Annotated in this window: 49 protein-coding genes and 7 pseudogenes (1 of these 56 running past the window's edge); 41 read left to right on the top strand and 15 right to left on the bottom strand. The window is 37.3% G+C overall.

The genetic code is table 11. From position 1 onward, the window contains the following. The 3 genes from kamA to AAHB15_RS20995 form a co-directional block, all read left to right on the top strand. On the top strand, positions 1-1,093 hold the 3' portion of the coding sequence (kamA, locus tag AAHB15_RS21005; RefSeq protein WP_335574470.1) for a lysine 2,3-aminomutase. Its footprint begins 317 nt before the window's first position; 1,093 of the gene's 1,410 nt are visible here — the last part of the coding sequence; its start codon lies beyond the left edge, outside the window; the stop codon is at positions 1,091-1,093. A gap of 2 nt (positions 1,094-1,095) precedes the next feature. Beyond that, positions 1,096-1,374 carry a YokU family protein gene (locus AAHB15_RS21000; protein WP_144566499.1) on the top strand — a complete coding sequence of 93 codons (279 nt, stop codon included), beginning with the start codon at positions 1,096-1,098 and terminating at the stop codon, positions 1,372-1,374. A gap of 180 nt (positions 1,375-1,554) precedes the next feature. Continuing rightward, positions 1,555-3,033: an amino acid permease gene (locus AAHB15_RS20995; protein WP_446715890.1), complete on the top strand. Its 1,479-nt coding sequence runs from the start codon at positions 1,555-1,557 to the stop codon at positions 3,031-3,033. Between the two features lie 425 nt (positions 3,034-3,458). Here the strand turns inward: AAHB15_RS20995 and AAHB15_RS20990 are convergent, their stop codons facing one another. Further along, complete coding sequence (locus AAHB15_RS20990) at positions 3,459-4,406, bottom strand: DNA-directed RNA polymerase subunit alpha (protein ID WP_342043245.1); 948 nt, start codon at positions 4,404-4,406, stop codon at positions 3,459-3,461. Positions 4,407-4,908: 502 nt separating this feature from the next. On the opposite strand from AAHB15_RS20990, the pseudogene AAHB15_RS20985 reads away from it, so the two are divergent. The 8 genes and pseudogenes from AAHB15_RS20985 to AAHB15_RS20955 form a co-directional block, all read left to right on the top strand. Beyond that, positions 4,909-5,737, top strand: a pseudogene (locus AAHB15_RS20985) (Tn3 family transposase); the annotation flags it as partial. A gap of 1 nt (position 5,738) precedes the next feature. Then, the gene (locus tag AAHB15_RS30270; protein WP_446715889.1) at positions 5,739-5,933 is read left to right on the top strand and encodes a hypothetical protein; all 195 of its coding nucleotides are present in this window, start codon (positions 5,739-5,741) and stop codon (positions 5,931-5,933) included. A 214-nt stretch (positions 5,934-6,147) separates the two neighbouring features. Then, a pseudogene (locus AAHB15_RS20980) lies at positions 6,148-6,552 on the top strand (GNAT family N-acetyltransferase). Between the two features lie 205 nt (positions 6,553-6,757). Continuing rightward, complete coding sequence (gene vanR / locus AAHB15_RS20975; protein WP_342043244.1) at positions 6,758-7,453, top strand: vancomycin resistance response regulator transcription factor, VanR-F/VanR-M family; 696 nt, start codon at positions 6,758-6,760, stop codon at positions 7,451-7,453. Next, the gene (locus AAHB15_RS20970) at positions 7,446-8,558 is read left to right on the top strand and encodes a HAMP domain-containing sensor histidine kinase (protein WP_342043243.1); all 1,113 of its coding nucleotides are present in this window, start codon (positions 7,446-7,448) and stop codon (positions 8,556-8,558) included. The genes vanR and AAHB15_RS20970 overlap by 8 nt, the downstream gene beginning before the upstream one ends. A 102-nt stretch (positions 8,559-8,660) precedes the next feature. Next, the gene (vanY, locus tag AAHB15_RS20965) at positions 8,661-9,572 is read left to right on the top strand and encodes a VanY-A/VanY-F/VanY-M family D-Ala-D-Ala carboxypeptidase (RefSeq protein ID WP_342043242.1); all 912 of its coding nucleotides are present in this window, start codon (positions 8,661-8,663) and stop codon (positions 9,570-9,572) included. Between the two features lie 136 nt (positions 9,573-9,708). Then, positions 9,709-10,209 carry a glycopeptide resistance protein VanZ-A gene (gene vanZ-A, locus AAHB15_RS20960; protein ID WP_342043241.1) on the top strand — a complete coding sequence of 167 codons (501 nt, stop codon included), beginning with the start codon at positions 9,709-9,711 and terminating at the stop codon, positions 10,207-10,209. Between the two features lie 26 nt (positions 10,210-10,235). Beyond that, a pseudogene (locus tag AAHB15_RS20955) lies at positions 10,236-10,409 on the top strand (YerC/YecD family TrpR-related protein); the annotation flags it as partial. A gap of 474 nt (positions 10,410-10,883) precedes the next feature. On the opposite strand, the gene AAHB15_RS20950 reads toward AAHB15_RS20955, so the two are convergent. From AAHB15_RS20950 to AAHB15_RS20940, 3 genes are all read right to left on the bottom strand, one after another. Beyond that, positions 10,884-11,237 carry a rhodanese-like domain-containing protein gene (locus tag AAHB15_RS20950; RefSeq protein WP_335574478.1) on the bottom strand — a complete coding sequence of 118 codons (354 nt, stop codon included), beginning with the start codon at positions 11,235-11,237 and terminating at the stop codon, positions 10,884-10,886. 356 nt (positions 11,238-11,593) lie between these two features. Then, positions 11,594-12,055, bottom strand: coding sequence for a DUF2231 domain-containing protein (locus AAHB15_RS20945; RefSeq protein WP_335574479.1), 462 nt, complete (start codon positions 12,053-12,055; stop codon positions 11,594-11,596). 32 nt (positions 12,056-12,087) lie between these two features. Continuing rightward, complete coding sequence (locus AAHB15_RS20940) at positions 12,088-12,426, bottom strand: hypothetical protein (RefSeq protein ID WP_335574480.1); 339 nt, start codon at positions 12,424-12,426, stop codon at positions 12,088-12,090. Between the two features lie 192 nt (positions 12,427-12,618). Between AAHB15_RS20940 and AAHB15_RS20935 the strand changes: the two genes are divergently transcribed. Beyond that, positions 12,619-13,329, top strand: a complete 711-nt coding sequence (locus tag AAHB15_RS20935; RefSeq protein ID WP_335574481.1) for a helix-turn-helix transcriptional regulator — start codon at positions 12,619-12,621, stop codon at positions 13,327-13,329. Positions 13,330-13,484: 155 nt separating this feature from the next. Here the strand turns inward: AAHB15_RS20935 and cyoE are convergent, their stop codons facing one another. Together cyoE and AAHB15_RS20925 are read right to left on the bottom strand one after the other, a co-directional pair. Further along, a complete protein-coding gene (gene cyoE, locus AAHB15_RS20930; protein ID WP_342043240.1) occupies positions 13,485-14,411 on the bottom strand; it encodes a heme o synthase in 927 nt (308 codons plus the stop codon). A 231-nt stretch (positions 14,412-14,642) separates the two neighbouring features. Then, positions 14,643-14,804, bottom strand: a pseudogene (locus AAHB15_RS20925) (MFS transporter); the annotation flags it as partial. A 349-nt stretch (positions 14,805-15,153) separates the two neighbouring features. On the opposite strand from AAHB15_RS20925, the gene AAHB15_RS20920 reads away from it, so the two are divergent. The 3 genes from AAHB15_RS20920 (at position 15,154) to AAHB15_RS20910 (ending at position 16,294) form a co-directional block, all read left to right on the top strand. Further along, entirely contained in the window at positions 15,154-15,390 is a 237-nt protein-coding gene (locus AAHB15_RS20920; protein ID WP_342043239.1) for an alpha-L-rhamnosidase-related protein, read from the top strand. After that, positions 15,368-15,964: an alpha-L-rhamnosidase-related protein gene (locus AAHB15_RS20915; RefSeq protein ID WP_342043238.1), complete on the top strand. Its 597-nt coding sequence runs from the start codon at positions 15,368-15,370 to the stop codon at positions 15,962-15,964. The genes AAHB15_RS20920 and AAHB15_RS20915 overlap by 23 nt, the downstream gene beginning before the upstream one ends. A 102-nt stretch (positions 15,965-16,066) precedes the next feature. After that, entirely contained in the window at positions 16,067-16,294 is a 228-nt protein-coding gene (locus AAHB15_RS20910; RefSeq protein WP_342043237.1) for a hypothetical protein, read from the top strand. 51 nt (positions 16,295-16,345) lie between these two features. On the opposite strand, the pseudogene AAHB15_RS20905 reads toward AAHB15_RS20910, so the two are convergent. After that, a pseudogene (locus AAHB15_RS20905) lies at positions 16,346-16,939 on the bottom strand (IS3 family transposase); the annotation flags it as partial. Positions 16,940-17,076: 137 nt separating this feature from the next. Between AAHB15_RS20905 and AAHB15_RS20900 the strand changes: the two are divergent. From AAHB15_RS20900 to AAHB15_RS20880, 5 genes are all read left to right on the top strand, one after another. After that, on the top strand, positions 17,077-17,589 hold the full coding sequence (locus AAHB15_RS20900; protein WP_335575582.1) for a hypothetical protein: 513 nt from the start codon (positions 17,077-17,079) through the stop codon (positions 17,587-17,589). A gap of 1,081 nt (positions 17,590-18,670) precedes the next feature. Beyond that, entirely contained in the window at positions 18,671-20,194 is a 1,524-nt protein-coding gene (locus tag AAHB15_RS20895; protein ID WP_342043236.1) for an NADH dehydrogenase subunit 5, read from the top strand. Further along, positions 20,191-22,803, top strand: a complete 2,613-nt coding sequence (locus tag AAHB15_RS20890) for a DUF2309 domain-containing protein (RefSeq protein WP_342043235.1) — start codon at positions 20,191-20,193, stop codon at positions 22,801-22,803. The genes AAHB15_RS20895 and AAHB15_RS20890 overlap by 4 nt, the downstream gene beginning before the upstream one ends. Positions 22,804-22,985: 182 nt before the next feature. Then, positions 22,986-23,351 (top strand): DUF2294 domain-containing protein, encoded by a 366-nt coding sequence (locus AAHB15_RS20885; RefSeq protein WP_335574786.1) that lies wholly within the window; start codon positions 22,986-22,988, stop codon positions 23,349-23,351. Positions 23,352-23,449: 98 nt separating this feature from the next. Then, positions 23,450-23,944 (top strand): carbonic anhydrase, encoded by a 495-nt coding sequence (locus tag AAHB15_RS20880; protein WP_342043234.1) that lies wholly within the window; start codon positions 23,450-23,452, stop codon positions 23,942-23,944. 316 nt (positions 23,945-24,260) lie between these two features. On the opposite strand, the pseudogene AAHB15_RS20875 reads toward AAHB15_RS20880, so the two are convergent. After that, positions 24,261-24,377, bottom strand: a pseudogene (locus AAHB15_RS20875) (transposase); the annotation flags it as partial. On the opposite strand from AAHB15_RS20875, the gene AAHB15_RS20870 reads away from it, so the two are divergent. The 4 genes from AAHB15_RS20870 to AAHB15_RS20855 all read left to right on the top strand — a co-directional run bounded on the left by AAHB15_RS20870 (position 24,343) and on the right by AAHB15_RS20855 (position 29,798). Continuing rightward, on the top strand, positions 24,343-24,654 hold the full coding sequence (locus AAHB15_RS20870) for a C40 family peptidase (RefSeq protein WP_342043276.1): 312 nt from the start codon (positions 24,343-24,345) through the stop codon (positions 24,652-24,654). The pseudogene AAHB15_RS20875 and the gene AAHB15_RS20870 sit on opposite strands and share 35 nt — an antisense overlap. 625 nt (positions 24,655-25,279) lie before the next feature. After that, on the top strand, positions 25,280-26,386 hold the full coding sequence (locus AAHB15_RS20865) for a carbamoyl phosphate synthase small subunit (RefSeq protein WP_342043233.1): 1,107 nt from the start codon (positions 25,280-25,282) through the stop codon (positions 26,384-26,386). After that, entirely contained in the window at positions 26,364-29,552 is a 3,189-nt protein-coding gene (carB, locus tag AAHB15_RS20860) for a carbamoyl-phosphate synthase large subunit (protein ID WP_342043232.1), read from the top strand. Before AAHB15_RS20865 ends, carB begins: the two co-directional genes overlap by 23 nt. 93 nt (positions 29,553-29,645) lie before the next feature. Beyond that, positions 29,646-29,798, top strand: a complete 153-nt coding sequence (locus AAHB15_RS20855; RefSeq protein ID WP_186446527.1) for a hypothetical protein — start codon at positions 29,646-29,648, stop codon at positions 29,796-29,798. Positions 29,799-30,058: 260 nt separating this feature from the next. Here the strand turns inward: AAHB15_RS20855 and AAHB15_RS20850 are convergent, their stop codons facing one another. Beyond that, entirely contained in the window at positions 30,059-31,612 is a 1,554-nt protein-coding gene (locus tag AAHB15_RS20850; protein WP_335574782.1) for an ABC-F family ATP-binding cassette domain-containing protein, read from the bottom strand. Positions 31,613-32,618: 1,006 nt separating this feature from the next. Here AAHB15_RS20850 and AAHB15_RS20845 point away from each other — a divergent pair. After that, positions 32,619-34,010: a purine-cytosine permease family protein gene (locus AAHB15_RS20845; RefSeq protein WP_342043231.1), complete on the top strand. Its 1,392-nt coding sequence runs from the start codon at positions 32,619-32,621 to the stop codon at positions 34,008-34,010. A gap of 175 nt (positions 34,011-34,185) precedes the next feature. Beyond that, positions 34,186-34,365: an IS1096 element passenger TnpR family protein gene (locus tag AAHB15_RS30265; RefSeq protein WP_420491213.1), complete on the top strand. Its 180-nt coding sequence runs from the start codon at positions 34,186-34,188 to the stop codon at positions 34,363-34,365. Between the two features lie 19 nt (positions 34,366-34,384). On the opposite strand, the gene AAHB15_RS20840 is transcribed toward AAHB15_RS30265, so the two are convergent. Together AAHB15_RS20840 and AAHB15_RS20835 are read right to left on the bottom strand one after the other, a co-directional pair. Continuing rightward, positions 34,385-34,594, bottom strand: coding sequence for a hypothetical protein (locus AAHB15_RS20840; protein ID WP_335574784.1), 210 nt, complete (start codon positions 34,592-34,594; stop codon positions 34,385-34,387). A gap of 139 nt (positions 34,595-34,733) precedes the next feature. Next, positions 34,734-35,915, bottom strand: a complete 1,182-nt coding sequence (locus AAHB15_RS20835; protein WP_342043230.1) for a cytochrome P450 — start codon at positions 35,913-35,915, stop codon at positions 34,734-34,736. A 1,230-nt stretch (positions 35,916-37,145) separates the two neighbouring features. On the opposite strand from AAHB15_RS20835, the gene AAHB15_RS20830 reads away from it, so the two are divergent. The 5 genes and pseudogenes from AAHB15_RS20830 (at position 37,146) to AAHB15_RS20805 (ending at position 41,381) form a co-directional block, all read left to right on the top strand. Further along, positions 37,146-37,319 carry a hypothetical protein gene (locus AAHB15_RS20830; RefSeq protein WP_186446529.1) on the top strand — a complete coding sequence of 58 codons (174 nt, stop codon included), beginning with the start codon at positions 37,146-37,148 and terminating at the stop codon, positions 37,317-37,319. Positions 37,320-37,945: 626 nt separating this feature from the next. Next, the gene (locus tag AAHB15_RS20825) at positions 37,946-39,721 is read left to right on the top strand and encodes a DNA/RNA non-specific endonuclease (protein ID WP_342043229.1); all 1,776 of its coding nucleotides are present in this window, start codon (positions 37,946-37,948) and stop codon (positions 39,719-39,721) included. Between the two features lie 306 nt (positions 39,722-40,027). Continuing rightward, positions 40,028-40,189 (top strand): annotated as a pseudogene (locus AAHB15_RS20815) (NAD-dependent malic enzyme); the annotation flags it as partial. A gap of 248 nt (positions 40,190-40,437) precedes the next feature. Beyond that, positions 40,438-41,052: a hypothetical protein gene (locus AAHB15_RS20810; RefSeq protein ID WP_342043228.1), complete on the top strand. Its 615-nt coding sequence runs from the start codon at positions 40,438-40,440 to the stop codon at positions 41,050-41,052. After that, positions 41,040-41,381: a glycosylhydrolase-like jelly roll fold domain-containing protein gene (locus AAHB15_RS20805; RefSeq protein ID WP_342043227.1), complete on the top strand. Its 342-nt coding sequence runs from the start codon at positions 41,040-41,042 to the stop codon at positions 41,379-41,381. Before AAHB15_RS20810 ends, AAHB15_RS20805 begins: the two co-directional genes overlap by 13 nt. A gap of 315 nt (positions 41,382-41,696) precedes the next feature. Here AAHB15_RS20805 and AAHB15_RS20800 read toward each other — a convergent pair whose 3' ends face one another. Next, entirely contained in the window at positions 41,697-42,278 is a 582-nt protein-coding gene (locus AAHB15_RS20800) for a cell wall hydrolase (RefSeq protein ID WP_342043226.1), read from the bottom strand. A gap of 1,089 nt (positions 42,279-43,367) precedes the next feature. Between AAHB15_RS20800 and AAHB15_RS20795 the strand changes: the two genes are divergently transcribed. Beyond that, on the top strand, positions 43,368-43,508 hold the full coding sequence (locus AAHB15_RS20795; RefSeq protein ID WP_335572672.1) for a hypothetical protein: 141 nt from the start codon (positions 43,368-43,370) through the stop codon (positions 43,506-43,508). A 747-nt stretch (positions 43,509-44,255) separates the two neighbouring features. On the opposite strand, the gene AAHB15_RS20790 is transcribed toward AAHB15_RS20795, so the two are convergent. After that, a complete protein-coding gene (locus AAHB15_RS20790; protein WP_342043275.1) occupies positions 44,256-44,807 on the bottom strand; it encodes a recombinase family protein in 552 nt (183 codons plus the stop codon). 361 nt (positions 44,808-45,168) lie between these two features. Here AAHB15_RS20790 and pdxR point away from each other — a divergent pair, with 361 nt between their 5' ends. Further along, complete coding sequence (gene pdxR / locus AAHB15_RS20785; RefSeq protein ID WP_342043225.1) at positions 45,169-46,179, top strand: MocR-like pyridoxine biosynthesis transcription factor PdxR; 1,011 nt, start codon at positions 45,169-45,171, stop codon at positions 46,177-46,179. Positions 46,180-46,521: 342 nt separating this feature from the next. Here pdxR and AAHB15_RS20780 read toward each other — a convergent pair whose 3' ends face one another. Next, positions 46,522-48,231, bottom strand: a complete 1,710-nt coding sequence (locus tag AAHB15_RS20780) for a sigma-54 interaction domain-containing protein (RefSeq protein ID WP_335572669.1) — start codon at positions 48,229-48,231, stop codon at positions 46,522-46,524. Between the two features lie 446 nt (positions 48,232-48,677). Between AAHB15_RS20780 and AAHB15_RS20775 the strand changes: the two genes are divergently transcribed. The 8 genes from AAHB15_RS20775 to AAHB15_RS20740 all read left to right on the top strand — a co-directional run bounded on the left by AAHB15_RS20775 (position 48,678) and on the right by AAHB15_RS20740 (position 56,595). Continuing rightward, positions 48,678-50,069 carry an amino acid permease gene (locus tag AAHB15_RS20775; RefSeq protein ID WP_335572668.1) on the top strand — a complete coding sequence of 464 codons (1,392 nt, stop codon included), beginning with the start codon at positions 48,678-48,680 and terminating at the stop codon, positions 50,067-50,069. Between the two features lie 394 nt (positions 50,070-50,463). Further along, positions 50,464-52,017, top strand: coding sequence for an L-glutamate gamma-semialdehyde dehydrogenase (gene pruA / locus AAHB15_RS20770; protein ID WP_335572679.1), 1,554 nt, complete (start codon positions 50,464-50,466; stop codon positions 52,015-52,017). A 62-nt stretch (positions 52,018-52,079) separates the two neighbouring features. Next, a complete protein-coding gene (locus AAHB15_RS20765; protein ID WP_335572667.1) occupies positions 52,080-52,994 on the top strand; it encodes a proline dehydrogenase in 915 nt (304 codons plus the stop codon). 194 nt (positions 52,995-53,188) lie between these two features. Further along, positions 53,189-54,484, top strand: a complete 1,296-nt coding sequence (locus tag AAHB15_RS20760) for a Glu/Leu/Phe/Val family dehydrogenase (RefSeq protein ID WP_335572666.1) — start codon at positions 53,189-53,191, stop codon at positions 54,482-54,484. A gap of 244 nt (positions 54,485-54,728) precedes the next feature. Next, positions 54,729-54,890 (top strand): hypothetical protein, encoded by a 162-nt coding sequence (locus AAHB15_RS20755; RefSeq protein ID WP_335572665.1) that lies wholly within the window; start codon positions 54,729-54,731, stop codon positions 54,888-54,890. 150 nt (positions 54,891-55,040) lie between these two features. Further along, positions 55,041-55,241, top strand: a complete 201-nt coding sequence (locus AAHB15_RS20750) for a hypothetical protein (RefSeq protein ID WP_335572664.1) — start codon at positions 55,041-55,043, stop codon at positions 55,239-55,241. A gap of 191 nt (positions 55,242-55,432) precedes the next feature. After that, positions 55,433-55,558: a hypothetical protein gene (locus tag AAHB15_RS20745; RefSeq protein WP_335572663.1), complete on the top strand. Its 126-nt coding sequence runs from the start codon at positions 55,433-55,435 to the stop codon at positions 55,556-55,558. 128 nt (positions 55,559-55,686) lie between these two features. Continuing rightward, entirely contained in the window at positions 55,687-56,595 is a 909-nt protein-coding gene (locus tag AAHB15_RS20740) for a DMT family transporter (RefSeq protein WP_335572662.1), read from the top strand. 841 nt (positions 56,596-57,436) lie between these two features. On the opposite strand, the gene AAHB15_RS20735 is transcribed toward AAHB15_RS20740, so the two are convergent. Next, positions 57,437-57,671, bottom strand: a 235-nt coding sequence (locus AAHB15_RS20735; protein ID WP_342043224.1) for a hypothetical protein, incomplete at its 5' end; no start/stop codon positions are given.

Genomic DNA, 57,671 nt, shown 5'->3' with positions numbered 1-57,671 from the left:
CCTTCACGAAGATGAAGATTCACCAGTACCAGGGTTAACCCATCGTTATCCTGATCGTGTGCTGTTCTTGGTAACAAATCAATGCTCCATGTACTGCCGTTACTGTACCAGAAGACGTTTTTCCGGACAAATTGGAATGGGCGTGCCAAAGAAACAGTTAGACACAGCGATAAATTATATTGCATCAAATCCGCAAATCAGAGATGTGTTAATTTCTGGAGGAGACGGTCTCCTTATCAATGACAATATTTTAGAATATATTTTAAAAAATTTACGTGAGGTTCCGCATGTTGAAATTATTCGCATCGGTACACGGGCACCTGTCGTGTTCCCGCAGCGAATTACCGAAAATCTTTGTAATATCTTGAAAAAGTATCATCCAGTTTGGCTAAATACACATTTCAATACATCCATAGAAATTACAGAAGAATCGAAGCGCGCTTGTGAAATGCTGGCAAACGCTGGTGTTCCGGTTGGTAATCAGGCGGTTATTTTAGCAGGGATCAATGACAGTGTTCCAATCATGAAACAGCTTATGCATGATCTTGTTAAAATTCGTGTTCGTCCATATTACATTTACCAATGCGATTTATCAGAGGGGATTGGCCATTTCCGTGCCCCAATCAGTAAAGGATTGGAAATCATGGAAGGACTTCGCGGCCATACATCGGGATATGCCGTTCCGACATTTATCGTTGATGCCCCTGGCGGAGGCGGTAAAATTCCATTGCAGCCAAACTACATTATTTCTCAAAGCTCCAATAAAGTCGTATTACGTAACTTTGAAGGTGTCATTACCTCTTATCCTGAACCGCTAAACTATGTGGCAGGCAGTGCAGAAGATTATTATAAAAAGGTTTATCCTGAAGTATTTGAAAAGTTTGAAAGCAATGGTGTTCTGTCGCTTATTGATGATACGAAATTTAACTTGACCCCAGAAGGTTTGAAACGTTTAGACCGCCGCAAAACGTACCGGGAAAATCCTGAGCATAGCTCTTTAAAGGATAAACGCGATAAACGTGACGAGCTAAAAGAGAAAAAGTTCCAGGCGCAAATGAGCAAGTACGAGATTGTGGGAGCAAAGGAGGAATAAAGTTGATTTGTCAATGGTGCGAATCCGAAACAGTACGTGAAACGAGCAACACAGTGTATTGGGAACTTCCCGATGGAACAAAAGTAATTGAAATTCAGGGCACACCATCCATTCTATGCCTGGAATGTGGAATGAACTATCAAACAGATACAACGGTAAAAGAAATTGAGGATCAGCTATATTTGATTGATTCTTCCATGCTTGAAAAAAGTATGAAGTATGAAACGCTAATGGCTGCTCCGCGCTTATTGAAGCGAAACTACTTTGATTTTTCCAAATAAAAATAGCGAGCCGTCTCCCGTTTTTCGATAACACCAGCAATGAACTTTTATTCTCATGGACAATTTATCCCTGCTATCTTCAAGAAGGGATAAATTGTCCAAACAATCTGCAATAATAGATTCTTATAGTTAGATAGATTCTAAGTGTTCAAAATGGAAGGGAGACAAGACATGGAAGCAATCAAAAGCTATACAAATAAAAATCAGAAAAATCAAAATAATATAGAGGGCGAACAGCAAATTAAACGCAATTTAAAGGCACGTCACCTGACGATGATTGCTATTGGAGGGTCAATTGGGACAGGGTTATTTTTAGCAACAGGGGCGTCCATTCAAACGGCTGGACCAGGTGGCGCGCTAATTGCGTATGGAGCTATTGGCATTATGGTCTACTTTTTGATGACTAGTCTCGGAGAAATGGCTACGTTAATACCGGTTTCGGGATCTTTTTCAACATATGCCAGCCGTTTTGTTGATCCGGCATTTGGTTTTGCGCTTGGTTGGAACTATTGGTTTAACTGGGCCGTTACACTTGCGGTTGAAATAGTTGCATCCGCTATTATAATGAAGTTTTGGTTTCCGGATGTACCGAGCATCCTATGGAGTGCACTTTTTTTAGGATTAATATTTTTATTGAATGCGTTGTCGGTTAAAAGTTACGGAGAATCCGAGTATTGGTTCTCGTTGATAAAAGTAGTGACAATCATTGTTTTCATTGGAGTCGGTTTGCTCACCATTTTCGGTATTCTGGGCGGAAAGTTTATCGGGTTTAAAAACTTTACTTTAGGCGATGCTCCGGTTCATGGCGGTCTTTTATCCATTTTAAGTATTTTTTTCATCGCAGGTTTTTCTTTCCAAGGAACGGAACTTGTGGGGATTGCTGCAGGAGAAAGTGAAGAGCCGGAGAAAAACGTACCAAAGGCGATTCGACAAGTATTCTGGCGTATTCTTCTGTTCTATATTATCGCCATTGCTGTCATTGGCCTTATTATTCCTTATACAAGTCCTAATCTGTTGGGCAGGGATGTCGATAATATCGCTGTCAGCCCTTTTACCCTTGTATTTGAGAAAGTGGGCATTGCATTTGCGGCATCGGTGATGAATACGGTCATTTTGACATCGGTCTTATCGGCAGGGACTTCTGGTTTATATGCGTCGACTCGAATGCTTTGGTCGATGGCAAAGGACGGACAGGCACCAAAATTTTTGCAAAGTGTAAATAATCGCGGGATTCCAATGAACGCCCTTGTCACAACGACCATTATCGGAGGCTTGGCCTTTTTAAGTTCGATATTTGGAGATCAAGTGTATACATGGTTATTAAATGCGTCTGGTTTAACTGGATTTATTGCATGGATTGGAATTGCTGTCAGCCACTACCGCTTTAGAAAAGCATATATGGCCCAGGGCAAGGACATAAAAGATTTGAAATTTAGAGCCAAATGGTTCCCATTGGGTCCGATTCTCGCTTTTGCTATTTGTGTCTTTGTCATTTTTGGTCAAAATTATCAAGCTTTTATAACTAGTAAGATTGATTGGTATGGAGTAGCCGTTTCTTATATTGGTTTACCAATCTTCTTGGCAGTATGGCTTGGGTATAAAGTAATTCATAAAACGAAGATCGTTCCACTAAAGGAATGTTCTTTTGAAGAGAAGTAGTCATATTAGAGATGCGTTATTCGTTTCACTCCGCAACTAATTATAGGCCTAGATTTATTTTAAGCGGTATTAGAATAGAAACCTCTATTCAGGAAGGGGAGAGTAGAGGTTGAGGGAAAACGGTCTAAAAAAAATCAAGAGACTGCCGATATCCTTTGATGTTACTCAAAATTATGAAGCTGATTTGACCACTGGTGTCCTCGACAGTCTTCAAAATTGCTTGAGATCTACGTGCTAGGTTTGGTGGGCTCGATTCCCGCGCAGTCCCGCCAAAAGTATTTTGATGCTCAATGTTTTTATGAGTTTGGTATAAATCGGTTGAAAGAACAGTTTTTACCGATAGACTGTGTAAGTGATTATCACACATGACTGTTGAGCCTCTTTTGCTATGTTGGGAACCCCCCGATGAAGTAAAGGAGGCTTTTTTAATTATCTTTGCGAACGATTATATCCAAACTTTCTAATTTATCTATAATCTCTTTTAAAGATTTTTGTCCTAAGTTGCGTAATTTTCTTATATCTTCTTCGGACTTATTAGCTAAGTCATGAATCGTATTAATCCCATTGCGTTTTAGACTATTAAAAGAACGAACAGAAAGGTCTAAATCCTCAATAGTCAGGTTAAGCATTTCTTTTTCTTTTGAAACTTCTTCTCTTTCCAACATGATTTGGCTATCTTGTAATTCAGGATTAAGTCCTACTAAAATAGAAAGATGTTCCTTGAACACTTTTGCACTTTCAGAAATGGCTTCGCTGGGCCCTAAACTCCCATCTGTCCAAACTTCAAAATATAACCTTTCAAAACTAACCAATTGACCTACACGAGTGTTCTCAACTAAATAACTGGCGCGTGTAACCGGTGTATAGATTGAATCTATTGGTATGACTCCTACTTGAAGGCCATCACGTTTGATTTGCTCTGCAGGAACATAACCACGTCCACGTTTTGCAGTTAGGCGCATTCTAAAATGAACATTTTCTTTAAGGGTAGCAAGATGCAAATCGGGGATTAAGATCTCTACATCACTATCATGAGAAAGATCAGCAGCTGTTATTGTACCGGTTCTATGTACATCGATCATCAATTCTTTCTCATCGTCAGAGAGAATATTCATAGATAATTTTTTTAAGTTCAAAATGATAGTTGTTACATCTTCTTCTATCCCATCAATAGTTGAAAATTCATTCTGTACCCCATCTATTTGTATGGAAGTGACAGCTGCACCGGGGAGTGAAGATAAAAGGATGCGACGTAATGAGTTGCCAAGTGTCGTTCCAAACCCTCGCATGAGTGGTTCAACGACAAACTTTCCGTACTTGACATCCTCGCTTATCATAACCTTTTCAATTCTTGGCACTTCAATTTTTAACATCCGAATTATACACCCCTTTTACTCTTAAATACCAAAAAAAACCATTATATTTAGTTAATATACTCCAAGTACTATGAGGTATGCTAGTTTAACGGATAAAAAAGTATTCAACATAGTTTTCGTGGTCTGCAGTAGGAAAGTGGAATTTGTATATTTACGAATTCAAGAGAATCCTTAAAGTATTTTGTAAATTCACCAACTTAAAATTAATTATTAATCCCATCTATGTTTTATAATATTAGTTAAAATATATTTGAAGATATATGTCATCATTATATATTAACATATAACTTGTTTTTAATAATGTTGAACATATCAGCTAAGAAAGCTTTTTATTGCCTCTACCACCCGTCCCGTTTGCGCTCCAGATGTGTTAGACCCAAATAACTTTGACACACTTCATTTTCAAGAGCTTCACTTCTTATCCTTCTGGCTGTATTGGCATTTTACGGCCTTTTTGTTTTCAGTTGCCAATATTTTATGCAGACGTCATGTTAGCCGTTGGGCACTCCCGTATTCTCGTGACAATGAGTCTCCAACCATCCCTTTTTAGATGCATTGAAGCCAATGGATATGTATTATGTAAATCAGCAATGCCAGTTCCTTGAAGTATTTAAGCATGTCCTAGATCGATATGCGAAACAGACTAAAGACAATCAAGTGTTAATTGCTTGCCTGATTGCTTGGGGAACTAACATGGGACTAGGAAGGATGGGGGAAATTTCCGACATGCGCTATTCTACTCTGACTGCCACATCGGATAACTTTATTCGTTTAGAAACTCTAAAAGAAGCAAATGATCGTGTTAGTAATGCTATAGCCAAATTACCAATCTTTCGGCATTATGATATTGATAAGGTCATCCATTCCAGGGTGATGGGCAAAAGTTTGAAACAGGGATTCATACGATTTTTGGACTGAAAAAAGGGATTGTTTCTTATACCGTGGTGGCTAACCATATTCCTGTTAACGCTCGAATCATTGGAATTAATGATCATGAAAGTCACTACGTGTTCGATATTCTGTATAATAACTCTACTGATATTCAGCCTGATTTGCATTCTACGGATACACACGGGAACAACGAAGTGAATTTTGCCATTCTCCACTTTTTAGGTTATCAATTTGCACCACGTTACAAGGATATCTAGGATACAGTCCGTGCATCGTTGTATGGGTTTAATCATCCAAGCCAATATGGAGATATATTGATCAAGCCCGTGCGAAAGATCAACATCAATCTGATGATGGAAGAGTGGGAAAACATTCAGCGAATTCTATTGTTACTTTGCCTGAAAACTACAACACAAAGTATTATCGTTGGAAAGCTCCGTGTCTAATACTCTAACTTACGGAGAAATGGAACAAGGTTCAGATATGTTGAAACGGATTGCTCCAGTTGAATGGCAACATATCAATCTTTATGGTCGCTACGAATTTAATAAAAAACAAGAATCGATCGACATGACCGAAATTATTCAGAAATTGATCCAATCAAAGGCTATACCAGGTGTGGTTTTAAAATAAAGTTGTATTGTTTTGAAAAAGTGAAACTTTTGTTATTGAATTAGGAACTGTTTAGTGATATTAGAATTTCTCCGTTCATATGGAGTATATTTATTGAGCGAACTAAATCTATAGTTGATCAATAAAACTGATAAAATAAACGCGAAATTACAAGTTAATAAAAGGTGGAACAAAAGTCAATATAAGGAAACTAGACATAAATGAAAGACTCCCAATGGAATTGTTGTTACTGGCTGACCCTTCAAAAAATATTGTTGAGGAATATGTCTATGGGGGAATGTTTTGTAGCCGAAAGTGAACAACAAATTGTTGGAGTATAGATATTACTACCAACAAGGCCTGAAACAGTGGAGTTAGTGAATGTAGATGTAGCTGAAGAGCAACAGGGTAGAGGTATAGGGAGACTGTTAGTAATGGATCAATCCATGTTGCAAAGACAAAAGGTTACAAACAAATTGGCACTGGTAATTCAAGTATTGGTCAATTAGCTCTATATCAAAAATGTGGTTTCCGAATTGTTGGTGTTGATTTTGACTTTTTTATTTAGCATTATACAGAGGGAATTTTCGAGAACGGAATACAGTGTAGAGATATGATTCGCTTATCTCAAGATTTATAAGCTAGACAAAAGTGATTCTTGTTCCATTGAATAAATAAAGGAAATAATAGAAAAAAAATACAGGCTCTAAATTATACCATGTTAGGGTAAGATTCTGCTGATAAGGTATACCCACCAAAAACATCGAATTTTTTAAAGGTGCAACTTTGTAAGGTTTGATGATAAATAAATACACTGAATGTAACTTGATATAGGAGTGGAATAGATGAAACGTATATCGATTTTAATTGCTGATGATGAGGAGGAGATTGCTGATCTGATTGCAATCCATCTACAAAAAGAAGGATACAATGTCATTAAAGTACATAATGGGCAAGAAGCCATACAAGTTATCCAGACTCAATCAATTGATTTGCTAATTTTGGATATTATGATGCCGAAAATGGATGGATTTGAAGTAACCCGTCAGATTCGGGAACAATATAATATGCCAATCATTTTTTTGAGTGCGAAAACATCTGATTTCGATAAGGTACATGGACTAGTGATTGGAGCAGATGATTATATGACTAAACCATTTACCCCTATTGAATTGGTTGCACGTGTGAATGCTCAATTGCGCCGCTTTATGAAGTTGAATCAACCCAAAGTAGATAATAAAGATATCTTGGAATTTGGTGGAATAGTGATTTCTCCTGATCAACGTACAGTTTTGCTCTATGGTGAAAACATCGAGCTAACGCCGAAAGAGTTTGATATTTTGTATTTATTAGCCAGTCATCCAAAGAAAGTTTATAGTGTAGAAAATATTTTTCAGCAGGTTTGGGGTGATGCATACTTTGAAGGTGGTAATACGGTAATGGTGCATATTCGTACCTTACGGAAAAAACTCGGAGAAGATAAGAGAAAAAACAAGTTAATCAAAACTGTTTGGGGAGTTGGGTATACATTCAATGGCTAAAATTATACGCAGTTTTCGCTCCAAAATAATCGTATTATTTGGTTTAAGTATGCTTCTGGCTGGTATTATAACTTACTTAATCTTAAAAGGACTACAGCTTTATTATCACACGATGGTTCTTCGTGATGACCCCTTGGCCTATCTTCGTCAATTCATACAAAGTATTGGAGACATTAACTTCTTTTTAATGCTATTTATCTCACTTTCGATATTGTTTTTCTATTTACTCACTAAGCCCTATTCTAACTATTTTAATGAAATATCAAACGGAATTCATTATCTTGCTCGTGGCAACTTTAAACATCGGGTTTATATCCAATCAAATGATGAATTTGGAGATATTGCACAAGCAATTAATCTGGCAAGTGAAAAATTAGAAGAAGCCATACAAAGAGGCGATTTTTCAGAAAACAGCAAAGAACAGTTAGTTGTAAATTTGGCGCATGATTTGCGTACTCCGCTAACTTCTGTTTTAGGTTATTTAGATTTAATTCTTAAGGATGAGAAGTTGACTAAAGAACAAGTCAGACATTTTTTAACGATTGCCTTTACTAAATCTCAGCGTTTAGAAAGACTGATTGATGAATTATTCGAAATAACTAGAATGAACTATGGTATGTTACCCGTTGAAAAAAGGCAAATTAATTTAAGTGACCTACTTCTTCAATTAAAAGAGGAATTGTACCCTGTTTTTGAGAAAAATGATTTGATCGCTCGTATGAATATTCTGCCACATTTACCTATTTTGGGTGACGGAGAGATGTTAGCTCGTGTGTTTGAAAATCTTTTAACCAATGCAAATCGTTATGGATATGATGGTCAGTTTGTAGATATTAACGGGTTTGTTGATGCAGGAGAAGTGGTTGTTCAGGTTGTTAATTATGGAGATAGTATTCCTCCGAATGAACTTCCGTATCTTTTTGATATGTTTTATACCGGTGACAAAGCACGAACTTATCAAGAAGATAGCACAGGTCTTGGTTTATTCATTGCAAAGAATATTGTGGAGCAACATAATGGAACGATTAGGGCCGAAAGTAGTTTAATACGTACTGTATTTGAAGTTCGTTTACCACAGGAAAGGGTTCCAATTGACCAAGTTTAAAAATTTTATAAAGAATTTAAGAAAAATTTAAATTTTACCCTACTCTTTTTTTAAAAAGTTTTTCCTATTCTAGTATCAATAAGAATAAGGAGGAACGTGAAAATGAAGAAGTGGGGTTTTTTATTGTTATTTTTATTGTGCTTAGGTTTTGCCTTCATTAATAAAGCACTGTATTTTCAGGATAAAGTAGAGAGTCAAAAATATGATCAAAATCATTTAGATAAAAGAGGGACTTCTGAGAGTATCCAAACAAAAACCATTACAAAGGAACAGATTTACCAAGGAAATCTGCTCTTAATCAACAGTAAATATCCTGTTCGCCAAGAGAGTGTGAAATCAGATATCGTAAATTTATCAATACATAATGAATTGGTAAAGGGATACGGGTTACTTGATAAAAATATTTACCTGTCAAAAGAAATAGCACAAAAATTTTCAGAGATGGTCAATGTTGCTGAAAAGGAAGGTATAAATCATTTTTTGATTGATAGTGGATATCGTACATTTAGTGAGCAAAATAAGTTGTATGAAGAAATGGGTCCTTCTTACGCCTTGCCGGCAGGTTATAGTGAACATAATTCAGGCTTATCACTTGATGTAGGATCAAGCCTAACGAAAATGGACCGAGCACCTGAGGGAAAGTGGCTGAAAGAAAATGCCTGGAAATACGGCTTTATATTACGCTATCCAAAGGATAAAACTGATGTTACTGGAATTCAATATGAACCATGGCATATCCGTTATGTTGGTTTCCCTCACAGCGCGATTATGAAAGAAAAGAATTTCGCTCTAGAAGAATATATGGATTTTCTTAAAGAACAAAAGACAATTTCAACTAGTATACATGGTGAAAAATATGAGATCTCTTATTACCCTATAACCAAAGATACGACCATTCATGTGCCTTCCAATCTTCGTTGGGAGATATCAGGTAACAATATGGATGGTGTAATTGTGACAGTGTTTCCCGCATCAACACATACTTATCTCAAGGAGATAAGGATGGCGGAATGAAAAAAACGAAATTAATGAACAGCATTATTGTACCTACACTATTTTTGGTAACACCAGCTTTTTGACATAAATCCCACGTTAACTAGGACATCGGGTATACTTTTGATACACTTAAAAAAGAATTAGAGGGGATTATATGGGGGAAATATTATCTAGAGGATTGCTAGCTTTATATTTAGTGATACTAATCTGGTTAGTGTTATTCAAATTACAATACAATATTTTGTCAGTATTATTTAATTATCACCATAGAAGTCTTAACTTGATTCCATTTGCTGCTCCTTCAATAGTAAATGGAAGTTTCAGAGAGATGATAGATAATGTTATAATCTTTATTCCTTTTGGCTTGCTTTTGAATGTCAATTTCAAAGAAGTTGGATTTTTACCTAAGTTTGCTTTTATCCTGGTTTTAAGCCTTACTTTTGAATTAATTCAATTTATCTTCGCTATTGGGGCGACAGACATAACAGATGTAATTACAAATACTGTTGGAGGCTTTCTTGGACTGAAATTATATGGTTTAAGCAATAAGTATATTAATAATAAAAAATTAGACAGAGTTATTATTTTTTTTGGTATACTTTTGCTCGTATTATTGCTCTATTACCGTACCCATTTAATAATTAAATATTCTTAGTTTATTTATCTCAATGGACGCCAATCTTAAAGGCCTTTGCTCAAAGGATAGAAGTTGCAAGAATGCTTAAAGAAGGTGATACCTACATAGAGATACAAATAGAAACTGGCGCCTCGTCGTCTACGATTACTAGAGTTAAGAAACTACTAGATTATGGTAGAGATGGTTATGGAATGGTATTAGACCGCATAGAAGCTTAGTATCAACTCAAGAAAGATAAGCTGTAAATGTAGGTAACTGAAAGTCTCGAATAACAATTTTCGAGACTTTTTATTTTTGTGTTTGAATTCCTGCTATTATAGGGTTTACTCAAAATGAATTGAATCAAGGGTTTAGATTATTACAATTAGTATTATATGATAATAATAAAATTAAACAATATATAAACATATATGATAAAAACATGTTATACAGTATTTTGTGAATAGTTCTGGCTTTATGTATTCTACTTATTTTTGTCCTTGGTTTTAAGATGTACTGGGTATTAACCATCTACTAATCTACCATTTTTGTTATGACCGAAAGAAAAATTTCCATCTATCTTTTCAGAAATATCTGGTGAAAATGAACTATTCTCCAAATCTAATGGATGAAAAAGCAAGCCTTAACTGAAGTGGTTGCAGATACTGGCGGAAGTACGAGTATGGAGAAAAAAAGAGCTTTTAAGCTCTTTTTTACATTTCAGGTTCGGATTTGTTGATATATTCCTTCCAAGCATTAACTCCACCATCTATTACTGAGATTTGAAATCCCTTCTCTGAGAGCCTTTCCGCCACTTTCATGGCAGAATTTCCAGTTGAACATGCAATCACTATCTCTGAGCCTTTTGGCAAAGATGACAATGCTTCGGGTTCAATAGATTTTCCATCAAGAAAATGTTTCTTTTCTATGTTTATGTTTTTGGCATTAGAATGGTTGATTTGAAACCCATTTACTTTGTCCTCTGAACGAATATCTAAGATAGAAGCATGCTTTCCTTTATTTAAATCTTCTAAAAATGTTTCGGGTTTAATTATATTAATGGACAATATTATCCCACCTCTCAATCGTTACAATCCTATACTAATTTAACACGATTTTAGAAAAACAAAAAATATAAAAACAATTTTTTTCTTATTACTTGTCAAGATAATCTAGGATAAACAGCAGGGCACTTACTTTGTTCACCAATTATAGCTGCAAATCTGTCTTTGTTATGGACGATAGGTCTGCGTTTCTCCGAATATAAAGTCGATTCTGAGGTAAGGTTCACCGTACCTTTGTAAGGGGAGTTTTTTTCCATGTGCCATTGAAACATAAAGGAGCCTGAACTTATAAGCTCAAACTCCAAAAGAAATTAAAGATGATTTAATCATGATAGTTTTCTTAACAAAACCAGTTAATATTAAGATTTCCCCGAATCTTCCTTCTCAATAATTGGCTCGCATCCCACGGCATATCGGTAAACCAGTTGCCCGCCAAACCATCCCCCGATTAGAAGAAATATAAGTCCTAAAATTGACAGGAAAACGGAACTTATTGACCGCCACCCGGATGGAATCTCAACACCGAAACGAATAAAAAAGCTGGCTGTATACATGATAATTGCCGTCATCATAATGGTCATATGGAGCATTGCAACGCGCTCTGCTGCCCCCTTCTGAGTAATGGTCATAAAATCAATCATACCAGTAATGAGTGCAGGAATTGACATAATAAGTCCTATTGCAAGAGTATAATACGAAAAACTCCACCAGAATGAAGCCTCTGTCAAGAATCCAAGCAGATCACCAAGTAACGACACAGGCAACAGGGCCATTGGAAAATGCGTAATGACCGGATGTAATGGGTGCCCAAAAAGCCTCAATTTGCCCCGCTGTTTTATTTTACCGTCCACAACTACAAGATTCCAATCAGTAAAAGGACATAGGCGATAACAGCTACTAAGGCATGAATAACGATTAGGCCTTTTGGATGTGCCTTCCCGCGTAAATGGTAAGAAAATAGCACGAATCCACCAAGTGCAGCGATGATGAATAATACCAAGGAAGTAATCAGAAGTGATCCTGCAGTCCCCTGGACGATTCCAATAATTAACGTAACTAGCCCAGCTGCTGCAACTAAGCCATGAATAAGTGATAGCCACATGGGCAAATTCCTTTGACGAAGCCCTGAAACCCCAAGCACCAGACCACCAAGAGCAGTAACCGCAAAAAGAACAGCTGATAAATTAAGCATCTTTACCATCTCCTCCTTAAAAATGTAACTTTCATTCAACTTAATCATTCTAATTAACCAAGGTAATATTTGATTAATTAAAAATATTGAAAAAATTATATTCTCCATATTATACTTATTTATTAATCAAAGAATTACTTGTTTAATTATTTTTTTTAAAAAAGCTCGCTTCAAATAATGGAGGTAATCGGTGTGAGTATAAACGTAAATCAGTTCCCAAGCACTCGACGAGATATTTTGTATTATCTGAAACAGTATGGACAGGCAACTGTTGCTGACCTGTCCTCACATTTGCAGCTAACGGGTGAGGCCGTCCGTCAGCATCTTCTCCAACTTATACAAGATCGATATATTCAGCGCCAATCTGCAAGAACCCTGGTTGCAAGTGCTGGCCGTCCTACTTTATCTTACAGTCTTACGACAGAAGGTGAACATCTTTTTCCTAAAAGCTACGACGATCTGTCCATAGAACTGATTGACACAGTTATGTTGCAGCTAGGAGAAGAATCATTAGAACAAGTCCTTTCCAGTATGACGGAAAGCCAGGTAAAACAATGGGAATTTCGGTTGCAAGGATTAAGTTTTACTGAACGAGTGGCTGCCTTAAAGAATATTTATATGGAAAACGATTCATTTATTGAAGTCGAACAGAATGAGGAAGAAATTTTACTGATTGAACGGAATTGTCCGTTTGCAAATGTTGCAATGAAGCGACCTATCCTTTGCAGTGTAACGGTTAATGTACTCACAAGGCTGCTTGGACTACGTGTAGTTCGTAAAGAAACTTTTCAGAACGGCGACGGCCGTTGCGTATTTAGCATTCTTTCCAATAAACCGGTTGACACCAGGTCATATTCCTTTTTACTTGAAACGTTGGCTATGGATGAGCTAGGAAGTAGGTGAAGCCTTAATCAAATTGTGGCCCTTAGTGCCAATAAGGAAACAAAGTATTCGCATCTTTTTAGTAAAATAATCCTATTCAGAAAAGAAATTCTGATATTTCGCGGTAACATGTTAAAGAGCTTGGGAATTTCCCAAGCTCTTCTTACTATATATCCTCATGTAACAATCATCATCACGACAAACAGGATCATTAAATAATTAACGGAATAAATAAAAATGGTGTTTGCCCATTTCACATCATTTTTCGTAAAAAGTCCACGTATCGCAATAACAATCCAACCAATGTTAAGCAATGTTGCGATGGCGATAAAAACTGTACCAAGAGACCAGAGGAAAAATGGCAATGGTAGCAAACAAAGGATATAAACAACAATTTGCCGTTTTGTTACTTCAAATCCATATATCACTGGGAGCATCGCTACTCTAGCCCTTTTATAATCGTCATATCTTCTCATTGCAATGGAGAAGGTATGCGGCATTTGCCAAATAAACACGATCAGTGCCACCGTAATTGGGACAATATGAAACCCTGGTGCAATGGCCGTCCAACCAATGAGCGGAGTAACAGCACCTGAAATGGCTCCGATCATCGTATTAAGGGTATATTTGCGTTTTGACCACATTGTATACAGGATCACATAAGTAACCCAGCCAATAAAAGCGTAGATGATTACTTCGCTCGTTGTCTGAAATAAAAACGCGAAGCCAACAAGGGTAAAAACAATTCCCATCGTCAAAACAGCGTTTAGAGAAAAGCCTCCGGTCACGGTTGGACGCTTTTTTGTTCTTTCCATTTCTCGATCAAGATCAACCTCGTACCAGTTATTAAGAGCTAATGCTCCAGCAATGACGAACGTACTTCCGATCATCGTGAATAAAAGTACATCCCAATATTGGGATATGGAAGCATCGGTAAAGTACAGTGCCAACCAAAATCCGGTTAGGACAGGAAACACATTGGCCACCAACACAAATCCTTTTAAAAGGGAGATAAGGTCTAGTAGGACAGCCTTTACACTTCGTTCATTCCTATCATAAATGTTCTCGTTCTTCTTCAAAGAAACTGTAATATTTTTACTCATTTCCAATTCTCCTCTGGACTTCTACTAATAAATCATATAGAAGTTTCTATATTAAGCCTTCCACAAATTTACCAAAATCTATTGGGTTTCTATTGAATCTAAATAGTTTACATCTTTAATAACATTATAATGTTGTCTATGCTTTATTTCCAATAGCAAATTCTATCGGATAAGTGAATAGCGTAATTGTTTTCTCTCAATCAAGCTTATAGGTTATTTAGAATGCTTATGTGCAAGTCTGTTGACGCTACTAGCTATCATAAAGGGGCCAGCCAAAGTTGGAACACAAATCGAATGCGCAAATTCTCCCATCACATCGACCAAGTTAGGACCCGTTACAGCACCAAAGGTAGTAGAACCCATGGCCATGCTCACAGCAGTTGCCAGCTGTTTAGCTGTCGATACGGTTTGCCTTTACTAAAAATGTCAGAACTTGACTTTCCCCATTTGAAACATCCAGACCAACAACTGGATTCATTTTTAAATCCTCCTCCTAAACTAGTCATTTGCCAGTACCCCTAATTCCTCCATGCAGTGTCACAGCTTCGCTTGTTATACGAGATCTAAGTCCCAACCAGCCTCAATCATGTTTCTAAAAGAAGGGGGCGAACGGTTTAGTTGACGGGGTCCAAGCCACACGGGCAGTTAGTTCTACCCGGGCTACTGCTATAATAAAACCAAATAAAAAAGGTCAGCCAGAAATATTTTCTGGCTGACCTTAAAATACGAACGGGACAGCGTAGTGACGCCTGGCGCGTCTGTGGAAGTTCAAAACATAACTGGTAAGGTAGCAACATCAGCAGTTGATGTCACAGGTACACTAGAAACATCGAATAAGGATGTAAACCAATTAATTAGTAACATTAAATGGTTGCAACGCGGTAACTACTTAGGGATACCTACCGACTGCCCACAAAGGGATGAGCGTTCTGGTTGGCTAGGGGATGCACAATTATTTGCCAAAAACTGGCTTCTATAACATGGATACTTACAACTTCATGGAAAACTTTGCGGACTATATTGTTTACAACCAGTATGACAACGGATCCATTCCTGTCACTATTTCTCGTACTCGGTATAGCAGATCTACTACTCCAGACTCAGGATGGTCAGACGCTGGAGTAATTATCCCTTGGACACTGTGGCAAATGACCGGTGATACCACGGAAGTAAAAAAGGTGTATCCAAGCATGGAAAAATACATGGATTTGTTATACCAAAAGACAAGAGACACTTATCGCGGTCCGGGCAGTTATTATGGAGATTGGTTATCATTCCAAAGGGCTAATGTCAATGGGATTTCAGGAGCCAATCAAATTTTAATAAGTGATGCATATTACGCTTATGACGCTAAACTAATGGCGCAAATGGCACGGGCTTTAGGCAAGACTGCAGATGCAGAAAAATACGAAACGCTGTTTACAAATATTAAGAAAGCTTTCATCAAAAACTATATCGTGATTGACAGCGATGGACGTCTTACATTGTTATCCGGTAGTAGAACGCCGACTAGGGTTAAAGTGATTACTAAAACCAGAGAGTACTCCAAATAAATCCTAAGCCTTCATCATCATTTAGAAAAAAGATCATTAAAACTGGGATTCAAGAGCGTCTAATAACCCCCATTCTTGTCCAAAAAGAGGTTTTAGGATATTGTGCCTGAGGACACGGATAAGGAAAAGCATGAGCAAGATTACCTGCTTCTAGACCGTTTTACCAATGCAGCATCTCTTATACTCTTAAATGAAAAGACTAGTTTTAAGTCCTTTGAAAGAATGAAGGGGAATTTCTTGGAACAAATTATAGAAGGCAAACATCCGAAGAGTGAAATTGTATCTCTCAAACTATTAAGCGATAACACGTGTAAAGTGATTTCTTATTAACCCTCTGAAAAGTACCAAGGTGATCTGAACCCGAAAAGTTAGACACGATTTTTAGGCAGCTTTCTGGGCATAAGTTCGGTATTGAACTGGACTCATGCCTTTTAATTTTGCCTTAATTCGTTTGTGGTTGTAATAATGAATATAATTCTCTAATTCTTGTTTGAAATGTTCCATACTGTTAAATTCTTTAAAATACAGCAGTTCACTCTTTAATAAGCCAAAGAAGTTCTCCATCACTGCGTTATCTAAGCAATTCCCTTGACGAGATATACTTTGTGTAATCCCAAGTTTTTTTAGTGCGTGCTGATATTTCTTCATCTAATAATGCCAGCCCTGATCTGAGTGAAGAATGGGGGATTCCCCATCTCTTAATTGAAGAAAAGCTTTATCCAACATCCCCGAAACAAGAGGATAAACAGGACGTTTCTCAAGATTATAGGCTATAATTTCTCCGTTATATAAGTCCAGAATCAGTGACAAATATAGTTTTCCCCCATGTAAATGAAATTCCGTTACATCTGTTACCCACTTCTCATTAGGCTTTGCAGCTTGAAATTTACGCTCTAAAAGATTAGGAGCGATTTTCCCTACGTTTCCTCGGTATGAGCGATACTTCTTCATACGGACAAGACATTTTAAGCCCAACATATTTGTATATGATATTGTATTAATTATTCTAATTTTTATTTATTTTCAATCTTTAAATAATATTTATTTGACAAGCTTCTCACATAGGTGTAATTTACATATATAGTTATATATTAATTAGGAGGTTTTTTATAATGGAATTAAACAATGAGTTCATTACTAATTTTGGTGAATCCCTATTAAACATTTGGACAAACAGTTTGGACAAGGTGACCGCTTCTCAAAAAGAAATAGAAAATCTTTTGCTTCAAGCATTTACAACACAAAAAGAATCATTGGAGAAAATTGCTGGGGGCATGGACTTTATCCAGGAACAACAGAAAAAGTTAATTGAAGAAGTTCGCGATTATGTAAAGAAAAATGTTGAAACAGTTTCCGGTGAACAAACAAGCCAAACTTTCGAAAAGTGGAATGCTCAACTAGATGAAATAAATGACCGTGTTCAACAATTAACCTCTACTCCATACAAAGAAAGTTTAAATTTATTAAATCAGTCACAAGAGCAGTTCCAACAATCATATAAAAATCATTTCGAACAGCAAAAAAAGTTTCAAGTTGAGGCTTTAAATCAATTTAAAACTGCACAAAAAGGATTTACGGATTTATTTGAATCCAACACAAAAATGGCATTTAATTTATTTAAGTAGAACAGCTGATTTTCGCTGTTCTTTTTCACAATGTACAAATAATAATTATATCCTACTACACTCTACTATTGAGGTTAACCATACTGATCACTGGTTTTACTCAAAATGAATAGAGTCTAGGGTTGAGGTTTTTGGTATTTTTATTTATATATCAATAATTATATTAAAGTATATTTAAACATATATGATAACATATAATAATTCTAATACTTTATTTTTATATGTTATCTATAAAAATATTAACCATAAAAATTGTTATTAAATATATATTTTTTATATTGTAGTTCATCAGTTGAGAATAAGAAATTCAGCGTCTATTTGATTCAATTCCCTACTTGCACAAATAAGGGAAATATATTAAAGATATTGATTTATCAGTATTTGAGGGTACATATAAATATTAGAAAAACAGGTGCCAGCAAACTTCAAAACTGCTTGTGAAGAGTAACCCAATGAAATTGATCAATTTGTAAATGTAAACTCAAATACACTATAAATAAGTATCGAAAATTTACTTTTTGAGTTTATTTTTTTTCAAGAGATGAATTCAAAAAAGGGCAAGTAGATAATCGGGTTGGTGGAAGGTAAATAGCCTTATCTTCGTGGACAGTGATTGGAAAGAAGTTGGTATGTAAATGGATAGGACGAATTACTCGGAGACCCAGTAAGTTTGAACCAAATTACAACTTGACATAATTTTTCATTAATAGTAAAATTCATTTCATAAATAAATTGATTAAATGATTTCCCTAACTAAATAGTTTACTTTAGCATAAGGTTAATAACTATCTATTGATCCAATGAAAAAGTAAATCTATAACAAAAGGGTAATCTGTAAATATACCTCTTTAGGAATGAATACTATATTACATAATTAGGTAGACTATTAAAAGGCCTGAATGGCCCGTTAAAAGTAAACCGACAATTTTCAAAGTTTAATGGTTTTGACCATTATGCTTAAAAATTGTCGGTTTTTTTGTTTTTTATAAAACAGAAAGGAATACAGCGTAATGAAGGAAATCGGTCAAAGTCATATTTTCATAATGTTGGTTTATTCTATCCACCGATGGAGGGAAGAAAAATGTTAAATTCCATGCCAGAAATATTTTTTGTATTGCTTGCGGTATCGGTGCTTAGTGCACTGTTCCTGTTATATCCAAGGGTTCCACTGTCTTTTGTTCGGCTTCACGTCGGTATCACATTGTTGCCTCCACTGGCTGCCCTAATGGTCCTAGTTACCACCAAGGAGACCATAATTTATGGTCCCTGGTGGCTTGATTCCTTATCATGGATGCTGGTATTGTTTGTCCTTACCATCGGTTTTATCGTGCAGCGATATTCTGTTCGTTACTTCCTTGGTGATCGTTCCTATCGTAAATATTTTGCCTTGCTAACTATTACTACTACTGCTGATTCAGTTGTCTGGCTAAGTAATGATCTACGCCTGTTGCTGATTTGCTGGGGGGTTACACTCCTGGGGCTAATACTACTAATAAGATTAAAAAAGGAGTGGAGTGTTGCTAGAAACGCAGCTAAACAATCAGGACGACTATTTGCAATAGGCTGGCTTATACTGTTTGGAGCTGTCATCTGGGTAACCCAAGCCACTGGGCATTGGCAGTTGTCGCTTGTCCTCACAAAAAGCAGTCTTATACAGCTTGATTTATGGGAAAGGACTTGTATTAGCCTGATGCTAATCTTATCTGTCGTAATTCCGGCAGCACAGTGGCCTTTCCAACGCTGGTTATTGAATTCAGTAGTAGCTCCAACTCCTGTATCCGCGGTAATGCATGCGGGAATAGTGAATGCAGGAGGAATTATCTTGACTCGGTTCTCTCCGCTTTTTAGTGGAGATATTGCCCAAATCGTTTTACTTTTAGTGTCTAGTGTTTCAGTCATGACAGGTACCGGAATTATGCTGGTCCAGGTTGATTATAAACGACAGCTTGTTGGGTCTACGATTGCACAGATGGGGTTTATGTTAATCCAATGTGCATTAGGTGCTTTTTTGGCAGCCATTATCCACGCTGTCTTACATGGTCTATTTAAGTCAACTCTTTTCTTACAGGCTGGCTCTACGCTTCATCATCACAAGAAGCCAACATCTGAGTCGAACCAGCCATTGTCATTATTATGGACAATCACAGGAGGGATTTTAGGCCTCCTGGTGGCAATTGGTCTTTGGCTATCTTCATCTGGAGAGATTTATCAAATCATAAGTGCTCTTACCTTAGGGTGGTCAGTTTCATTAGCCTGGACCCAGCTCGTGGCTTTTGGTTCTGGACATATCGCGCGGATTGCAGGATTTTCTTTATTTGCAGTAGCGGCAATTGTATATAATTTCGTACATGATGCTTTTTATGGTGTATTACAAAATTCAATCCCGAAGGGAATGCAACCACCGGAACCGGCGGCAATTCTACTTCTAATTATTTTATTGGCCGGAAGTGCTGCAGGTTTATGGCTTGCTCGTCATCGTTCATCAGCTGCCTATTCTGTTATTTATCTTTGGCTTGTACGATTGGGTGAGCCTCAAAATAATTTGATAGAAAGTCATCCTAAGTATTTGACGCAATCATTCTTTAGAGGAGGTCATTTACGATGAATACAACATTAGCAAAATCATTACATTGGGAAAAGCTGCCTGATAGCCTTGATTTTGATCTTATTGACTTGGTAAAATCCGCCAGCAGCGTTATTGTACCGCTCGGGCCTATTAACACATTTGCAGCACGTAACCCCTGGGTAGGCTTGGAGGGACAAACGTTTGAAAAAACGGCTTACTGGCTCAAAGATACTTGTGATATAGATATCTATCCCAATGACTCCGTATTTCAATCTGCTTGGGAACGAGGCGAAATTCATCAGGATTTTTTAGAAAATGGAATTCAACAGTGGCTAAAATCACAATCTTTGGAGTTGCCGCGTGAGGTCGCAGAGCGGTTCTGCCGAGCTGCACTCATGCAAAAGCAACTACGTTCCAACACTTTGGAAGAACCTGAGTTAAAAAGTATGGCAAGGAAACTAAACCGTTTTAAATCCCAAATGACCGAAAAACATTCGGTCAAAACCTATAGCCAGCGCTTGGAAGAGCTGGGAAGGGTAAACGCAGCTCACGATCTTAACTGCAATATTATCAAGTGGTGTAAATTGTTTCTTGATGAGTCCCAAGCTGTCTTGTCGATGCCAAATCGTGAAGAAGGTTTCTATCGTGCGTGGCGGAAACTAGTCCAGCACGACCCGGCACTTAGCCGTAAGGTGCGTAAACAACTAAGTGAGTTGCCGGAAGAAGCTGATGCTGCATTAATGGAAGTTTTGTTCGCACTAGAAATTCGATTTTCAGAAATTCAAGAATATTTTGAAGCCCATTTCCTTGCATTACCGGGCTGGAGTGGCATGATGCTTTGGCGTTCGGAGCAATCGACCGAAGAAAGTTCGCTACTACTTGAGTATTTAGCCGTCCGAATATCGATGGAATGGGCTTTAGTTAAACCCTTTCTTCCCTTGCCTGAAAAAAGAAATAATAAAGTACATTTAGAACCATTGATTACGGCCTGGGCCGAATGGGGGAACCTGCCAATCAATGCTTGGTCTCAGTTATCGTCTACAGAAATAAAGGCATGTTTGACCCTTGCATATCGTTTTGATAAGATTCAACGCAATCGACTATGGCTTGAAGCATGGGAAAAAACATATGAAGATCAATTAAAGAAGATGCTTATATCCCAAAAGACGGCAGAAGAGGTGGAAAACATAAAGCCGGCACTGGCTCAGTTTGTATTTTGTATTGATGTTCGTTCAGAGCCTTTTCGCCGCAAACTTGAAAAAGGAGGAGATTTTAAGACTTTTGGAACAGCAGGCTTTTTCGGATTACCGATAGAAACCTACGAGCTTGGCAGTAACCATACGCATAACTCTTTGCCTGTAATGTTTAAACCGCAATACAAAATAAAAGAGTTTTCACCTGAGTCTGAATCCTATCAACAACGGCATCATGCAGTCAATTCAATAGGTTATACATTTAATGCGATGAAACATAATCTGATTTCCAATATGGTATTGCCGGAAATTAGCGGTCCTTGGCTCAGCTTGCAAACCCTCGCTCGCAGCTTTTTACCTAGGAGTGCAGGCCGGACATTAAGGAAATTGCACGAAAGATGGCTACATAAACCATCCACGGAACTCTTGCTTGACCATACGCAAACATCTGAAACAGCTTTGCCAACTGGCTTTTCGGTGAAAGAAAAAGTACACTACGTAAGGCAGGCTCTAATAATGATGGGACTCACCGATCATTTTGCACCACTAGTGGTTATTTGCGGACATGGAAGTCATAGCACGAACAATCCATATAGTTCCGCACTCGACTGCGGTGCATGCGGAGGAGCCTCAAGCGGATTCAATGCAAGAGTGCTGGCAACATTGTGCAATCTACCAATCGTAAGGAAGAGCCTCGAAGCAGAGGGAATAATCATTCCGAAATATACCATTTTTGCAGCTGCTGAGCATATTACCACACTTGATGAATTGCGTTGGCTTTACGTTCCAGAACTATCGGATGAAGCTAAGAAAGCATTTAATCGTGTCCAAGCCGAGTTGCCAAAGGTGAGTGAGGAAGCCAATTCCGAGCGGATTCCGCATTTGCCAAATCTCGGAACCCATCTTAAAAATCCAAAGGCTGAGGCTAAGCGACTTTCAGAAGATTGGAGTGAGGTGCGTCCGGAATGGGGCTTGGCACGCAACGCTGCGTTTATTATCGGGGAACGCAGGCTGACCCAAGGTTGCAATCTGGGTGGAAGAGTTTTCCTCAATAATTATAACTGGAAGAAGGATAAAAACGGTGGTATTCTAGCAAACATTATTTCCGGACCGGTAACGGTAGCTCAATGGATTAACCTGCAATATTATGCATCTACTGTTGCCCCTCATTATTATGGAAGCGGGAATAAAACAACCCAAACCGTGACAGCTGGGCTCGGGGTCATGCAGGGAAACGCCAGTGACTTACTATCCGGACTTCCCTGGCAGTCTGTGATGAAATCAGATGAAGAGGCATATCATGAGCCACTACGTTTGCTGGTGGTCATCCAAGCGCCGAGGGAATATGTAAAAAGGATGCTGGACCACGATCATGCCTTTCAGCAAAAAGTGAAAAACGGATGGATTCGGCTTGCGTCCATTGACCCGGAAGGACACTGGGAGAGTTGGTCTTAACAATTCCTGGTTTTTATATAAATGTGCTTGTGTGGGCTGCTTTTCTTTTCAGTTCTTATAGCAATGGTAAATAGCTTTCCGAAAGAAAGTGTTACGTCGATAAAAAAGATTGTTTTTAGAATGTTATAGCCAATGTTTGGCCATCTATGAATGTAACTTTGAATAAAGGAAAAGGAATGGGTATGGAAAAATCAAAAGGAATGCTTGAAGCTGAAATAAGCAAAGCTTTAACACATTGGGAGAAAAATTATCTAGGACGAGGCTCGGTATCAGTTAAATCAGATATATTACGGGATATGGTGATTGTGATTCTTGGCGCTATTTTAACTCCTGCAGAATATGAAGTATGTCGGGATAAAGAAGGATTGTTATCAGTAAAAGAATATCGCAACAGTTTAGTGGAATCCGGTCTGGATGAATTAAAGGAAATTATCTTAACGATAACAGGGGAAGAAGTAGTTAGCTTTCACACCGATATTAGTACACAAAGTGGAGAACGGGCAATGGTCTTTATGCTTTCCAGCAATCTGCAAAGCAAATTATGTTAGAAAAAAAGGAGATATTCAAGGCTTGAACATCTTTTTCTAAAGGAAAGCAACAGAATCTTATTTAGAGTACAATACAAATGATTAATGAGGTGAATTTGATGTCTAGAGATGACAAGAAAAAAGTACTATATGTGATTGGTATGGATCATAAATTAGAACGTTTTATTAAAGAAGAGACCAATGTCAATCCGGAAAATATGATTATCTTGCAAAGATATCAACCGGTCATTTCACATCCCTTCGACGAATTAATGAGGGACATCATCATTGCGGTCTTTCAGGAAAATGTTGAAGAAATCGTTGTTGCATTCGCAGATCATTATCAAAAGAACACTGAGGATATACTGATCAAGGTTAATAAAAACAAAGAATTAAAGGATAAAATTCAAACGCTGGATTATCTTTTTAATAATACAAACCCGGAATTTCCTAAGGGTACGGTAAGTGAATGGTTACAGGGAGGAAAAACTTTAATGGATGGTGTCCAAAAAACAGTCCATATCATTCGCCATCATCCACTGATTCCGTCACATGTAAAGGTCAAGGAACTATTTATTAAACAGGAGAATGAAAAGTTATCTGGAATTGTCTAAGAATTTATTTACCTATATATTAATGAAATCAGAGTCTTAATTCCTCAAATTTAAAGAAAATTGGACATTTTTGTTTGTATTTTAATATCTAAAGAGGCATTCAAAAAACAAGCTTACACCGTGATAGTAGTACAGAAAATCTGAAATACAAAAGGCATTTGGGGAATTAAAGCATTCCCCAAATGCCTTTTGTAGTCACTATGAAGCTGCCTTCTAAGGCAGCTTTTAATGTAGCATATCATTTTGTTTATTAGTATATATAGTGTTCCATCCTTTTGTACCTCAGAATAAAAGACCTCTGATATTGAATCTATCCAGCTTGGAACCTTCCTGATTCAAAGATACTTGGGTCAATTCCGGCAAATGTTATTAGTTTTTTAGGGTGATTAAACCTATTAATCTCACCGATTTCAGAAATAATCGTTGCCGGGACACCGGCTACTGGAGGGTTCGACTGTTCAGGGCTAATGGAATATGCTTTTAGACAAGTTGGGATTGATATGAGTGGTACAGCTCAAGCTCAATACAACAAAACGATACCGATTCCAGAAGATCAAATAAAACAAGGCGATTTAGTTTTTTTCTCCACCTACAAGCCAGGTCCATCCCATGTTGGAATGTACGTTGGAAACGGGCAATTTATTAATGCAAATGATAGCGGTATTTCTTATTCTTCTGTTGACCAATATCACTCTTACAAGAACAATTAGAAAAATATTATAACGATCATATTAATTTGTAGGAGATAAACATTATGATGAGTAGAAAAGAATATTTAGATGCCATCGGCTATGTAACTGACGAAGGGAGATATAAATGATTAATACGTCTAATTTCAAGCAGATTGGACAGAGATTTAACCGGAAAGTAAATAAGATGCATACATTGGCTGGATTGGATTATGAAACATGTGAGGTATTTGTAAAATTGATCGGGGATATAGGAAAAAGATAAATGTGCCGTATAGGGGCTGTTGACAGAATGGGAAAGGTGTATTTTGATATGTTGAAAAAGTAAAAGTGTCCTATGGCACTTTTATTTTTTTTATTTTGGCTGTGCTGGAAATAGGCAGTATTTAAAAAGATTAGTTTAATGATATGGACATTATTGAGTATTTTACTTAATACATCTTAATTCCAAATAAGGGGATTATAGGGAGTGATCTGTAAAAGACATATTAGAGAAAGAAGTTGTTTTAACTTTACGAAATATTAAATGAAATAAAAAACCTTTAAAAAATGCATCCTTGTTTTGAAGGGTTGACAAGATCAGCAGGCTTTAATGAAGGATTGCTGGTAGAAGGATAATCTTTATGAAAGAAAGGGAATTATTGGTATGAAACGTCAACTCATTTTAGAAGACGGTACTGTATTTGTTGGAAAGGGATTTGGCAGTGAAAGGGAATTGATAGGTGAAGTAGTATTTAACACAGGGATGACGGGCTATCAGGAAATTTTGTCAGACCCTTCTTATTGCAGTCAAATTGTTACACTTACATATCCATTAATCGGTAACTATGGGATTAATCGTGATGATTTTGAATCGATTGAACCTACCATTAACGGCTTGATTGTCAAAGAATTTTGTGAAGTACCGTCTAATTTCCGCAGCCAATATCCGATTGATCAATTTTTAAAAGACAAAGATATTCCAGGTCTAGCGGGAATTGATACAAGGAAGCTTACAAGAAAAATCCGCGAACATGGGATTCTAAAAGGAAGAATCTGCAGCATGGATGTTAATGTTGAAGAAATAGTTTCAGAGTTACAGAAAGCGGAATGGCAGAGGGATCAGGTGAAGCAAGTATCAACAAAACGATCCTACCCAAGCCCAGGGCGCGGGTTTAAAGTCGTGCTTGTCGACTTCGGAATGAAGCACGGTATTTTGCGTGAGTTAACACTGCGCAACTGTGATGTCATAGTGGTTCCATATGATACAACAGCGGAAAAAATATTAAGTTTAGACCCTGATGGCATCATGTTAGGTAATGGGCCGGGGGATCCGAAGGAAATAACAGAAGGAATTGAAATGATCAAAGGTGTGCTTGGGAAAATACCATTGTTCGGCATTTGCTTAGGTCATCAATTGGTTGCACTCGCATGCGGAGCCGATACAGAAAAACTGAAGTTTGGCCACCGCGGCTCAAACCATCCAGTAAAGAATTTAGAAACAAACCGTGTCGAAATTACCTCGCAAAACCATGGGTATACGGTCCGTATGGAATCGTTAGCAGGGACGGATTTATCTGTCACCCATATTGCCTTAAATGATGGGACAGTTGAGGGGTTAAAGCATAACAAATATCCGGCTTTTACTGTCCAATACCATCCAGAGGCATCCCCGGGGCCAGAGGATGCAAATTATTTATTTGACCATTTCATTGACTTGATGGAAACAAGTAAGAAGGTGGGGACGAACGATGACAAAGCGCTTAGACATTGAAACAATCTTAGTAATTGGATCAGGACCTATTGTGATTGGACAAGCGGCAGAGTTTGATTATGCAGGCACGCAGGCATGTATCGCATTAAAAGAGGAAGGGTACAAAGTTATTCTTGTTAACTCAAATCCCGCGACCATTATGACCGATACGGAAATGGCAGACAAAGTATACATTGAGCCGTTAACGGTTGAATTCGTGAGCTCCATCATTCATAAAGAACGTCCTGATGCCATCTTGCCGACACTGGGGGGACAAACAGGGTTAAATCTTACGGTCGAACTTGCCAAATCAGGTATTTTAGATGAGCTGGGTGTTGAAATTTTAGGGACAAAATTAACCGCCATTGAGCAAGCGGAAGACCGGGATTTGTTCCGTTCCTTAATGAACGAACTGAATGAACCGGTTCCGGAAAGTGAAATTATTCGCTCGCTTGAAGAGGCCTATTCGTTTGTGGAACAAATCGGCTATCCTGTTATCGTTCGTCCCGCCTATACACTTGGAGGAACGGGCGGCGGCATTTGCCATAATGAAGAGGAATTAATTGAAATTGTCACGAGCGGCTTAAAATACAGTCCAGTTACCCAATGTTTGCTCGAGAAAAGTATTGCCGGGTTTAAAGAAATTGAGTACGAAGTCATGCGTGACAGCAACGACAACGCGATTGTTGTCTGCAACATGGAAAACATCGATCCCGTCGGGGTTCATACAGGGGATTCCATTGTTGTCGCACCGAGCCAAACGTTAAGCGACCGCGAGTATCAATTATTGCGCAATGCTTCTTTAAAGATTATCCGTGCTTTAAAGATTGAGGGTGGATGTAACGTTCAGCTCGCTTTAGACCCATCGAGCTTTCAATACTATGTGATTGAAGTAAACCCACGTGTCAGCCGTTCATCCGCGCTGGCTTCCAAAGCGACAGGGTACCCCATTGCGAAGCTTTCAGCAAAGATTGCAGTTGGTCTAACGTTGGATGAAATGATGAATCCTGTAACGGAAAGAACCTATGCATCCTTTGAACCTGCTCTGGATTATGTGGTAACAAAAATTCCGCGCTGGCCCTTTGATAAATTCGAGTCGGCCAACCGTAAGCTTGGTACCCAAATGAAAGCGACAGGTGAAGTAATGGCCATCGGGCGCACGCTCGAAGAGTCATTATTAAAAGCGGTTCGTTCACTTGAGTTGAAAATATTTCATCTGGAATTAAAGGATGCAGATCAAATTAAAGATGAATTGATTGAAAAACGTATTCGTACAGCCGGGGATGAGCGCCTATTCTACATTGGTGAGTCCCTTCGACGCGGAATAACAGTCGAACAAATTCATGAGTGGAGCAAAATCGATATTTTCTTCCTTGTGAAGTTTGAAAATATTGTGAAGTTTGAGAAGGTTGTAGCAGACAACAAAGGCAACCGAGAAGTGCTGCTCGAAGCAAAGAAAATCGGTTTCTCAGATAAGACGATTGCCAATCTTTGGGGTATGACCGAACGTGAAGTTTATGAATACCGCAAAGAGCAAAATATTATCCCTGTCTATAAAATGGTAGATACCTGTGCAGCCGAATTTGAATCGGAAACACCTTATTTTTACGGTACGTATGAGGAGGAAAACGAATCCGTTGTAACAAAAATGGAGAGTGTTATCGTACTGGGATCAGGTCCGATTCGTATTGGACAGGGAGTGGAGTTTGACTATGCAACGGTTCACTCTGTCTGGGCGATTCGTGAAGCAGGTTACGAAGCGATTATTATTAATAACAACCCCGAAACGGTTTCAACTGATTTTAGTATTTCAGACAAGCTTTATTTCGAACCATTAACCATTGAAGATGTTATGCACATCATCGATTTAGAAAAACCAATTGGAGTTGTCGTGCAATTCGGGGGGCAAACAGGGATAAACTTGGCCGCAGAACTGGCAAGCCGCGGTGTGAAAATTTTAGGAACATCGCTTGAGAGTCTTGAGGCAGCAGAAGACCGTGAAAAGTTCGAGAAAACATTAGCCACCCTGAAAATTCCACAGCCTTTAGGGAAAACAGCAACGTCAGTGGAAGGAGCGGTAAAAATCGCAGAGACGATTGGCTTCCCTGTCCTGATTCGGCCTTCTTATGTACTGGGCGGAAGGGCAATGGAAATTGTCTATCAAACAGAGGAATTACTTCATTACATGAAAAATGCGGTCCAAGTTCACGAGGATCAGCCGGTGCTGGTTGACCGTTATTTAACGGGCCAGGAAATGGAAGTTGATGCAATCTCTGATGGTGAGAATGTATTCATTCCAGGAATCATGGAACATATTGAGCGTGCAGGTGTCCATTCAGGCGACTCAATCGGTGTCTATCCACCTCAAGTCCTGTCAGAAGAAACAAAGGCGACCATCATTGACTATACAACAAGAATTGCGAAAGGTTTACAAATAGTCGGGTTACTCAATATCCAGTTCGTTTTATCGAAAGGCAAAGTGTATGTATTGGAAGTGAATCCGCGCTCGAGCCGTACAGTACCATTCCTAAGCAAAATAACACGTATACCAATGGCCAATCTAGCTACGAAAGTCATGTTGGGAAAAACGTTACCTGAGCTTGGGCTTGAATCAGGCATTCATCCCGAAGAGGAAAATGTTTATGTGAAAGTCCCTGTTTTCTCTTTTGCGAAGCTAAGAAAAGTAGATATCACGCTTGGACCGGAAATGAAATCAACCGGGGAAGTCATGGGGCAAGACACAACATTGGAGAAAGCACTTTATAAAGGCTTTATTGCATCTGGTGTTTCCATTAGGCCACGCGGTTCTGTATTGTTCACCGTTGCGGATAAGGATAAGGCGGAAGCAACTAATCTGGCTAAACGTTTCTACAACATTGGGTACCATGTCCTGGCAACAGCAGGGACAGCTGCTGCATTTAAACAAGTAGGAATTCCAGTTAAAGTTGTCAACAAAATCGGAAGTGAAGAGGAGAACCTGTTAGAGGTGATTCGTAATGGCAGAGCCCAGCTTGTCATCAATACCCTAACAAAAGGAAAACAGCCTGAGCGTGACGGATTTAGGATTCGCCGAGAAGCAGTTGAAAATGGTATTCCATGTTTAACCTCTCTTGATACAGCAGTTGCTATCTTCCGTGTACTTGAAACCATTGGTTTCCAAACGACGCCCATGGGCAGTGCCCGCTAGGTGATAATTCGGATCATAAATCCTAGCTTTTGAAATACTACGAAAATCAGATGTATAGGTGAATTTAAAAAGTTACTGGCGGGAGGGATAAATATGGATAATACGCAAGCTGTGACGAAAAAAGAACAGGAAGACATCAAAAAATTAAGTGAAGTCAATGAATTCAACCATGAAAACAACCCAGTTGCCAAAGCGCAAAAACAAATGTCATCACAAGAGACAACAGGAGTATTAGATCAAGAATAGAACATCCTATCTTTTAAATAAATATAAAGGCCGACTAAAGAAAACGGATTTATTTTGTAGGCTAATGTAGTGATCGACATTCCATACATGTGGAAGCTGTTGCAAAATTAAAATTGAAATAGATAGAAACTCATTCTAACTTTAGTTTGGATGGGCTTATTTAAGAAATCTAAAATTATAACTTTATTAAAAATTCTAGATGGTTAATAAAAAGGGGTACCCAAGTGAATTTTAATTCAGTGGGTACCCTTAATCTTTATTTAAAACACTTTCGTAGTCCAATCCTCACAATTCCAAATATCGGTCGCAATTTCACGATAGAAATCAGGTTCGTGGGATACCATTAAGATACTTCCACGATATGCCTTTAAAGCACGCTTCAATTCTTCTTTTGCATCCACATCCAAGTGATTGGTAGGTTCGTCTAGAATTAATATATTCGTTTCTGTGTTGATAATTTTACACAATCGAACTTTGGCTTTTTCGCCACCAGAAAGGACTTCGACTTTACTTTCAATATGTTTCGTCGTTAATCCACATTTTGCAAGAGCAGCACGGACTTCAGCCTGATTCATACTTGGGAACTCGCTCCAAATTTCTTCAATACAAGTATTGTAGTTGGACTGTTTCACTTCCTGCTCGAAGTAACCGATGTGTTGATACTCACCACGATCCACTTTACCCGAAATTGGATTAATCAACCCAAGGATACTTTTTAAAAGAGTAGACTTACCAATACCGTTTGCACCCACGAATGCAATTTTTTGTCCGCGTTCCATTTTCAAATTCAGAGGGCGAGAAAGTGGTTCATTGTAACCAATAACAAGATCTTCAGTCGTGAAAATCCAACGACTAGCTGCACGAGCTTCCTTGAAAATAAACTCTGGTTTCGGCTTCTCTTTCCCCAATTCAATAATTTCCATTTTGTCAAGCTTCTTTTGACGAGACATCGCCATATTACGAGTCGCAACACTTGCTTTGTTACGAGCAACAAAATCTTTCAAATCAGCTATTTCTTGTTGTTGACGCTTGTAAGCGGACTCTAGCTGTTGCTTCTTCATTTCATATATTTTTAAGAAGTTATCATAGTCACCAACATAGCGATTCAACTCTTGGTTTTCCATATGATAGATTAAGTTAACAACATTGTTCAAGAATGGAATATCATGTGAAATCAAGATAAATGCATTCTCATATTCCTGTAAATAGCGCTTCAACCATTCGATATGCTGTTCATCCAAATAGTTCGTTGGCTCGTCAAGTAATAGGATTTCAGGCTTTTCTAGCAAAAGCTTAGCTAGCAAAACTTTCGTACGCTGCCCGCCGCTAAGATCATCTACATCTCGATCGAGTCCAACATCGTCTAATCCTAAACCACGAGCAACTTCCTCAACTTTTGCATTAATTCGATAGAAATCATTACTATCTAAAGTTTCTTGTAGCTCTCCAACTTCTGCAAGTAATGCATCGATATCAGCACCTTCATCACCCATTTTTGCGTAAAGTTCATTGATCTCTGATTCAGCATCAAAAAGATATTGAAAAGCAGAACTCAAAGCTTCACGCATTGTAGTACCTTTTTGAAGTACAGCATGCTGATCTAAATAACCAACACGAACTTTTCGTGACCACTCAACTTTTCCCTCGTCGGGTTGCAACTTTCCAGTCACAATATTCATGAAAGTAGACTTACCCTCACCATTTGCCCCAACTAGTCCAACGTGTTCTCCTTTTAAAAGTCGAAAAGACACATCATTAAAAATCGCACGATCACCGAAACCGTGACTTAAATTTTGTACGTTTAATACGCTCATTTTTTTAACCCCTTATCTAATATCATATGTGAATATCTTAATAGAATTTGGCTGCTTTTTCTATCTTGAAGTTATTTTTGTGAAAATTGAAGTCTGCCCCATCTTAATAAAATAAGATTATTGAATTATATTTACTTGGACGTATAACAATTGGGTAAGAGTCTATTATACAACCTAATCTGGAGGTAGGTAAGATAAGAGTTATTCCCATGTGGGAATAAATATAGAAAAAATGAAAGAATTGGTTGAGTTCTAAACTAAAATTTTTTTAAAACAAGTGTAAACTCATGAGCACCCCATGAGTTGCCAAATACACTCCGCACATGTGGAGTGTATTTGGCAACTCATTTTAAAAAAAGGCAACTAACCCATTGGGCGTTGCCTTTTCATATTTCTTGTAACGGATTAACAAAGCTGTATTGAATATGGAATATGATTAGGGATCTTATGAAAGCCTGGAACCAAGTTCCTGGAAATCTTGATTATGTAAACTGATTGTGTTAAACTATTAACATACTAACAAGGTGGTTTTAAAAAGCTATTTATTTTTCTTATTCTGCTAGCATTTTTTTGAATTAGGAGAATATTTTAGCTCTTCGCAAAAACCACATTGAATGCTTTGGAAAACACTAAATGTTGAATTGGGAATGGGTTCGGCGGGCACTAAATGCTCCAATTCGTACTCATTTTTTTATTGTATAAAAGGAAAGTTTAATTTATCTCCTAATAAACCATGGCTGTTCTGTTTTTTATATTAAAAACCTCCACTTTACATCTAGCTGCCTAATCGGCGGTTTAATCCTTCTGAAAAACCATTACTTAGATCTGATTAAAACGATCGAATGATTCCTCCGCAGTAATTATGTATCATAAAAAAATCCTATTTTCAGGTTCGGCTTTAGCACGGGCCAGTTGGTTCCAATTCATATAGTCATAGTTATTTTTCTGACTTAAGTGTCCTGCATTCATAATATGTGAAAACATACACAAAGAAAGGAATGTTAAAATGGGGAATGTCCAAACTACAGATTTCAAAGAAAAAGAAGGGATAAAAGATGATTATTCGTACGATAAAGTACCAATACAAAAAAGGAATATGGGCTGGTTTAGTATTACAAACATTACCTTTGGAATCGCAACAGCCATTTTTTACTTTCAAATGGGAAGTGTAATGGCGCTTCAATTTGGGGCGGTTAACGCAATCATATCAGCCATTTACGCCATCGTTGTGGCTGGAATACTCGGAACAATCATTGCTTATTTATCAGCTAAATCTGGTATGAATGTGAATTTATTATCCAGAGGAGGATTTGGATATATAGGTGCATCATTAACCTCTTTCATTTACGCATCCAACTTTATCATGTATTGTGCATTTGAAGGCATGATATTAGTTGCTGCCATACATGCATTTTTTCCACACATCCCAGTATGGCTTTTAATCATTATCTTTGGTTCAGTCGTTATACCTTTAAATTGGTTTGGTATCAAACAGTTGGATAAATTACAAAAATGGTCACTGCCTATATTCGGAGTATTTTTAATAACAACCATCATAGTAGCATTCAATAAAACCTCGGTTTACGACAGGAACTTTTGGACGTATTTGCCAGATGGTGTTCAAACAGGAGGAACAGCTTTGCTTCTCTGCATCGGTATGCAGCACGGTATAATGGGGTTAACAGCTCTTCTTGGATCAGATTATGCACGGTTCCTGAAACCAAAGGATATTAAAATAGGATCATTCATGATTGGATTTGTACCACAAATTTTCTGTTTTGGAGTGATGGGCGGCCTTGGAATATGGTTTGGTGTTCGTTTAGGAGAGTCCAATCCAGGTGTTTATATTGTATCACTCCTTGGTTTATGTGGAGTTCTATTTACTTTATTGACTCAAATCAGAATTAATATTACCAATATCTATAGTGCTTCACTTTCACTCTCTAACTTTTTTGAGAATGTTTTTAAATTTAAACCAGGCAGACGTTTTTGGATTGTTGTGGCAGGGTTAATATCCATGGCAATGATGTTGGGCGGCATACTGGATCATTTAGATACTGCCATGACATTCCAAGGGGTTTTTCTTTTGACTTGGGCAGCTATTTTGGTTACTGATTCTTTAGTAGTGAAAGTGATATTAAAGATTGGTCCTGGTTATTATGAGGCCAGACAGGAGAATTTGTATAAATGGAATCCTGTTGGAGTCATTCCGTTAGTTACGGCAAGTGTTTTAGGTACGGTGGCTGCATTAGGTTATATGGGGATGTTCTTACAAAGTACGGCAGCCTTTTTCGCGGCGATTCTAGCTTCTATCCTCACTGTAGTATTCGCTGTGTTAACAAAAGGAAAATATTATAGCATGTATAAAGCTGACGATATAAATTATATTGCATCGTAAGTTATTTTAGAACTGTGAAAAGAAAATTATAGGTATCTTGCTAGTACCATTGTTGAAAAAATAAAAAAGCTGGCTCTAATTTGGTCCGTCCGAACCTTATAGAGCCAGCTTTTTTATGTAAAGTAAGGAGATGCTGATTTTCTAGAATATCGAGTCCTAAACAAGATTTACATCTATCGGTAGAAGTCTTAAGTTTGAACCTCATCGTTCCCCTGAAGATGTTGGCGGTGTAGGTGGTTATGAAGAGTTCATAAATATTATCAGTAACCCGAACCATGAAGAATATGACGAAATGCTTTCATGGGCAGAAAAAGACACCAGCGGTAGAAAGTTTGACCCGAATTATTTTTTATAAAACAGAGATTAATCGCAAATTAGCGAAAATTAATTTTTAATGTACATATCTGTAAAAAGGAGAAACGGTTCCCTGGGTAATGCTTGAATTGTTCCTCCAACCCACCAGCACCCCATGTAATACCGGGGGATTCAATAAATTGTGTATAATCATTCTTTAACCAGGGGTTTCTAAAGTCACCGATTAAAGGGATTTGACAAAAGAAGTCAACTACCTGTTTGGTTTTCAAGGCAGCCCTTTCCTCCTAATTCATTAGATATCTTGAATACTATTTTTATTATGTTTAAAGTAGATCATAAAACTTTTAGATATAGCGCCACCTTAAACTGCTGTTGAATGGTTGGTTGTTTTTTCTCGTTCACTTTTACTTAGGATCCTACAATAACAGGAAGCTCTTTATATCCGTACACTAACGTACTAGGGATCATTTGAATCTCTTTTGTAGTATCCAATCTCATACTCGGCAGAGCCTTTAGCATTTCTGTCATGCATATTTTCGTTTCTAATTTTGCAAGCTGTGAACCCAGACAAAAGTGAACACCTGCTCCAAAAGAAAGATAATGATTTGGAGAGCGAAGGATATCAAACTCATCTGGTTTGTCAAATACGTTTTCGTCCCTATTGGCAGAGCCGATCCAGGCCATCACCTCTTGCCCTTTTTTTAGATTCATCTCTTTAAAATTAATATCCTCTGTGACGAAGCGATTCATACTGTGAACTGGAGAGGAATAGCGCAGGGCTTCTTCAATGGCGGCAGATACAAGGGTATTGTCTCTATATAATTGGTTTAGGATGTTAGGATGCTCAAACAGATTATGCATTGTATTAGTAATAAGATTGGTGGTGGTTTCATTCCCAGCTACAAGAAGAAGAAAGCAAAAACTTAGCAACTCATCTATAGATAACTTCTCTCCATCGACTTCAGCAGTAATCAAAGTGGATATAATATCGTTTCTGGGCTCAATCCTCCGGTCTGACACTATTTTGTGGAAATATGATCGTAGGTCAAACATTGCTTTCCCGCGCAACGCCAGTAACTGATTCATTTCCTCAGGAGATAAGTTTTGTGTTCCCGATACAACAATATCAGACCATTCTTTAAACATGTCTCGATCTTCGCTTGGTACTCCTAGCATTTCCGCAATCACGATTACTGGAAGGGGGTATGCGATATCTTCTACAATATCAATCTCGCATTTTCCTTTTAGTGAAGTTAATAGTTCTTGTGTTATCGCTGTAATTCTTGGTGCAAGTTCTTGAACCGCTTTTGGTGTAAATGCCTGACTGACAAGATTGCGATATCTTCGGTGGGTAGGAGGATCCAAATCTATTAACGTTGGAAAAGGACTATTCCGATTTGAACTGAATTGCTTGTAATTTTGTAAAACCATTTGGACATCGTCATAACAAAACACGTCCCAGCAATTTCGTTCTGGATCAAAAGCAATCGGAGCATTTTTTCGCATTTTTTTATACCAATCATAAGGTGAGTTTGTTTCATCCATCCCTCTTGGCCGCACGATCAGTCCATAGCTCATCTGTTTCTCCATTTCGATTCCCTCCAAAATTATTACCTATTTATCTAGATAATTAGTCGTTTTACATAAACTGTATGGTTCTATGTAACCATACAGTTTATGTAATTTACTTAATAACTATGATGAATTTAATACTGGAATCCCTCTTCTACATAACGATTTATGGACTCTTCTCCATTTTTCTAGAGTTAACTGTGGACTTGTGGGGGGCATTACAATCTCCAGCATCCTAAATAATAGGGATCTTCTGTCGTTTTTATTTAAAACAACATATTAATATTCAATAATAGTAGAATATTAGACTGTCAATATTGGCTTTATTTTTGCCGATAGGTGGACAGGAAAGAAAGTGAAAACTGTTAGGATTTTTCGTAAATCTGCGCATAATCTATATACTTTATTTCAAACTTTCAAAGGAATTAAACGTGCGGAGGGAAGAACGCAAGGCACCCTGACCCAATACGATGATAAATACCGGTATTTTATTGAATTTCTCGATTGGCACAACATAAAGCGCTCAATTTAGGAAATATCCAAGGAGACCAATCGCAATTTCATCATTTATATGCGTGATAATGGATGAATTTCGAGGATCATAAGTCTAAGCCCAACGAATCAATGATAGTAGGATTATCGCCATCTACGATTAATACGCGGCTCAAGACATTGCGCGTTATGTTTAAGTGTTTGCAAGAGGAAGGCTTAATCGGAAGCAACCCAAGGATGGCATTTAAGAACCTCAGTGAGCCCGAATAGGAGATAGTAGAACTTACTCCTGCTGAATTAAAGAGGATGCATAACGTGCCTAATCAGCGCCAGAATGCAAGTTTCGCGATTATGTGCTTATGAATTATTTAATCGATTCTTTGAGTCGAATAAGTAAAGCGCTAGTACTGCAACGAATGGCTACGCATAGAAGGCCTGTATAACTAAGAATATAACTCCGCATCTATTCCACCATACTTTTGAGACTATGTTCTTGGAATCAGGAGGAGATATATAAGCACTTGCAATTATTGCTCTTCCATCAGGACTTTCCCTTGTACTACAATATACATATTTATCGAAAGAATCGCCCATTAATCTGCACGAAAAGTATACCGCAATGAATCAGATAACGGGCAAATTGAAAATAACGAGCAAGATTAAGCGGTAATTTTTGAGTCATCCTAACCGGTGGAATTTTTTTATTAACAATATTCAAGTATAAGGAATATGATAAAAAAAGCGAGGTGAATATGTATGTCCGATTTTAATCCAGGTTCTAATGTAACGGCTCATTTTATTGACGGGACAGCGGTAGAATTTAAACTTATTTCTTTACATGTTACTTATTTTGTAGGAATAAATAGCTTTGGACATACGGTTTTAGTTCCTTTTGATAATGTTAAGTATTTAGAAAGTAACGCGCTCTAAGGAAGAGAAGCGTTTTTCTTTTTTATTTATACAGAACATTTGTTTGTGTATAATAAGAGTATAAAGAAAAGGGGAGATGACCGCAATGGCTAATCACGTTCGAGGCGTTAAGAAGTGACAGTTCACTTTTGTAATGCCGGAGCAAAAAAAGATGTAGAGGGATTATTGGAAGGGGAAGGATCAGGAGCAGCAGCCTAAACCGTTGATGGTAGGGTTTGAGAGTTAAAACGGCATGAAAACGTGAAACAGAGCCCAAAGCGAACCGCCGTTACTAATGCAGTAAGCAGGTTAACGTTAAAGGGCAACATTGAAGAAATCTCTTTGAAAGGAGCATGGGTAGGAAAACACATCATCATCAAGAGGATACTAATCTAATTACAATAAACTAGCATTCACTTGAATTCAAATAAAGTATAAAAAAGTAGTTAACATGTATTAAGTAAGGGAATATTTCATGACTTTAGAATTTTAGTCATTAAAATATCTAACACGTAAATTTTAAATAGGTATTTCTTTCTAAATATATAGCAATTCATCTTAATTACCACATTTATAGGAAATAAGGAAATATATTAATTAAAGTGAATATTCGCAAGGATTTTTATTAATATTTTAGGGGGAAAAATATGTCTATTATACGGTTTAATGATTTTCAAAGATTTAATCAAGACCTTGTTTCTATTCAGCAACAACAAGCACTAAAACGTTACATTGAACGCTCAAACGAGCGAGAACGAACGGTTAATAACCTAAATAGTAAGAATCCATCGGAAATAGATACACCAGAGAGAATTTCTATTCGAAAGAAAATAATAAACCCTCGTGATGGACTAGCTTTTGAACGGATATTTGGGGAGAATGATTTATTTCCTATTTCTTATTTTGAAGCAGGGCTTAAAGTAGCGAAGCCTGTCTGTAGAATTGAGGTACGTGATAGAATTGGTCGAATTCTTGGACACGGCACTGGTTTTCTTGTTTCTTCCAATCTATTACTAACAAATAATCACGTATTAGAAAACGAGGATTCTGCTCTTTTTAGTGTTGCACAATTTAACTATGAAATGGATCTTGATCAAAAGGAACGTCCGATTAAAAGCTTCCGATTTAAACCCAATATTCTATTTATTACGGACCAGAAGTTAGATTTTACTTTAGTAGCCATTGAAGATATCTCAGCAGATGGGTCAAAATCCAGTGATTTTGGATTCTTACCATTACTTCCTCAAAAAGGGAAGGTTTTACTTGGTGAATATGTATCCATTATTCAACATCCATCAGGCGCCCCAAAAGCTGTAGCCCTTAGAGAAAATAAAATTATTGATATATTTGATGATTATATTCATTACTCAACAGATACGCAGCCAGGATCTTCTGGTTCCCCCGTTTTTAACGATCAATGGATAGTAGTTGGTCTACATCATGCAGGTGTTCCAGATCCTAATGATAATACTAATTACATAACCAATGAGGGTATCAGAATTAGTAGCATTCTAAACTTTGCTATGGAGCAGCGTGCAAATTTAAGTGATGAAAAGAAAGCGTTAATTGATGGCATTGTTAATAATAGGGAAGGCATTGATACAAAAACTGAAGAATGGCATGAATTTTCGACTGGTTATGATACTAAATTTCTTGGAAACAACTATGAAGTTCCTCATCCAAAATTTCGTTCTGACCTTAAACAAGACATAGTAACACAGAGGAACGGTGACACAGTTTTAAACTATACACATTTTTCAATAGTTATGAGTAAGTCCAGGCGTCTAGCCTACTATACTGTAGTTAACATTGATGGGAAAAAGCTAGTGAACATAGGTCGTGAAAATAAATGGACCTTTGACCCACGGATTGAAGAAGAATATCAGTGCGGGCCAGAACTTTACGATAGTAATGATATTGATAAAGGACATCTCGTACGCCGAAGAGATCCTGTTTGGGGGGATACTGCAAATGAGGCAAATAAGGACACATTTCACTATACGAATTCTTCTCCACAACATAAAGATTTAAATCAGAAAACATGGTTGGATTTAGAAGATTATATTTTAGAAAACGCTGATAAATTTAATCTGAAAGTTACAGTGTTTACAGGTCCAGTATTTCGGGGTGACGATATAATCTATCGAAACGTTCAAATACCTGCAGAATTTTGGAAAGTTGCTGTTATGGTTCAGGAAAATGGGGAACTATCTGCGACTGCCTATTTGCAAACTCAAAAAAATTTAATCGATAATTTGGAATTTGCCTATGGAGAATTTAAAACATACCAAGTAAAAGTTTCAACTATTGAAAACTTAACTGGCCTCGACTTTGGAAACCTAAGAAATCACGACCCAATGGAACGTATTGAATCAACTGTAGTAGGTCGCGTTATTGATAATTCTAAAGATATACTTTTCTAGGTAATGTTTAAGGATAAACTTAAAGAGGGAGTATTTAACTCCCTCCTTTTACCGGAGTTTTTTAGAAGATAAATTAGACATTAGAAGGTAACGAGAGTAATACTTCAATGGTTGTAAAAACCCTAGAATTATACGGGATTGAAGGCGGCATTTTGAAAACCTCCACCAAAACTTCCCCAAGGCTTTGTAGTTATGGATGTATGTATCCCTAATCATTTGGGGAGGTTTCCTAGTCGTTTAGGAATCACAGCAACTGGCTGTTTTTGGCCAATTAGAACCGTTGCATGGGTGTGACGTAACCCATGTATGCCAGTAATGGAAGGAAAAGCATTACTATTTAAATCATTCGCTAATGTGGATGCATTTCCAATTTGTGTGAATACAACAGATGCAGATAAAATTGTTGAGTTAGTGCAGTTACTAGAACCGACATTTGGTGGGGTGAACTTAGAAGACATTGCTGCTCCTGGGTAACCACCGCAACTTGACAATGAGCCTCTACGGGCATGCTTTCCCAGCCAGGAAACCAGATGGCTATGACAACTGGCTTGCCAACGAGGCTAGCGTACCCGCCTCTCCTAGTAAAGTTGCTAGTTCGGATCTCTTATGATAGTAAGCAATATGCCCAGAACTGGCCGTAAGTCTACTTGACCTTAATTTTATTGTCAAGTTAAGTGTAGCCGATTCAGGGAATTACCCTATCGGTTTATTGTGATTTGAAACACTACACAAAAATTGCACAAAAAAGGGGAGGTCTTGAACTCCTTTTTTTGTTCGTTCAAGAGTGTAAACTTAGACCAACTCGTTCAAGTGAAGGAGTGGATGTAAGTGACATCATTGAAAAACTTGCCAAGAATAAATCAAACTATTCAATTCCATTAAATAAAGTGGCTCAATTTTTAAAAGATAGTGGATTTTTTGATGTATCCTTAGACAGTTATCAACCATATCTACGTCACTTTCACGTGAAGCATAACGATTTAGATGTTTATATGTTTTTCAATGAGCATCCATTTGAGACGATTCAAACTCTAGTAACTTTACAAGGTAGTGGAAAAACACAAATGTATGATGCATTTACTAATTACATTTTGGAACCAGACGATATTGAAAATAAAACAGGAAATACGATGTCGTTGTCTTTAAGTCCCTATGAGTCAATTATTGTTTTACAGGTTGAAGGGGTTGAAGGCATACATGTATCGAATCGGCAGAATTTATTTGTTCGTAATTCCAAAAATGAAATGAAATTAGAAGGCCCATGGAAGATTTCAATAGCAACATCCAAAGAATATCCATTATTTCATGAATGGGTAGGTTGCAATCTTTAGTAGATATGAGTAGATTGGATGAATTATCCACTTTTTCTGGGACCATCAGATATGAAACAAAGTTCGACTTGAAAGAAACTGTAAGAAAGGTATGGCTGGAATTAGGCGAAGTTTATGAGACAGTCGAGGTTCGGGTCAATGGAGAGTCTGCTGGTATCCGTATAAGTCCTCCGTATCGACTTGAGATTAGTAAGTTTGTACTTCCAGGTAGAAATTCTCTAGAGATTGAAGTAACCAACACCCTTGTGAAGAAACTGAGAGATTCTCTTTCCCAAATGGCACAGCAGGATCCTAGCGGCTTGTTGGGCCCAATCAGGATTAGTTATTAATTACGTTCGTAATGTTGTTGCCTGATGAAGAAGTATATCCATCTCTTTGGTCAAATTAAACACAATCAGGAGTTTAAGGGGTTTGAGTTAAGAGGCCTATCAAAAATACCACGGATTGGGATCTTATTTTGTTGTACATAATATAAAGAAATGGGAATCAACTTCCAAAAAACAGATAATTCTACCGAAAGAATAGAAAGGCTTTCTCCCTCCTTTGTATTTTAAATTTCAATTTAGGACATAAAAAAGAACAAAAATAAAAAACTGACACAAAAGAGTCGTTAATCAACGACCTTTTGTGTCAGCCTCTTCGATTTATTTTTTAAATACGTGATGACCAATAACGAATGTAGTGGGTCTATCATCTAACCAATGACTTGTACAAATTTCCGGATTGTAAAAGTATAGCGACTTTGTTCCAACATTTCTATTTTTTGTTAAAGCTTCATTTACTGCTTTAATAGAATCTGAACTGGCCGGCTTATTGATTTCTCCATTACTAACTGGTTGAAACTGACCAGGGGCGTAAATTACATCTTTTATGGTGTTAGGAAATTCTCGGCTTTCCACTCTGTTCAGTACCACTTCGGCCACAGCAACCTTTCCTTCATATGGTTCACTTTCAGCCTCAGCCCTAACCAATCTAGCGAGCAGATTTTTTTCATAATCTGAGTAATCTATTTTCATTGTAGGTTTAATAGTATTCGCATATTCGCCAACATAAATTACATTAAGATTTTTTATTTGCGGGTTAACCTTAGATAATTCTTGTAAAGTTAAATTACTCTTCTTTGCATATTTCGTCATTGTATCTCCATTATTAACGGTATAAGCGAAAGTAGGAGAAGCTATTAACAATAATACTCCTAATGTCATTGTGCAGATTAGTTTTTTCATCGTTTTTCCCCCTTAACTTCTCTAGTAGAATATAAAAAATCTATGATAGATTAATATTACTGTTTGATTACAGGAAATAGACAACTTTTCAATCTGGGTGAAAAGGCCAGTTAACTTCAATGAATCTGTTGGCTGCTCAGAAAAGAGATTTTGCGAGGTTTGAATTTTTTGTAGAAAAAAGCATGGGGTGGACACAAGATAATATCCACATTTTTCAAGAGATATGCTTGTAGACTTGTCTCAATAGGGGCATTACCTCTAATAATTTTTGCTTTTATTTACCAATAAAGTCTTGTGCCCATAAATTCCTAGTGAACCGTAGCCAACACCGTTTGCTTTTTTCTTCATTATTTTCATATCATCCTGTATTAAGAAATTGTCTTTCATAAGTAACTACATCTTACCATGCTATTTTTGTAATATTTTAGGAAGGAATTTACAGGGGGAAATGCTCTAGGAAATTTAAAACTATGAATTTATTATTGAACACTATTTTATAAGTATTTATGACTTCCAATTTGTAAGATATGTATTCTGTGATTATTTGTATTTTTTCAGGAAATTACCAATAATTGTGGTAGGAAATGAGGTTGACGGCCTTTGGAAATATCGCTTTTTATTACAAATGTTTCTGTAAAGTATCAAATTTTACAGTAAATGGATATAGGTTATTTATGTTTAAGGAAAAATTAATTGAATAACGATTGAGACAAAAGGTGCCTGATACAAAATCTAGCAATAAATGGTATAATTGATATTCATAAAGGAAAAGGAGGGAATTATATGAATCTACTAGAAACCATCCTTATTTCAGTGATTGGAATTATGGCAGCGATAGGAATTAGAGTAAATTTGGAATAAACAGCAAAAGACCGTTGAATAGCGGTCTTTTGAATGGTGAGACAAAGTATGTTGTTGTCCAATCATTATGTCAAACTAAGTGTCATTTTGGCTTTAAATTTGAGGAAAGCACCTCAAAACGGAACCCTTTATTTGTATAGGTCCCATTCTTTTATTCGAGGAGTGTGACCAGCGGGATATGTTATGCGATGGAGCACCATCTTCCAGTAAAGATAACGGTCTAGGACGATGGTTTTACGTTGGAAATTAATGGACGTATTCATTCATTACCTTGATCCAATTACGCACCAGCTAAGGATTGAATTAAAGCCTGGCGAATTCGAGAGGATTTCCTTCGAGGATGTGGTAGGAGTAGTTGTTTTAGATTAAACCGCATTAAGTTCGTAAAATTGTCTCAATTAAGCGTAGGAAATAGCCCGTATACGTGTTTACGTAGGAAAGAGAGGCGATGATCGTTGTTTTTTCGATGAAAGGATCGTGTAAAAGTAACAGTTTTTTATAACGACAATGACAGTTATAAAGAAATGGCGACTGACGGCAAACGAGCAGTTTGGAATTGTTATGACAGCACGAAGGAATCAGCGAAAGAAATGGCGTTGTTTCAGCTACGAAAAGCTCAGAAGGAAGAAGCTACCAGAAACTTAAAACAGAGGTTACTCGTTAATATGTAAAAAGAAGGCTCCAGTATACTGAACTATAACTCGAATATTGGACACTAATAAAAAGTGTCTTGTATTCGGTTATTTTATTTCTTGCAAAAGAAATTTTTAAAAAGCTCAAAGAGTTGGAAAGGCAGGCTCTGAAGTAAAAACGGTATTTACACCATCCGAGAAATTTCATCTTATTAAGAAGACAATTCGTGAGCACCAATTAAAGTGATATACTATATATTTAAACATATGTAGCATATTATTTTTTAACATATATGATTTATTTATTATTGTTTTCTATATCATCATTATTATTAAATATAAATTATATTATTAATAATGTTCACCTGTAGTGTTAAAAAGATAGAGGAAAGCATCTTTAGGGCCTAGTCACAGGGTTGCTGCTCTAGTCCGTCAGAACATTCAAATAAAGTGGAAATTTACACGCTAGCTTAACTTGGTAGTTCTAGTGTACTTTGTCTAAATACCTATACAGTGAGGTTTTACTGATTCCAGTTGCAGCTGTAATTTGCTTAATTGTGTAGTCCTTACCCTTATACAATTTGACGGCCATTTCTACTTTATCTTCTTTCTTAGCAGGTCTTCCTCCATTTTTTCCTCTTGATCTTGTTGCTTGCAGACCAGACTTTGTTCGTTCACTAATAATATCTCTTTCTAATTCTGCAATACTTGCCATTGTACGAAAGAAAAACTTTCCCATTGCAGTTGACGTATCAATACTGTCGGTAATGGATATAAAATCTACCTCTAAATCATTGAATAATTCACTAAGTTCAATTAGATGTTTTGTAGAACGTGATATACGATCAAGTTTATATACAACAATTTTGTCACCACTTCGTAAAACTTTTAGAAGCTCTTCTAATTGAGGTCTATCTTTTCGAGTTCCAATCATTTTTTCTTTATAAATCTTTTCGACTCCAAATCGTGTAAGTGCATCAATTTGCATATCCAAATTTTGTTCCTCTATACTTACACGTGCGTAACCAAAAATCATCATTCATCACCTGCTAAAAGTTGTCTATAAACCTATATTAGTACCAAAAACGGTGTTAGGGATTAAAAATGTAACCTTGTTTTTGGGAATGAGTTTTGGAACTACGAATTAATGCAAAAAGGTAGTTTTAAGATAACGTAATCTCCAGCCCCATAAACGGACGTTTCTGGTACCCTTCTTGTTCAATTAAAAGGCCATTTAATTGAGTAAGAAGTATAATAAAACCTTACTTTTGAAGAATCCTAAAACGTAGACAGGTTCATATGGAGACGGTGATAGAAAAAGAACGATGTTATTCTCTTATGATGCTCAGGTCGACAAAAATACTTTTTAAATTACTCCACCCAATTATGTTAAAAGGATGAAGATAATTATACAATGTAAGTATCTAGCGGAAGGGTATATTTATACGATTGAACGAAAAGGGTACTTTGTTGAAAACATTACTGAATTTGTTCAACAAGGCAATTTGTTTAAAGATAAACTGCCGAAAGATTTAAAGGAAGAACCCGTCAACCGGGATGGTTGGCTATCATTGTCGCATATGGCCTCAGATATTTCGTTTTTTCCGTTTAAGGAATGGATGAAGTGTCAGGAGAGAGCGGTTCAATCCTATAAAAGGGAGCTCTCAGAAATTTCCTATTCCCAGGGGCCGTATGAAGTGAGAGAGACGATCTGCCGTATGATCGCCTTGACACGGGGTGTCAATTGTGAGCCAGAACAAATTGTTCTGGGGGCAGGGACACAATTATTGGTAGGACAATTGATGGAATTGATTAGCAAGGATTCTGTCATTGCCGTAGAAAATCCGGGTTATTCCCGATTTTACCAGACGCTAAAAAAAATGAATTTTGCCGTTCATCCTGTTTCATTGGATGACCATGGAATCAAGATGGCAGAGATTAAAGCAACAAAGGCAAATGTTGTGTTTGTTACACCGTCCCATCAATTCCCAACGGGAAAAATTATGCCGATTTCCAGACAAATCGAGCTGTTAAATTGGACGGCTAAAGGCGATCACAGATACATTGTGGAAGATGACTATGACAGTGAATTTAAATATGAAACAGATAACATTCCATCATTACAAAGTTTAGACAGAAATCACCGGGTTATTTACATGGGGACTTTTTCAAAAACACTGCTCCCAGGTTTACGGATCAGTTACATGGTTTTACCTCCTGACCTATTAAGGGAATACCGAGAATATTATGCTAATTTCATGCAGTACAGCAATTCGCTTATTTTATTTACATTACATTATTTTATCGAAGGGGGAGAATATGCCAGGCACGTAAAAAAGATGAACCATCAGTATGAAAGGCGAAGAAAATTATTAATTAGCAGACCTTCGGCAGCGCTTTCGAGATGAAATCAAAATTGAAGATGTGCCGGCAGGACTTCATTTTCTTGGAAGTGGTGGAACGGTTGTATTTTGCTTTTCATTAAACGATAAACTTTTATTTTTTTTGAATATATATATTATTTAGTTTGTTTAAATAATTAGACAGTCATAGAGACAGCAAACAAAATAGTAGGGGGGTTTATAGAAAGCACTAAAAGGCAGATTTTCAAAATGGAAAATATTAAAGGGTGACAGACGCCATCTAAATATTAGGCGGTGTCTGTCACCTTATTTAATTTAATAACCTGTCTAAGATGGTCCTGTTATTTCTTATACTAGGTCAAAATAGTTTTTTTGTTGCTTACTATGTTAATCTAATCCGTATTCTTTAATTTTATTGTACAGGGTTCCTCTTGATATACCAAGTAACTTTGCTGCTGCACTTTTGTTTCCATATGTTTTTCGTAAGGCATCTTCAATCATAAAGGATTCATCTTTAGATGATTCATCTTCTTTCTTGTATGACGGCTCATTTTGGATTGCTTCACTATTTGTATTTAAAGACTGGGTGGAGGTAATGATCTCTCGTGGAAGATGTTCGGTTGTAAAGATATCACCATCGTTTAATAGGATAAAACGTTCTACCACATTCCGAAGTTCCCGCACATTTCCAGGCCAATCGTAATTTATTAAGGCAGTCATAACTAGGGGATCAATACTTGGCATTGGCTTCTTGTACTTTATAGTAAATTCCCGTATGAATTTTTGAAGCAACTCAACAATATCTTCCATTCGATCACTTAATGGGGGAATATCAATTTTTATTACGGTCAGTTGATAATAAAGATCTTTGTGAAAATTCCCTTCCTGTACCAGTTTTTCAATTCTGGGTGACGCAGAAGCAATAATGCGTGTTTGGGCATTGACGAGTTCACTGCCTCCTATACGAAGGAATGATTGATGCTCTAAATAATTTGAAAGTTTAACTTGAATGTCAATTGGCATTCGGTCTATGTCAATAATGAACAAGGTTCCTCCGCTTGCTTGTTCTAGTTTCCCGGCTTGGCCGACTTGTTCCTCTTCGGTAAAAGACTTTCTTTGATATCCAAACAACTCTGCTTCTAAAAGTCCTGAAGGAACAGATATGCAATTAACGGATAAAAAAGGTTCGTTCTTTTTTGAACTTCCATAATGGATAGCTTGTGCTAGCATCCCTGTCCCTGAACCAGGCTCACCTGTCAGGAGGACCGGGACATCAGCTGAAGTTGCTTTCTGTGCAATTTGCAATCCTTGCTTAATTTCAGGACTAATCCCAATAATAGAAGAGAAAGGTTTTTCTGGATGAACATGCAGAGGTAACGATGCGTATAATTCTTCATTGAGTCGAACAATTCTGGTAATATCTTGTTCCGTTGCAACTCCTCCTATAATGGTATTATCTTGAATAATTGGAGAAGCGTTTATTAAAACATGAGTATCATTGTCAGGACGGTGATAGGCTTGTCGAACAGGGAATCCCTCATTTAATATACGATGTAACACGATATCTTCCGCTTGAAAATATTCTCCGATTTTCCGGCCGAGAATATTTTCACGATTGATTTCGTATGTTCTTTCAGCTGTCGTGTTCCAACAAATTACATTACCATCTTGATCTAAAGCCGTAACTGCATCATTTACAGTTTCCGCTAATGTGTGAAAGTAAGCAGTTGCTTTCTTTTTTTCAACTTGGAGATATCGAATCCATTCACTAGCAGTTAAAATGCCGATAATGTGTTTTCTTTCATCATCCTCTATTAGAACAGGACGTCTCCAATCTACTTCTGATTCCACTTCAGATAGGGTCAAGACTGTTGAAGGAATCCATTGTAATTCTTCAAGAAAAAGACCTATAGTCTTTAAGTCGGCGTATGATGCGACAACATTTAATTCACTATTTGTAATGGTATAGTGTGTTTTCCTGATCGTAACGACAACATAATGGAATTGCAGGAGCATGTTTTTTAGTTCCGTTAATGGTGTATGTGGCCCTGCCAAAATAAAGGAGTCATCTATATTGATTTGTCCGGATTTAAACATATTTGCCCCCCTTCCAAATAAAGCATTGATTTTTTTCAATGTATCACATTTGTACACTATTATCTAGTTATAGAATTAGGGTGAACAGATTTGTCTAAGTAATAGGATGTGTTGAACTGTCCCTATCCACCACTTGAAAGAAGCAGGGGAGTCAGGATAAAAAATTGATTCTGGTTAAAGGTTCATATGTGTAAAAGAAATATACAGTTGTATATTTATCAATTAAAAATAACAGAATTGTTTATTTTTTGTTGACAAGTGTAAACAAAATTGTATAAATTATAAATATAAAAAATTTTAAAAATACTTAAAGCGCAGTTGGTTACCTCGTATCAAAATGAATATATTATTTTTTGTCGAACTAATGAAAACGATTACATACTATTCCTATGTTAGTAAACTATTATTTTTTAATAGCCAATATATTATAAAGGATGTGTAGGATTATGAAACATCAGCAAACGGAGTTAAAGAAAGACTTGAAAATTCGTCATATTACCATGATTTCTCTAGGGGGAATCATAGGAGCCGGTTTATTTGTCGGGAGTGGTTCCCTGATTAACGTAGCTGGACCGGCTTCCATTTTCTCGTATGTATTCGCAGGACTTCTTGTGGTTTTGGTGATGCGGATGCTGGGAGAAATGTCAATCGTCAATCCTACCAGTGGTTCTTTCGCTACGTATGCCAGAGAAGGATTAGGGCCGTGGGCTGGCTATACAATCGGCTGGTTATACTGGTTTTTTTGGGTAATCGTTATTGCTGTTGAAGCAATTGGGGGTGCAAACATCATTCAATACTGGTTTCCTTCTCTGCCTTCTTGGTCTGTCAGCCTCGCCCTCACTATTTTATTAACTCTCACTAACTTGTATTCAGTTAAATCATTTGGTGAGTTTGAGTATTGGTTTTCACTTATCAAAGTTGTAAGTATTGCCTTATTTTTGATTCTTGGAGGGGCCATCATATTCGGTCTTATACCCGGAGTACATTCGCCAGGGACAACCAATCTTCTTCATAGAGGAGGATTTATGCCCAATGGAATAAGCTCGATATTTATGGGGATTGCTGTTGTTATGTTCTCTTTTATGGGAAGTGAAATTGTAGCAATTGCAGCTGGAGAAACATCACACCCTGAAAAAGCCATTACTGTTGCGACAAACAGTGTTATTTATCGGATCATCATTTTTTATCTTGGCTCCATTTTAGTTCTAGTTACGATTCTTCCATGGGATTCTCATACTCTATTAAAAAATCCCTTTGTTTCCGTTCTTAATGTTTTAAATATACCTGCTGCGGGTCAAATCATGAACTTTATTGTTTTGACAGCCGTACTTTCTTGCTTGAATTCAGGTCTTTATACAAGTTCCCGTATGATGTTTGCAATGGCACAAAATGGTGATGCTCCTCGTGCGTTTTCAAAGGTAAACAAGAAGGGAGTGCCGGTTTATGCGATCCTGGGATGTACTGCTATATCTTATATTAGTGTGATTTTTAACTACCTATCTCCTGATAAAATATTTCTCTTTTTAGTCAATGCTTCCGGGGGTGTAGCACTTCTTGTTTATCTAGTCATTGCATTTTCCCAACTGCGATTAAGAAGAAAATATGAAAAAGAAAACCCTGGTGCTCTAAAAATAAAAATGTGGTTATTTCCTTATCTGACATACGCCACTATCCTTGTAATCATAACTATTTTTATCATGATGCCATTTATTGATTCACTCCGTGCACAATTCTATTTAACGGCACTAATTGCAGTATTTGTTGTTTGTTCTTTTTTTGTTGGTAAGAATAGAAGATCAACTAAGTTAGTAAAAGACAAAATGAAACAGATCGTATAGTTTATAGTATTTAGCCTCGAATTTAATAAATTTGAGGCTTTTTAGTGTACCTTCTTAGTCCGGAGGAACAATTTTGAATGAAGTTTGTCCTTGATTAATTCAATAGGTACCAGGTTTTGGGGTACAACAAAGGTTTTTAATATAAACAAAAATGTATTTTTTTATCAATAATGAACACTTATGTTTATCAGGAAAACAAATTTAAACAATTTTCGAAAAACTATGTACAAAAGTGTTAAATGTCATTTATAATACATTTATATTAAATATTAAAAATTATCGAATAAAAGAAGGGAGATACTTAGAACTATAACTTTTTCAAAGTAGAGAAACTAGGTTTCTATTCATTCACAATTACACTTAAAAGGGAGAGAATCATATGATCACAGAATACATGAATACGGTTAAGCCTTATGAACATGAACCATTTACTGATTTTTCAAATGAAGAAAACAAAAAGGCTTTTGAAGAATCCTTGTTATTGGTCCAATCCCAATTAGGTCAGGAGTATCCGCTCATCATTGGAGGTCAACGGATTAAAACAGATGAACAGACGATCTCGATCAACCCAAGTAATAAGGCAGAAGTCATTGGCAAGGTTTCCAAAGCAAATAAAGAATTAGCTGAAAAAGCTATGCAAGTTGCGCTTTCTACGTTCGAAACGTGGAAAAAGCGTGATCCAGAAGAACGGGCAGCCATTCTTTTCCGGGCAGCAGATATTCTTCGCCGCCGCAAACATGAATTCTCGGGATACCTAGTTAAAGAAGCCGGAAAGCCTTGGAAAGAAGCGGATGCAGATACAGCAGAAGCAATTGATTTTCTCGAGTTCTATGCCCGTCAGATGATCAAATTAAAAGATGGAGTGCCGGTAAATAGCCGGGATGGGGAAATCAACAAATTTGGTTACATACCACTTGGTGTAGGTATTATCATTTCACCGTTTAACTTCCCGTTAGCGATCATGGCAGGAACAGTAACAGCAGCGATCGTTGCTGGAAACACTGTCCTTCTTAAACCTTCCGACAACACACCGGTAGTGGCAGCAAAATTCGTAGAAATCATGGAAGAAGCAGGACTTCCTCAGGGAGTACTGAATTATGTTCCAGGAGAAGGTGCCGAAATAGGTGATTACCTAGTTGATCACCCGAAAACTCGTTTCATTTCCTTTACAGGTTCTCGTGAAGTTGGCTGCCGCATTTATGAACGGGCGGCAAAAGTACATCCAGGTCAAATTTGGTTAAAGCGTGTGATTGCAGAAATGGGGGGGAAAGATACAGTAGTTGTAGATAAAGAGGCCGATTTGGATTTAGCAGCTGCTTCGATTGTTTACTCTGCTTTTGGTTTCTCTGGACAAAAGTGTTCAGCAGGTTCCCGTGCGGTGGTACATCAAGATGTTTATGATGAAGTACTTGAAAAAGCAGTCGCATTAACAAAAACATTAACCGTTGGAAGCCCTGAAGATGTTAATACCTATATGGGACCAGTCATCAGCGAGGCGTCTTACAATAAAATTATGAAATATATCGAAATTGGTAAACAAGAAGGCAAACTGATGACTGGCGGAGAAGGGAACGACTCCAAAGGGTACTTTATTCAACCAACCATTATTGCTGATGTGGATGAAAAAGCACGTATCATGCAGGAAGAAATCTTTGGACCGGTTCTTGCTTTTTGTAAAGCTCGCGATTTTGATCATATGATGGAAATTGCTAACAATACGGATTATGGCTTAACGGGTGCCTTAATTACCAACAATCAAGAGCATATTGAGCGGGCGAAAGAAGAATTCCATGTAGGAAATCTTTATTTCAACCGCACCTGTACGGGAGCGATTGTTGGGTACCAGCCATTTGGCGGGTTTAATATGTCGGGGACGGATTCGAAGGCAGGAGGTCCCGACTACCTGATCCTTCACATGCAAGCAAAAACTATTAGCGAAACACTATAAAAAATGGGGGCAGCTTGTTAAGTTGCCCCGTTATAAACAAAAAATCTTAGGGGGAATCATCTATGCTAGCAGAAGTTTCAAAAAATGTTTTTCTTTACGCCTCCCAAAGTAAAGGATTAAATAAAGCGGCGAAAAAATGGGGCCTTCGATTTGGAGCTTCTCAAGTTGTTGCAGGAGATACAATCGAGAGTGCTATTAAAAAGGTTCAAGAATTAAATAAAAAGGGTTTAGTTTGTACACTGGATCATTTAGGTGAATTCGTTTCCAGCAGAGAAGAAGCGATTGAAGCAACAGAATATAATATAAGGACGTTAGAAGCGATCGCAAAAGCCAAAGGAAATAGTAATTTATCTGTTAAAATGACCCAGCTGGGGCTGGATATAGACCGGGATTTTTGCTTGGGAAACATGCGTCGAATTCTTGAAACAGCAAAAAAATATAACAATTTTGTCCGAATCGATATGGAAGATCATGCTCATTGTCAAATTACACTAGATATCCTGAGGGAATTACGTCAAACATATGATAATGTAGGAACCGTTATTCAGGCCTATTTATTTCGGTCCCACCAAGACGTAAAAGACTTAAAAGGAATTTCTCTTCGTTTAGTAAAGGGAGCATATAAAGAATCTCCTGAAGTTGCCTATCAAGAGAAAGAGAAAGTCGATGAAAATTATCTAAAAATCATTGAAGAGCATTTGCTAAGCGGAAGCTATACGGCGATTGCATCCCATGATCACAATATTATTGCTAAAGTTAAAGAATTTACGAGAAAAAATAATATACCACGTAATCAATTTGAATTTCAGATGCTATATGGATTTAGAACAGACTTACAACTAAGGTTAGTTCAAGAAGGGTACAAAATGCGTGTTTACATTCCTTTTGGAAACGACTGGTTTGGATATTTTATGCGCCGGCTGGCAGAAAGACCGCAAAATGTAACTTTTGCTCTAAAAGGACTCTTTTCGAAGTAATGTACTCAAAAATAATCCATTTTGTGAAACCGCTTTCCGAATCCTGATTTTTTTAACAAAAAGTTAGCCTCGTTTTTAAAAGTACATCATCCAAGAAACTCGCAAAATATAGGTATAGATAATAAGAAGAAATATGGAGATGAACGACCTCTCCAATATTTCTCATTAAACGACTTATATAAGAGGAGTAGAAAATGAAAGCGACAGCCCTTATTAGTGATCAAGTTCAAAAGCAGGACCTTGAGAAAAGTGAAGCGTTAAGTTTATTAAGCTCCACTCAGTCAATTATAAAAGAGGCGATTCAAAAATTAGGATATAGTAGTGACATGTATGAGCTGCTGAAAGAACCGCTAAGAATCCTTACCGTGCGCATTCCAGTCCGAATGGATGATGGTTCCTATCAAGTTTTTACCGGTTATCGTTCTCAACATAACGATGCAGTAGGTCCCACAAAAGGAGGCGTACGCTTCCACCCTGAAGTGACTGAGGAAGAGGTAAAAGCACTATCCATTTGGATGAGTTTAAAATGCGGAATCACTAATCTTCCTTACGGTGGGGGAAAAGGCGGTATTATTTGTGATCCAAGGAACATGTCTTTTGGAGAACTAGAGAGATTAAGTCGTGGATATGTACGTGCTATTAGCCAAATTGTGGGCCCTACAAAAGATATTCCGGCACCGGATGTGTACACGAACTCTCAAATTATGGCGTGGATGATGGATGAATACAGCTGCCTTCGAGAGTTTGATTCTCCTGGATTTATTACAGGGAAACCAATTGTGTTAGGGGGCTCACAAGGCCGTGAAACGGCAACAGCACGCGGCGTGGTAATTTGCATTGAAGAAGCTGCAAAGAAGAGGGGCATTGATTTACAGGGTGCACGTATCGTGATCCAAGGCTTTGGGAATGCAGGAAGCTTTCTGGCGAAATTCATGCACGATGCCGGAGCAAAAGTGATTGGAATTTCGGATGCATATGGGGCTCTTTATGATCCAGAAGGGCTGAATATTGATTATTTGCTTGATCGACGCGATAGTTTTGGTACTGTTACAAATTTATTTACCAATGTCATCACGAATCAAGAATTGCTCCTAAAAGAATGTGATATTCTTGTACCAGCTGCTATCTCAAATCAGATTACAGCACAAAATGCCCATGATATTAAAGCGTCGATTGTAGTAGAGGCAGCAAATGGCCCAACAACTCTTGAAGCAACAAAAATTTTGGATGAAAGAGGAGTCCTCCTTGTGCCGGATATATTGGCTAGTGCCGGTGGTGTCATCGTTTCTTATTTTGAATGGGTTCAAAATAATCAAGGTTATTATTGGTCAGGAGAAGATGTGGCTAAAAAATTACGAAAAATCATGGTCGATTCCTTTAAAACGATTTATGAAACATCACAGGCCCATCAAGTTGATATGCGTTTAGCGGCCTATATGGTTGGAATTAGAAAACCAGCTGAAGCTTCACGTTTCCGTGGCTGGGTATAATGTAAAATATTCGCCAAAGTAGGGAGCTTCTTCCCTACTGGTGGATAATTTAGTTTCAGTTGTGTCAAAGTTTGCGATTCTTAGGTTTAAGGCTTAGCGTAAGGGTCTCCTTCATGCTTCTTTATCTAGTCTTTGTTTTGATGTAGGGGTTTTACTGCCTGTTAAAGTAGGATAAACTCCAAATTTATCTATAAATCTATGGAAAAGGGTAAAAATAATCTTTTAAATTGGAGGAACTTTTTTCATGTGGATTATGACTGTCCATTCCCAGAATAACATTACAATGTTTGAGTTTGAAACTGAAAAAGAAGCAAAAGCCGCTTTTGAAAGAACGCCAGGCTGTAAATTTCTTACCCAAGTGATTTATTTTAATGATGATTATTTAGTTAAATCTACAATCTTATAAAGTGCAGGTTAGGTATAAGGGTGTGGAAGTCTACTTGCCTTTAAAGTTTTTTTGGAAAATAAACTAACTATTATTGGGGATGATTTTAGCTTTGAGTTTGGATCATTATATTGTTTGCTACCACCTTCTTATATTCGGTACACATAATTAGTGACAAACCACTTTTCCCGAGAGGTTGATGCCTTACAGCTAGGGATTTATCAACTCGCATTTGCCTGCGTTTACGCAACCATTGGAACCTTTCTATGTGAAACACTTGTTTTACCTCATTCGTCGATTCAGTGGTTTCCGATACTTAGATTAGCAATTATAAGCTCTGCTTATGGCTGTATCATGCAGCCAATTGCTTAAAAGTACACGACACCCAAAAAAACTGGGTTTCTTTTTTTCGCTTGAGCATATTTTTTCTGCCATATTTGCAATTATCTTCCTGCATGAAAATATGGGACTACAAGGTATGTTGGTGCTTTGCTCATATTAGCTGGGGTTGTTATTGCAAACTCTACATCTAAAAAACAACTATTACTAAAGGAGATACAAATATGAATATATTTATTATCTCCTTACACCCAGATTCAAAGTCATTTAATGGTGCTTTAAAGGACCTCGCTGTTTCGGAACTAACATCTCTGGGTCATCAAGTCAGAATATTAGATTATATGCTATAGTGTGATTCCATCGAAGCTATTAAGGCTCTAAGGAAGCAAAAATCTTTGACCATGGAACGGTTATTCTGTATCAAGAAGGGGAAGAAAGATGGGCACTATTAACCTTCCAAACAAGAAAGGCGAATGAAATGGAAAAACTGTCAAGTCTGAGAGTTTATATTACTACAATTGTTGGGGCGGTATGTTGGGGACTTATTGGTTTATTTATTACTCCATTGTATGCTCACGGCTTCACGGCTTGGGACGTAGTTGCCATTCGGGGTATTTTTACCTTTGTTATCTTAATTCTGCTTATGGCAGCATTTTATCGTGGTCAGTTACGTACTAGATTAAAGGATCATATTTTTTTTGCTGGTGCGGGAATTTTTAGCATCGCTTTTTTTAATTTTTTTTATTTTGAAGTTTTTTATCAATCGAGTTTATCTCTTGCAGTAACCCTTTTATATACAGGGCCTTTGTTTGTAACTATCCTATCTAGGCTCTTTTTTAAAGAGCCCTTGACCATTCGTAAAGGCTGGGCACTTGCTCTTGCTATTACAGGTTGTGCATTTGTTGTAGGTCTACTGCCATTCGGTCAAGAAGGTATACCTATGAAAACATTGTTAATGGGGATTCTATCTGGATTTTGTTATGCATTGTACAGTATTTTCAGTAAACCTGTAACCAAACGGTATTCTGGATTGACAATTACAACGTACACATTTCTTTATATGAGTATTTTCATGCTACTGACAAGTGACATAGTAAGAAAGACTGATCAATTTCAACATGTAGATGTTTGGATGTCAGCGGTATTGTTAGCGTTAGTATCAACGGTTGCAGCTTTTGTTTTGTACACTTCAGGACTAAAACATTTAGAAGCTAGTAAGGCTTCCATTTTAGCAACGGTAGAACCCATCATTGCAGTATTAACTGGAGTACTTTTTCTTGGGGAACATCTGCGGGGGTGGCAGGTGTTAGGGATGGCATTGGTTTTGTATTCAGCAATTCTTGTCGCAGAGAAGCGGTCAAATAATACTCCATATAAGCACTCATGAATTTGGGTGCATTTTTTATGGCAATAGAAAAAGACTACTCACTTTAGTGAGTAGCGAATGGAAAAGGACACAAAGAGTACAAAGTTGATTCATACTGGCTTCGCATTTTGACTAATAATCCCTATACATTTTATGAATTAAAGTACTGGATGATATGGGTAATTGGGTGGGATTTGAGAGCAAGACTAAAACATGATGCATTAAAGAGATGAAAACATGTTATGTAATGTTGGCAGAAGATTCATCTGGTTTCTGATTGGAAGTACGATTTTTTGCTAGCTTTATAGGATATGACCTGTTTAAGGCTGGCCTCATATCATTTCCAGGTATTCCTAAAACCCAAAGAGCTTTGAATATTAAAGATGGTAATCGAAATATAAGAGTTGGTAGAATTTGAGTTACTTAGAGATTTCTAGAATATCACCGTGTACGTTTAGTTGCTCAAATCTTCAATTATTTTATAATAGAAAAGAAAGTTTTTGGGATACAAACAATTAAACATAGAAGCTCATTCCTACCATGGATGGGCTTGGTATTGACTATGGAACGGAATCTGGAAGGTAAGTCTTCCTTTGAGGTATTGCGTTTTTGCATCGATTCTTCACGTAAAATCATAATAGCAATATCGATATCATGACTTTGGAGTTCCTCTTCAATTTTCAACATTGTTTTCTCAGTGTTCAAAAACTATATGGAATTAGCAATTTCAAAAATGAATTGCCTTCTGCTGTTTGGGATGCACCTAGATGGCTGCGATGAAACAATTTAATCTAAGGTTCCGCTTCCAGATTTGAAATGGACTGGCTTATTGCAGGAATAGTTACATGTATTTAGAGACCAATCAAATTCTTCGCTGTAAGAGGTATTCTAGTAATGAATTAAATAGCTGGGATAATCTCAAAACATTTCTTAGCGATGAAATTAAAAGGTTAACCCCATTGTTTGATGAAAACGGTATTGAGTGGGATGAGGATTTACCGACTACACCGTAAAAAGTTCCATGTTCAAATTGTATTGAAGATGTAGCTGCCATTTCAGGCAGCTTTCTTATTGAAGTAACGGGCAGCATTCCTGTA

The sequence above is a fragment of the Bacillus sp. OTU2372 genome (genome assembly GCF_038440275.1).
Lineage (GTDB): Bacteria > Bacillota > Bacilli > Bacillales > Cytobacillaceae > Neobacillus > Neobacillus bataviensis_B.
This window is presented reverse-complemented; position numbering and strand designations above follow the sequence as displayed.

What these genes read in the sequence shown, in the direction of transcription:
- AAHB15_RS20990 (WP_342043245.1), bottom strand. Translation starts at nt 4,406, where the DNA reads ATGTTAAAAATTGAAGTGCCAAGAATTGAAAAGGTTATGATAAGCGAG.
- vanR (WP_342043244.1), top strand. Translation starts at nt 6,758, where the DNA reads ATGAAACGTATATCGATTTTAATTGCTGATGATGAGGAGGAGATTGCT.
- AAHB15_RS20970 (WP_342043243.1), top strand. Translation starts at nt 7,446, where the DNA reads ATGGCTAAAATTATACGCAGTTTTCGCTCCAAAATAATCGTATTATTT.
- vanY (WP_342043242.1), top strand. Translation starts at nt 8,661, where the DNA reads ATGAAGAAGTGGGGTTTTTTATTGTTATTTTTATTGTGCTTAGGTTTT.
- vanZ-A (WP_342043241.1), top strand. Translation starts at nt 9,709, where the DNA reads ATGGGGGAAATATTATCTAGAGGATTGCTAGCTTTATATTTAGTGATA.
- AAHB15_RS20940 (WP_335574480.1), bottom strand. Translation starts at nt 12,426, where the DNA reads ATGCTTAATTTATCAGCTGTTCTTTTTGCGGTTACTGCTCTTGGTGGT.
- cyoE (WP_342043240.1), bottom strand. Translation starts at nt 14,411, where the DNA reads ATGAGTAAAAATATTACAGTTTCTTTGAAGAAGAACGAGAACATTTAT.
- AAHB15_RS20900 (WP_335575582.1), top strand. Translation starts at nt 17,077, where the DNA reads ATGGAATTAAACAATGAGTTCATTACTAATTTTGGTGAATCCCTATTA.
- AAHB15_RS20895 (WP_342043236.1), top strand. Translation starts at nt 18,671, where the DNA reads ATGTTAAATTCCATGCCAGAAATATTTTTTGTATTGCTTGCGGTATCG.
- AAHB15_RS20890 (WP_342043235.1), top strand. Translation starts at nt 20,191, where the DNA reads ATGAATACAACATTAGCAAAATCATTACATTGGGAAAAGCTGCCTGAT.
- AAHB15_RS20885 (WP_335574786.1), top strand. Translation starts at nt 22,986, where the DNA reads ATGGAAAAATCAAAAGGAATGCTTGAAGCTGAAATAAGCAAAGCTTTA.
- AAHB15_RS20880 (WP_342043234.1), top strand. Translation starts at nt 23,450, where the DNA reads ATGTCTAGAGATGACAAGAAAAAAGTACTATATGTGATTGGTATGGAT.
- AAHB15_RS20865 (WP_342043233.1), top strand. Translation starts at nt 25,280, where the DNA reads ATGAAACGTCAACTCATTTTAGAAGACGGTACTGTATTTGTTGGAAAG.
- carB (WP_342043232.1), top strand. Translation starts at nt 26,364, where the DNA reads ATGACAAAGCGCTTAGACATTGAAACAATCTTAGTAATTGGATCAGGA.
- AAHB15_RS20855 (WP_186446527.1), top strand. Translation starts at nt 29,646, where the DNA reads ATGGATAATACGCAAGCTGTGACGAAAAAAGAACAGGAAGACATCAAA.
- AAHB15_RS20850 (WP_335574782.1), bottom strand. Translation starts at nt 31,612, where the DNA reads ATGAGCGTATTAAACGTACAAAATTTAAGTCACGGTTTCGGTGATCGT.
- AAHB15_RS20845 (WP_342043231.1), top strand. Translation starts at nt 32,619, where the DNA reads ATGGGGAATGTCCAAACTACAGATTTCAAAGAAAAAGAAGGGATAAAA.
- AAHB15_RS20835 (WP_342043230.1), bottom strand. Translation starts at nt 35,915, where the DNA reads ATGGAGAAACAGATGAGCTATGGACTGATCGTGCGGCCAAGAGGGATG.
- AAHB15_RS20830 (WP_186446529.1), top strand. Translation starts at nt 37,146, where the DNA reads ATGTCCGATTTTAATCCAGGTTCTAATGTAACGGCTCATTTTATTGAC.
- AAHB15_RS20825 (WP_342043229.1), top strand. Translation starts at nt 37,946, where the DNA reads ATGTCTATTATACGGTTTAATGATTTTCAAAGATTTAATCAAGACCTT.
- AAHB15_RS20800 (WP_342043226.1), bottom strand. Translation starts at nt 42,278, where the DNA reads ATGAAAAAACTAATCTGCACAATGACATTAGGAGTATTATTGTTAATA.
- AAHB15_RS20795 (WP_335572672.1), top strand. Translation starts at nt 43,368, where the DNA reads ATGGTTTTACGTTGGAAATTAATGGACGTATTCATTCATTACCTTGAT.
- AAHB15_RS20790 (WP_342043275.1), bottom strand. Translation starts at nt 44,807, where the DNA reads ATGATTTTTGGTTACGCACGTGTAAGTATAGAGGAACAAAATTTGGAT.
- pdxR (WP_342043225.1), top strand. Translation starts at nt 45,169, where the DNA reads ATGAAGATAATTATACAATGTAAGTATCTAGCGGAAGGGTATATTTAT.
- AAHB15_RS20780 (WP_335572669.1), bottom strand. Translation starts at nt 48,231, where the DNA reads ATGTTTAAATCCGGACAAATCAATATAGATGACTCCTTTATTTTGGCA.
- AAHB15_RS20775 (WP_335572668.1), top strand. Translation starts at nt 48,678, where the DNA reads ATGAAACATCAGCAAACGGAGTTAAAGAAAGACTTGAAAATTCGTCAT.
- pruA (WP_335572679.1), top strand. Translation starts at nt 50,464, where the DNA reads ATGAATACGGTTAAGCCTTATGAACATGAACCATTTACTGATTTTTCA.
- AAHB15_RS20765 (WP_335572667.1), top strand. Translation starts at nt 52,080, where the DNA reads ATGCTAGCAGAAGTTTCAAAAAATGTTTTTCTTTACGCCTCCCAAAGT.
- AAHB15_RS20760 (WP_335572666.1), top strand. Translation starts at nt 53,189, where the DNA reads ATGAAAGCGACAGCCCTTATTAGTGATCAAGTTCAAAAGCAGGACCTT.
- AAHB15_RS20755 (WP_335572665.1), top strand. Translation starts at nt 54,729, where the DNA reads ATGTGGATTATGACTGTCCATTCCCAGAATAACATTACAATGTTTGAG.
- AAHB15_RS20745 (WP_335572663.1), top strand. Translation starts at nt 55,433, where the DNA reads ATGAATATATTTATTATCTCCTTACACCCAGATTCAAAGTCATTTAAT.
- AAHB15_RS20740 (WP_335572662.1), top strand. Translation starts at nt 55,687, where the DNA reads ATGGAAAAACTGTCAAGTCTGAGAGTTTATATTACTACAATTGTTGGG.